Here is a 57,671-nt window from a genome sequence, read left to right as displayed (position 1 = left end):
GTGTGGCTTCAGGGCAATATCGGGCCAGGGACCGAACTGTATGATGACGATCTGCAGGAAGCCGAGCCGCTGATGGTGCTGCGCAAAATGCTCGACACTCTGAAATCCGCGCTGATGGATGAGAAACAGATGGAGATGGCGCTGCACGTCAGCCAGGTGCTGGTGCAGATGGACCCGGAAGACCCGTATGAAATCCGCGATCGCGGTCTGATTTTTGCCCAGCTAGAGTGCGAACATGTGGCCCTCAATGATTTAACGTATTTTGTTGAGCAGTGCCCCGAAGACCCGATCAGCGAGATGATTAAAGTCCAGATCCACTCAATTGAACAGAAACAGATTACCCTTCACTAACTGAAGTGAACTCTATAAAGGCGAAGACATGAAACAAAAAGTGGTTAACATTGGTGATATCAAGGTCGCTAACGATCTGCCGTTCGTCCTGTTTGGTGGTATGAACGTGCTGGAGTCGCGTGATTTGGCGATGCGCATTTGTGAGCACTACGTCACTGTGACCCAGAAACTGGGCATTCCTTATGTGTTCAAAGCCTCATTTGATAAAGCTAACCGCTCTTCCATTCATTCGTATCGTGGCCCGGGCCTGGAAGAAGGCATGAAAATCTTCCAGGAAATCAAACAGGCTTTCGGCGTGAAAATTATCACCGACGTCCATGAAGCCAGCCAGGCGCAGGCCGTGGCCGATGTGGTGGATGTGATTCAGTTACCGGCCTTCCTCGCACGTCAGACCGACCTGGTTGAAGCGATGGCGAAAACCGGTGCGGTGATCAACGTGAAGAAACCTCAGTTCGTCAGCCCAGGCCAGATGGGCAACATCGTTGATAAATTCGCTGAAGGCGGCAACGAAAAAGTGATCCTGTGCGATCGCGGTGCTAACTTCGGTTATGACAACCTGGTGGTCGACATGCTGGGCTTCAATGTGATGAAGCAGGTCTCTAACGGTAGCCCGGTGATCTTCGACGTGACCCACGCATTGCAGTGCCGTGACCCGATGGGCAGTGCGTCCAGTGGTCGTCGCGCGCAGGTATCTGAGCTGGCACGTGCGGGTATGGCAGTGGGTATTGCTGGTCTGTTTATTGAAGCCCACCCGGACCCGGCAAACGCTAAGTGCGACGGCCCGTCTGCACTGCCGCTGGATAAACTGGAGCCTTTCCTGGTTCAGATGAAAGCGATTGATGATTTGGTGAAAAGCTTCGCTGAACTCGATACCAGCAACTAAGTTTGTTTGATCCTCAAAACGAGCCAGAAAACTGGCTCGTTTTCTCTGCGCAGTATTCTTCAACCCGCCTGAATCTACAGTGTTTTTGACCTACAATGGAAAGTACATAAAAAGGAGTTCCTATGAAAAAAACGTTTGTTTTGCTATTGGGTGCGATTGCGCTCAATGGTTGCAGCCAGACCCCACACTCTGATGCCGGACAGTTAGCAAACCGTCTGTTTGCGCTTAGTGCTGTTGATGGTCAGAGCGTAAAATCTCATGAAGGGATGAAACCGGGGATCGGGTTTAATGACAGTCTCCGGGTCAGCGGTGTGATGTGTAATCGTTTCTTCGGGCAGGGGCATCTGGAGCAGGGGCGACTGACTGTACCCATGCTGGCCTCGACGAAAATGATGTGCAGCGACCCACAGCTCAATCAGTGGGAACAGACGTTATCGGTGGTGCTGACGAAAGGGGCAGAGGTGAAATTGACTGAGCAAACGCTGACGCTGACGGGAAGTGGTCATACGCTGGAGTATACCGCGCAGTAACGCGGACCTGACCCGTGTTGCACACCATCAGCACGGGTCGACCGTAAAAAAGGTCGACCCCTACAGGAATGACAGACCGTCTGCTCACTCACCGCTTTTCTGTTCCGGTCGGCCAGCACAGCACGATCTACCCGCGCAAATTTACAGCATTATCGTCATCAGATAGGCAATGAATAACGCCAGATGGGCGGCGCCATTCAACACATTCGTGCGTCCGGTCGAAAACGAAATCTGACACAGTAACAGCGCGGCAATCATCACCACCATCTGCGGTGGTTCAAGGCCAAAGATCAGCTGCTGCCCTGTCAGGGTCGCTATCAGCGTCACCGCAGGCACTGTCAGTGAAATTGTCGCCAGCACGGACCCGAAGAACAGGTTCATTGCGCGCTGCACCTGGTTCGCCAGCACCGCTTTAATTGCCCCCAATCCTTCAGGTGAGAGGATCAGTAACGCCACCAGGAAGCCGGTGAACTGTTCCGGTGCTTTCACCTCGGTCAGCAATGACTCCAGCGTATTCGCATTCATCTTAGTGACGGCAATCACCGCGACCAGATGCACCAGCAACCAGACGGTGTGCCAGGTGCTGGAATGCGCCGATGGCTTGCCATGATGCGGATCATCGCCTTCATCTTCATGCTCATAAACAAACAGACTCTGATGTGTTTTGGTCTGGATCAGCAGGAATACCCAGTACATAGCGGCTGAAATCCCGGAAACCAGCAGCGCCTGTCCAATGGAAAAGTTACCGCCGGGCAGGGCATTCGGAAACACCAGTACAATAATGCCAAGCGGAAAAATTGCGATAAGATATTGTTTGACCCCGGCCAGATTCACATACTGCGTGGCGAATTTACGCCCACCCAGCAACAGGGCAAAGCCCACCAGGCCACAGGTCACAATCATAATGATGGAGTAGAGGGTATCGCGCATCAGTGCCGGGGCAGCGTCGCCGGTCGCCATCAGCGCGGATATCAGACTCACTTCAAGAATAACAACGGAAAGGCTCAGGATCAGCGAGCCGTAAGGTTCGCCCAGACGATGTGCCAGTACGTCCGCATGACGTACCACGCTGAAGGCGCTGCTGAGGATGGCAACAAGGGCTATCAGGTTAATGCCGATGACCAGTGGCAGGGAATCTGTAGTGCCCCAGAACCACAAAATAATCAGAGCGATGACAGGGAAGGTAAGGGAATACTCGGTGTGGCGGGTTTTACTGCTCTCGTGCGCACTCATAGGCAAACGCTCCTTATCTGTATCCTGTTGGCCCGAAGTTGGCGAGGATCGCCACAGGCCTATTAAACATAGTCTGACAATATGAAAGACAAGTGGCGAAAGTATAACCTTTTTTTGCACAGGCCTTTAAGATATTTACGCGGTTTTACGGTTTGGGTTAATAATTATCTCGTAGCGTGTATTTGTTGCTGTTTAGACTCTATCTCAATGAAAGTACGCTGAGTTTATTATCCCCATAAAATTTTTAAGGGCATTAAGGGGGCATTATTGTATGCGATCATAGGGTAAATAATGCATTTTGTAGCGATATCTTCTTAATGGGCTGTAAAGACCCTGCTGGAAAATTATTCTGCTTGTACCAGGCTTATCAGAGGCCCTGAAAGGAGATAAAACATGCCCTATAATAATCGCAGTGCGTTACCCGACAGTGTCAGACATGTTCTGCCTGCGCATGCCCAGGATATCTATCTGGAAGCCTTCAACAGCGCCTGGGGGCAGTATAAAGATAAAGAGGACAGGCGCGGCGATGACTCACGTGAAGAGGTGGCGCATAAAGTCGCGTGGGCGGCTGTGAAGCACCAGTATCAGAAGGGGGATGACGACAAGTGGCATAAGAAATGACCAGGCGTTTCAGCGGTGAGGTGAACGCCCGGATGCTGTGGCTCAGCCTGCGGCGGTTGCCCGCCGCCATTTCAGGCGCGCCGGCAGCCAGCGCTGGGTGACCTCTGGCGTCTGCTCGTCAATCAGCTGCGTCACCATCTCAAAGCAGTTCCAGGCCAGCAGCCGCTCATCCTGGGCAACGGTATCAATACGTACTGATAATGCATCATACAGATAGTGGTCGTCGAAGCTGCTGAGGTGCATCGGCGTGTTCAGCAAGTCATGCTGGCTGAGGTAGCGCAGTACGCCTTCCTGAAGCCCGCAGGCGGCACAGAACAGCGCCTGAGGCACACGTCCCAGCCGTGAATAGAGTTCTGCAAATAACTCATAGCCAGAGCTGGCATGATAATGACCGTGCATAATCCATTCCGGTTTCACCTCGACTCCCGCACGCTCCAGCCCGAGACGGAACCCGGCCAGGCGATCGCGGGTGGGAGAAATGCGCGGCTGGCCACCAAAGAAATAAATCTCGTCATACCCTTCGCGTGCGACCGCTTCCATCAGCGTGGCGGTGGGGCCGGTCGCATCGGTGATCACCAGCGGCAGCGTCGACTCGCCCAGATGACGGTCAAAAAGCACCACTGGCAGCTGCTGGTTAATTTTCTGGTACTCGGTATCGTTTAGCTGACTTGAGGCGACAATCAGGGCGTCGACCTGGCGCTGGATCAGGTTATTGACCGCCAGCGTTTCCTGGCTGGCATTTTCTGCCGTGCAGGCGATCAGCAGCTGTAAACCTGCATCACGGCACAGCATCTCGAGTTCGTGAGAGAAACGGGCAAACCCCTGGTTGGTCATTTCCGGTACGACCAGCCCGATGGTGTTGCTGCGGGCAGAGTTGAGGGCGCGTGCGTGGATACTTGGCTGATAATGCTGCTGACGGGCGATCTCCAGCACGCGTTCACGTGTCGCTTCGGCCACGCGCAGCTCTTTCCCACGGCCATTGAGGACCAGACTGGCGGTAGATTTAGAAACGCCCGCCAGCCGGGCAATATCGTTAATCGTGATACGTTTGTTTTTAGTCACAGTGGCTTACGTGTGAGGGCTCATCGGCTTATTCTATCATGCATTGCTGCAAGCTCCAGTGACGCAGCCCGATCTCTCCCGTGCCACTAAAATGCAACTCAGGGTTTGCGGACGGGAAATAGCGTGACGACATGACGGCTTCCCCCTCGTTAATGAAGATTTCTACGCTGGAGCGATCGCACATCAAGCGCAGCGTACGCACCTCACCCCGCCAGTGACGTTCTTCGGATTCACCGCTGCGCAGATTGTTGCGCCGCAGCGTCACGCCCTGAGCATGGATCGCCAGGTGTAATTCCCCCGCGAAATCAAGTTCACAGGCGCCGCTAACGGTCAGCGCCAGCTCGGCGCTGTTAACGGGCAGGGCAGGCAGCGTTTCCGCGCTGCCCGTACACTGGGTCTCTTCACCGCGCAGCTGTTGCAGTTCACGGGCGGGCTGCTGATACAACCGGTCACCTTGTAGCGTCAGCTCACGCGGACAGGTCATGATATGCATCCAGCCATTTGCCTGTGTGGGCTGGAAGAACTCATCGCCGTCAGGGATCCCCATCCAGCCAATCAGCAGACGGCGACCGTCGTCGCTGAGGCAGGTTTGCGGTGCGTAAAACTCAAACCCCAGGTCAAGCTCGTGGAACTCATCATGACGGAACTGATGGGTGTTGTAGTCGAAGGAACCGCAGAAATAGCCACTCTGGAAGGTATTGCGCCAGCGCCACTCTTCAGACGGCAGCCCCTGCGGGCAAACCACCAGCACGCTGCGGCCATCCAGTTCAAACAGGTCAGGGCACTCCCACATATAGCCGAACTCGCCCAGCCCGTTCACGTGGCTTCCGGCAATTTCACCCAGCGATGTCCACTGATGCAGATCGGGGGAACGGAACAGCAGAACCTTGCCCTGCAACGCCAGATCCTGTGCACCCAGCACCATGTACCACAGGCCGTCGTGCTGCCAGACTTTCGGGTCACGGACGTGGCCAGTGTAGCCTTCCGGTAAGGCCAGCACCGGGCCATGCTTATGGAATTCACCCTGTTCGTCACGCGTGGCCAGGCACTGCCAGGCGGTGCGGCTGCCATCGTCAAACTTGACGTTTCCGGTGTAGAGCAGCGTCATCACCCCCTGGTTATCGACCGCGCTGCCGGAGTAACAGCCGTGGCTTTCATAGGATTCGGAAGGCGCCAGCGCCAGCGGTTCATGCCGCCAGTTGACCAAATCCGCCGAACTCCACTGGCCCCAGAACTTGGCGCCATGCGCGCAGGCCAGTGGGTTCCACTGATAGCACAGTACGTAACGCTGATTGAAGTGGATAAATCCGTTCGGGTCGTTCATTAACCCGACCGGCGGGGCAAGATGCCACGCCGGTCGATGATGATCGGCTGCCGCACGCTGCTGGCCGGAGAGGACCGCCCGCAATGCCTGTTTGAGCAGGTGGGCTTCACTCATGCTTTCACCTCAAATTTGATTTTCAACAGCAGTGACAGGACAAACGCCGTGCCGAAGGCGATAACCATGCCGATGAGATAATTGAGCATTGAACTGGCCTGCACAATCGCCATGCCAGGCAGTGCGGTTAGCCCTACGGCGGTCATATTCACGTGCATCGTCACAACCCAGGCACCGCCGAGCGCGCCACCCACCAGTCCGGCGATAAACGGCTTAATATAGCGCAGGTTCACCCCGAAAATGGCGGCTTCGGTAATGCCCAGCATCGCCGAAAAGGCGGAGGGCAGTACGATACTGCGCACTTTGATATCACGGGTTTTAAACCACACCGCCAGGCAGGCCCCTCCCTGCGCCACGTTCGCCATGGACCAGATCGGTAACAGGAAATTGACGCCAATCGACGGGTTGCCGAGTAATCCGGCCTCGATGGCATGGAAACTGTGGTGGATGCCGGTGATGACAATCACCGAATAAAGACCACCAAACAGCAATCCGGCCAGCCAGCCCGCATGGGCGATCAGCGTACTGAGAACCAGTGAAATGCCATCCCCCAGCATACGTCCTGCCGGGCCAATGATCAGCAGGGCGATAAAGCCGGAGATAATCACGGTCAGGAACGGTGTGAGGATTATATCCAGCGCATCCGGGATCACCCGGCGCAGACGCTTTTCGCAGTGGCTCATAAACCACACGGCCAGCAGCACCGGGAATACCGTTCCCTGATAGCCGATCATCGCAATCTCCAGCCCAAAGAAATTCATGGTATGGAAACCGCTGGCAACGCCCCAGGCATTGGTCAGTGCCGGGTGCGTGAGGATGCCACCCAGCGTGGCACCCAGATAGGGGTTGCCGCCAAACTCACGGGCGGCGGTAAAGCCGATCAGGATGGGCAGAATGATAAAGGCTGCCGAGCTGCACATATCCAGCATGATAAACAGCGCGCTACCGGCATCTACCCAGCCGTAGGTTTTCACCATCCCCAGCAGGCCCATCAGCAGGCCTGAAGCGACGATCGCCGGAATAATCGGCACAAAGATATTCGATAATACCCGGGCGATCCGCTGGAACGGATTCAGCTTCTGTGCTGCGATATCGGCCGCTTCGCTCTTGCTGGACTCGTTAATCCCGGCTTCCTTTACAAAGGCGGCGTGGACTTTGTTGACGATGCCGCTGCCGAAGATCACCTGCATCTGTCCGGCGTTGCGGAAGCAGCCTTTCACCCCTTCCAGCGCCTCAATGGCGTCTTTCTGCACTAACTCATCATCGACCATCACCAGCCGCAGACGCGTGGCGCAGTGCGCAGCGCTGGCTATATTTTCCCGACCACCGAGTAACGGCAGCAGTTCCCGGGCAATTTTTTCAAAATCCATCATGTCACCTTTTATTTATTGTGATGAGGTCATCAGAACCAGGTTTCCATCTGCACACCGAAGTTCCATTCGCCGCCTGCGCTGAAGCCGCTGCTGCCGAATGAATCGTCGCTGGCATAGCGATCAAGCGAGCTGTTCCAGTCCATCCAGCTGGCGAAGAGGCGGATCTCCGGACGGGTAAAGAAATCACCTATATCAGCCACTTTAAAGGTGGGGGCAACGGTGAGTTTCCAGAAACTGCCGGATACTGCCTGACGATCTTTATAGCCTTGCGGATCGAGGTCCATATACTGATAGCTGCCTTCGTAAGCGAGGGCAAAGTTTTGGTTAATCTCCTGGATCAAACGCGCATTGAGCGTGGCCCAGCGATAGTGGTCACCGGCGGCATAACGATCGCTGCTGGTTTGCGCCAGCACGGCCGGGGCAAAACTCCATGTTTTATTCAGCGGCGTGACGCCGTAGCTGGCGAGGCGCCAGGTTTCTGCCTGCTGGGTCAGATTGCCGTCAGAGCCGATGCCTTTCACTTCGGCCCCGAGCCCGCGACCATACAGCAGGGCGGTTTTCGCCGATCCTTCGCGCAGGCCCCAGAAACTGTCGTTGTGCAGTGCCAGCATAGCGTGAACACCGCTGTCACCGGCATTGTCATTCTCGCGGCTCGGATTCAGGCGCTCATCGTTATCTTTTGCCCGCAGCCCGCTGACCATCAGCTGGAATGGACCGGCAAAGTTATTGCTGGTGACAATGTAGTTCTGAATGGTGTTATCAATCGCTTCAATATCGCCGAAATTACGCCCGTACAGCGAGAAGTTACTCTTCAGGCCATCTGCCCACTGGACGTCATAAATCCCGCCCCCGGTGCCGGCAAGGAACACCACATCCGAGTCAAGCCAGTGAATATCGAAGTTATCGCGGTCAAAGCGTTTACCCGCCCACAGCGTGCTCTGGTCAAACACACCGGTGAATTCCGGTAAATTGCCCAGTTCAACAAACGCCTGACGAATGTTCAGTTCGCTGGTACTGCCTGTCCAGTCGTTATAATCCCGCTGACCGTCGGCCAGCATCGCTTTGAAGCGGGTGGTGGCACCGTTGGCAAGCTGCTGCTTGTGTTCAAAGTTCAGCTCAACGTAGGTGTTGTTTTCGTTACCCAGTCGCCCAACGGCACCGCCCGTGTCCCCGGCGGGTGTCAGGTAGGGGCCACTTTGCGTTCCCGCTGCGGAATCATTCATGATCAGACCAGAACGTGCATAGCCGTGGAATTCGAAACCGTCAGCGAAATTGCTGGTGCTGGTGGTCGCGGCGGTGGTGGCAGGAGCGGGGGCGCTGGCCGCTACAGGCAGGGCGGCGGGCTGTTTCTGTTGCTGTGTTTCCAGTCGGACGATTTTTTTCTCTGCTGTCTCGGCACGGTTTTCCGCGATCGCGGCACGATCTTCGGCTTTTTGCAGACGCTGCTCCATGGCCATCAGTCGCTCTTCCAGGCTGGTCAACGTGGGTGCGGCGAAGCTGAATGTCGGTACGGCTAAAGCGAGGCCAATGGCGGTCGCCAGAATACGAGGTTTGATCATTTGCACGGTTCCCAGTGTGATTGTTTTGTTTTTTTGCTAAACCGGTTCGATGCAGAGAGTAAGCGAAGCGGATTATGTATTTCAATCACATTGGCTAACCCGGTTTAGGAAGTGTGATCGGGTTGGCACTTTAGCGTCTGTTGGGGGGGGGCCTGGGCAGGCGGGGTTAAGGTCAAGGTCAATGTTTTAAGGTCAACGTCAACGTCAACGTCTTAAGGTCAAGGGCATTTCGCTTTCCCGCTACGCGGGCTGAGCGACCCAGGGCGGCCAGTCGCCGCCGCCCTGGGAACCCGGGCTTGCGGCAGGCGCATCGCCCGCTTTCAGCGGGTGCCCTCAGTCAAGCGGTTTTCCTGCCGGACCGGGCGTGACGGGACATCCCTGTCCCGGCTCACCCTCTCGCCGACGTCCTGTCGGCTCGTCCTGGAAATCCGCTCTCCCTCGGCGAGGCTTAATTGCCGCTCAAAAGGTCAACGGCCAGGTCAAAAGAACAATCAAAGACAAGTCAGACAGACCAGACACAAAAAGCCTTTCTGGGTTTTTGGTCATTTTTTTAAAAAAAAATTGGGTTTTAGGGTTTGACCTGGGTTTTGATGTTGAGGCGGCAATTAAGCTGCGCTGAGAAAGTGATGTGAACCAGGATGAACCGCCAGGACGGCGGTGAAAGCTCGGGCCGGCACAGGGAAGTGCCGTCACGAGCGTTCCGTCGGTGAGCAACGCTTGCGAAGGCACCCGCTGGAAGCGGGCGCAGCGCCTGCCGCAAGCCCGGGGTCAAGGGGCGGCGGCGACTGGCCGCCCCTTGTCGCTCAGCCCGCGACAGCGGGAAAGCGAAACGCCCTTGACCTTAAGACCTTGACGTTGCCTTTCAGGTTGCCCGCTAAAATTTCATAAGATCACCAGCATAAGGCAGGGCGGTCATCGCCCCTTTGGCGGTCGTCGCCGCCGCACCACTGCGCTGCGCCTGTTGAATGGCATCATCAAGCCGCTCAGGTACCAGCGGATGCGCTTCGGTCGCCAGCGCAGCCAACAGCCCGGCGACAAACGCGTCGCCCGCACCGGTGGTATCCACCACCTCAACACGCGGGGCAGCCACGTGTTGAACAGACCCGGCCTGCCACAGGTACACACCCTGGCTGCCGCAGGTCACCAGCAGCAGTGAAGGTTGATACTGTAGAGTGAAGCGATCGATGCCAGCCGCCATGTCGCGACACGTCGTCAGGGCGCAAAGCTCATCTTCTGACAGCTTGATAATATCGGCCAGCGCGAAGGCATCGGCCAGTACAGCGGCCATTTCCAGAGGGTCTGACCATAAATCATCGCGTAGATTCGGATCGAAACTGACCCATCCTCCAGCCATTTTTATCGCGCGCATCGCCTGCATCGCCGCGCTGCGTGAGGGTTCTGCACTCAGGGCGATGGAGCATAAATGCAGTCCTTCACCGGCATGGAAAGGAGGCAAACGGTCGGCACTGAGAAACAGGTCAGCCGCAGGACGCACCATAAACGTAAACTGGCGTTCTCCCTCAGCATCCAGACTGACCAGTACCGTCGAGGTACGCTGACCCGGGGCGCGGTACATCCAGTCGATATTCACGTTTTCATGGTGCAGGGTCTGTTGCAGGAATTCACCAAAGGGGTCATCGCCAACGCAGCCGATAAAGGCGCTGTGGCCGCCAAGGCGGGCAATACCCACGGCCACATTGGCAGGGGCACCGCCGGGGCACTTCAGCAAATGTGTTTCCCCCTCGGGCAGGAGGTCTACTACCGCATCGCCCAGTACCCAAATTTTCTTGCTCATTGTCATTATCCTGAAGTGGTTATCTGACGAAAAGCTAAACTGGTTTAGCAAAAAAATCAAAATTCTTTTATCGTTTTGACGAGGGTTGGGTGAGAGAAGGCGTAAAGATTTTCCTCTGGCTGCCGATCACCTTAAGTGAAACTTTTTTCTTTTGTGATCGCCTTCAAACTTGATTGCGTACGCGGAAATGCATAAGGTCGTTAGTAGCATTCAGATGTTGCTGAAAACGAGACAATTCACGGAAGCAGTCAGGACAGCGTGGACGTCAAGCCAGGGTGTTGGAGGTGCAATGTTAACAAGAGATTTCCTGTTACAGGCCGATTGTAAAACGGCTTTTGGCGATATCGAAGAGTCATTGTTGTGGACCAGTGAACAACGGGCTGCTTCGCTGGCGGCGGCGCTTGCCTGTCGCCCCGATCATAGCCCGGTATGGATTTTTGGCTACGGCTCCCTGATGTGGAACCCGGTATTTGAAGCGGATGAAGTCGCTGCCGGTACGCTGAAAGGCTGGCACCGGGCGTTCTGTCTGCGGCTGACCGCCGGGCGCGGCACCGCCAGCCAGCCAGGACGTATGCTGGCGCTGAAAGAGGGCGGCCAAACCACCGGACTGGCATTCTGCCTGCCCGAGGAAAAGCTGCACGAGGAGCTGGAACTGCTGTGGAAGCGTGAGATGATCACCGGCTGTTATCTGCCGACCTGGTGTGACATGGCGCTGGATGACGGGCGCACGGTAACCGCACTGGTGTTTGTGATGGACCCGCGTCACGCTCTGTATGAGCCGGACTCCTGCCCGAAAACCATCGCGCCTTTGATCGCACAAGCGAAAGGGCCATTGGGTACCAACGCGCAGTATCTGTTTTCGCTGGAAACAGAGCTGAAGCAGCGGGGGATGCATGACGACTGTCTGACAGATCTGGTGCAGCGTGTGCGTGAATTACAGCAGTGCCACAATGGATTGGTGGGATAACCGCATCGCGATGACCCACACGGAATAACGTCAAACGTGCATCCCGTGTGGGCATCGATCTCGCAGAACTAGCGGCCCGGGTTAATTAACCAGGTGCCTGCATGATCAATCTTCAACTGCTGACTGTGAACACCGGTTGATGTACGCACTTCCAGATGATAATCCCCCGCCGCCAGGTTCAACGACGCGTAACCGCTGTTGTTAGGCTTGACCTCCATCACGCTGCCGTTCAGCAGCAGAGAGTCGTTACCGCTCAGCTTCAGGTAGACGGTTGCCATTGCCGGCGCGCTGGTGACAGGTGTTTGCACGGTGGCGGTAACGCTGCCGGTGGTATTGCTGGCGGCAGCAGAATGCTCGGGTGCCACATTATCGCCACGATTCAGTCCCCACACCAGGGCCGCTACCGCGATGACCGCCAGACCGCTGAGTAACATCAACGGCCGCGACAGGCGTTTAGCCACGCGCGGTGCCATAACCGGCTCCATGGTGCCCGCAGCAGGATTAACCGCCAGCGCAACGGGTTCGGGGTCGGGTAACTGTGGCGGCTCTTCTTGCGGTACCACCACGTTACTCACCAGTTCACCCATTTCACTCACCGGAGAATCGAGCAGGGCGGCCAGGTCATCAATGGACTGCGGACGCTGTTGCGGGTCCATCTGTAACGCCTGGTCAATCGCATTGAGCAGCGACAGGGAGTAGCCTTCCGGGCGTAATGTGCTGAGCGGCTGGTAGTGATCTTCGATGCAGCGCACCACGCTGACCGGCGGCGGATTGCCCGTAATCAGCGTATGCAGCACGGCGCCCAGCGCATAGATATCGGTCCAGGGACCCTGATCGCTGTCGCCTTCTTCGCTGTACTGTTCAATCGGCGCATAACCCGGTTTCAGCATAATCTCCGTTTCATCGGAAAGGTTACCGATCTCTTTGCGCGCCGAACCGAAGTCGAGCAAGACCGGCAGTTGATTTTCCTGAATCTGAATATTATCCAGCGAGATATCACGGTGCAGATAACCGGCGCGGTGGAGGGTATTGATGGCACCGAACAGCGGCGGGAGCAGCTGGCGTATCCATGCCTCGTTAATGCTTTCCGGGCTGCCCTGTTGCCACTCTTTCAGCGTCATCCCACTGTAAAACAGCGTCCCCATATACGCGGTGCCGTTCTCTTCCCAGAAACGCAGGACGTGCAGCAGTCCCGGGTGATTAAACCGTGCCAGCAGACGTGCTTCCTGGATAAAACTGTTCAGTCCGGCGTTAAATAAGCGCTGGTAGCGTTCGCCGCGCAGCTGGATGGCGAGATCATCGTTGCGGCTGGCCAGTGACACCGGCAGATACTCTTTGATCGCAATCGTCCGTTCCAGCAGGTGATCCCAGGCGCGGTACACAATGCCGAAACCGCCGCCACCGATCACTTCCTTGATTTCAAACTCATTAAAACGGTAGCCCGCCGGGAGGGCGTTCGGGACATTTTTTTGTTGTTCGTTTGCCGACATAGTGAAACGCTCCTGGCGTCCTGATAAACGGGGTTTAGTTAACGGTGCGCCAGGCGCCAATCGCCGGGTCGGCCAGGTCGGCGTGCAGGTCATCCACCAACAGCACGTTCACTTTCACACCTGCGTCGATGATGCCTGACCAGGTTTTGCGTACGGCATCCACCGTTGCTTTCAATGCAGCCCCATCGCTGGCCTGCGCTTTGTCCATTTTCACCAGCAGCGCACCATCAAATGACCACACATGCAGGTTATTATTAAAGGGCAGCACCAGCCAGCTGTTAGGGGCATCGCGCCGTGCCAGCACCAGGCGCTGGTTATTCACTGCCACCACATCCAGGGAGTCTGGCTTCGGATGCAGATGCGTCAGCGGATAGCCCTGATAGAAACTGACGGCCAGCGGTTCGCGCGAGTTACCCTGAGCCAGCGTCAGTGTACTCGAGCCTTCCAGCCAGCCTTCGGTAGAGCAATTCATCGTTTTATCGTCAGGGATAAACAGCGACTGGCCGTTATCATCCCACCAGGTGCGGAAATGGCAGCCGCCGGGAAGATCGAAATGCTGCAACGGCTCGGCGTTAGCCGGCTGCGAGAGATCGAGTGGCGAGGCATTACTGGCCGTTGCCGTCGCGGTGGCATCCGCGGTGACAATCGGGCGCCAGCTCTGCTCTTTTGCCGCCGTGCCGGTCGCCAAAACCGTGCCTTTACCATTGGTCATCTGCCAGGGCAGTTCCAGCAGTTTGCCACATTGATTTTGCAGTAAATTTCCCACGCGCGGTAAGAAGCTGGTCAGCACGCCCGATTCGGTACTTTTACCGGAAACGATGCGCAGGTTAAGCGTCTCCTGGCACCATGCCGCAGGCGTGTTGCTGGTCACATTATCGATAAACACTTCCAGCTCAAGGCTGGGGGAATAGACCACTCGATAGTCTGCCGCCTGGGCCGTGGTGGCGAACAACAGAGTCAATGTAGCTGGCAACCAAAATTTCATAGCATTCCTTGGTGTTAATCGCGTGGCGGGAGAAAACGGGCAGAATCCGCCATGGAAAAGAGTAATGTGGTCTCTTGAGGTGAACCCACCCATACCGCCACGGCGCTCAGATTATCTGTTTTTGCGCTACGGTCGATGGCTTTTTGCATCAGCGCCAGCCACTCGGCAGGGGAATTAACCATACGAAGCGCCTGCTCCATCTCGGCGGGCGTCAGGTTACTCCAGAAACCATCCGTGCAAATTAAAAATGCGTCACCATCTTCCAGCGCCATCACTTCGCTGTAACCATGCGGACTCGCGGTATCAGCACCCAGGGCGTTATACAGTAAATTACTGTTAATTCCCGTATTTTCGTAACCTGCATCCTGCAACTGCTGTACCAGACTGTGGTCGCGGGTGACGCTATGGACGACCCCGCGACGGAAGAGATAGACCCTGCTGTCCCCGGCATGTACCCACCAGGCGTGCAGGGCATCACGGTTAATAAACAGCGCAGCCAGCGTGGTGCTCATCTGGTGAAATTTCGGATTAATCTCCTGCACATGGCGAATAGCTTGCTCGGTATTGTCTATCAGCGTAGCCGTATGCTCGGGGTGCAGGGGCGCTTCGCCGTCCAGCTGACCAAGCAGGGTATCGCGGGCAATCTGCGCGGCCAGTTCGCCACCCGCACTTCCTGCCACACCATCGCAGACCATAAAGCAGGCACTGTGTTGCCCCAGCAGGGCGCCAGTGGTGTCTTGATTGCTTTCACGCTGGCCGATCTGGCTGGTGGCAAAATAATTGATATTCATGCATCTTCCGGGGGAGTTTGCGAATCTTTATATTGATTAACTTCCACATCGTAAGCGTGCAGGAATGCTTCACCAAACAGGGTGTGGAAGTCATCCTCAATTTCCCCCGCGGTCTGCTGATAGTGGCGCATAAAATAGTCCCAAAGTGCCGCTTTCTTCGTGCTGCTCAGCGCCAGACGTGGCACCACGCCATCGCGACGGGCCAAATCTTCCAGCCGCTGCGGATTAAAGGATTGCAACATTGCGGCAATAATGGCGCGAATACCGGCGATCATCCCCAACTGGTGGGCCTGTAAATCGACCAGCGCATCGCGTACTGCCTGCTCCGGTGGCATAAAGCCTGGCATCTGGCTCTGGTAAATCTGCATCAATACGGTTTTACCGGAGGGGAGGATCTTAAAGGGATTATTCGCCTCATTAAGGATCATGGTCATCTCTGCCTTAACCCCGCGCTTGAGGATCGAGCGTGACGAGAGCAACGCAACCGTTCCCTGTGAGAACAGGCTCAGCATACGCCCGGTGGTAAGCATCTGGTCTTCAGTTAGTGGGGTTTTCTCCAGCGTGGTATCCAGCCCCATACCGTCCAGCAGGGCGGCCAGCAGACGCTGTTCACGCGAGCCCTCAGCACTGCTGTCATGAGCGCCAGCGGGCGCATCGTGACTGACCGGATCGATGCCCAGTCGGGCCACCGTCTGGCGCGCCGATCGCAGCCCAAGCGCCTCGGCAGTGAGGCTTTCCATCTGCGGCACGATAAGGTCATCAGCGGTGTGCTGCATTCTTAAGGGATCGTCATTGCTGCCATCATCGTCAGCAAACAGCGACAGCGGATCAATATGTTGCTCTGTGGGGACCGTAACGCGCTGCGGGTCGCTGACATCAATCTGATAAGGGCCAATGGCTAAGGTATCGCCGTGATCAAGCATCACCTGGCTGCCGCGCATCAGTTCGCTGCCGTTGTGGATCACCGCGATCACACTGCCCTGGTTGGTCAGACGGCAGTCGCCGTTTGCCGCCACATGCACCAGCGCCTGTAAACGAGAGATTGCCCGGTCAGGGTCGGGCAGCACCAGATCGTTATCAACGCTGCGGCCAATCGTGCCGCCTGGTGGCAAAAAATCACAGGCGGTTACCGGAACATCGGCCTGATTCTGCAAAATGGTCAATCGCATGCGTTTTTCCTGCAATGAGGCACGAAGGCCTGATCACTCTATTCAAACATCGGCGGATAGAGTCCGTGACGGCCCGACAGCGATCCGGCTGCCGGATGAAATAACTGCGAAAACAGCTGAGCGGTCAAATTACCGCTGTGCTTATGGCTGGCAAGCGGATAGCCATCGCTCTGATTAGTCCACCAGTAACTGGTGTACTGTAAGGGGTCAAAGCGCGTGGCGACTTCCCGCCAGGCCAGCGTACACGGCAGATCCTGATAGCCAATCACATCCATAATATCGGAGCGCCCGGTGTCCGGTAACGACAGCGGTGGGATGCCCCGCAGCGCCTGTTCCAGCCAGTCGGCGGAGTGCATCTGTTGTATGGCCTGATTCATCGTGGCGCCCAGCTCCTGGAACCATTCCCCGGAGATGGACAGCTGAGCCGGGTGCCAGGCTTTTACCGGCACGCTCTGAATAACCAGCAACGGCCATGCGCGCCCGACTCTGTCGCGCGACGGCATCATGCAGCCGATCTGCACGCGTTGTACGCCCAAGGTGGCGGGCAGCGCGAAATTCCATATCGGCGCGCGGCTGAACGGGTCAGTCGTTCCGTCATGATGGTGATGCCAGTGCGCCAGCCCAAGCTGAAACCAGTGCGACCAACTGTCAATCAATGCCTGCGGCATCCGGCGCAGTAAAAAGTCGCCTGCCGTAGGAAGCTTGCCATACCATCCCAGGTCATTTTTTACTGCCATGACGACGACCTTCTCAGTGAGCTGCGGTGAGTTGTCTGACCATCAGCGCGTTATCACGCATATAAGGCGAACTTAGTATCTGACGATCCAGTAACTGACTTAAATGCCAGTCCAGCTGCTGGATTTGCTGTGTCGTGACGCTGGACGGCAGGCTGCGTTGCAGATTCTGCATCACCCAGCCGCGCAGGAACTCGCCGTCATAGCTGCGCGGCTGGTACAGCATCTGATAAGCGCGCAGGGCATTACGGCTGAACTCAGCATCTTTGCCGTCATCATTGCGTAGGGTTTGTGCGATGGTCTGCGCCACACGCGGCAGCAACAATGCTCTCAAAGCCCCCTGATACAGGCCCCAGGTCGCCTCACTGATCTGGTCCCCCCGGTACAGTCCGCCACGCAGGCTGAGCGGAGGAGCATTCAGTGAAAACTGGCTGCTTTCAGGTAATGCCACCAGACGGTTTAAGAAGGGTAGCAGATCCAGGATGTTGCCGTGATTATTGCCGGTCAATTGCACCGCTTCCCGCGTCACGGCAGGTAAGCGTGTGGACACCTGTTCCAGATAGTGCTGATTCTTATAATAGCTGGTGATCCACAAGGCTGACGCCGCCACTAACGCCACGCCGAGCACCGCATAGCCTGCCCGGTGTAGCAGACGGTTGCGCTGTTCCCAGGAGCGATCGCTGCCCGCCAGGCGGCGCTCTTTAAACACCACATCGCGCAGCAGGCCGTGAATAAAGTAGCTCTGTCCCTTATTCGCCGGGATCGGAGCGCTGCGATTCACACTGTCCCAGCTGGCAATCGACTGCCCCTGAGGTTGTGGCAGTTGCAGCTTGCGTGACAGTTCGCCCATCACCCGGTCAAACGGCAAGCCTTCTTGTGTCCCGCTGGTAAAGAACAAACCGCGTGCAGCCCAGGGTGTTTCGCTGTTTTCCGGCGAGAAAACAATATCCAGATATTCAGCCAGAAGGGGACGCAGCGCGCTGAACTCCTGAGGAAACTGGAAACATTCAGCACGCAGGGTAAGGTCGCTTTCCTGTGCCATTTTGTCGCTGAGATCGGCCATCAGCCGGGATAAAAGGCACTGAAACTGCTGTTCAAATTGAGCGTGAAGTCGGCGATCGCCCAGGCCTGGCTCCCAGGGGAAAGTGAAGCCCCAAATCTGTTCACGTTGCTGCTTATCCAGCCGGGCGAAGTAACGCATAAAACCTTTGAGCAGGTCGGTTTTGGTCACCATGATATACACCGGGAAGGGGATACCGGTTTGCTGGTGTAATTCTGCCATGCGCTGGCGTAGCGCCGTGGCCTGCGCATGGCGTGCCTCTGCTGAGTCGCTCAACAGCTCCGCCACGCTGATGGTCATGATCACGCCATTGATGGGCTGGCGCGGGCGATAGCGCTTTAACAGGGTGATAAAGGTTTGCCATTCGCTGGCATCGCGTGCGCGCTGGTTCTCTTGCAGGGTATAACGCCCGGCAGTATCCAGCAGTACGGCCTCGCCGGTAAACCACCAGTCGCAGTGGCGGGTGCCGCCGATACCGCGCAGCGCGCTTTTCCCCATCGCATCACTGAGCGGGAAGTCGAGGCCGGAATTAATCAGTGCTGTGGTTTTACCGGCACCAGGCGCACCGACGATCAGATACCAGGGAAGCTGATAGAGATACTGCGCGCTGAAACGCTGTAGCCAGCCTTTACGTTTGCCAAACTGGGTTTTCTTTAACAGCATCGCCGCTTCACTGAAGCGGTTATTGAGCATTTCACCCGTAGCCTGTAATTCCGCGTGGTCGATATTGCTGAGTTGCAGGCGGGTCAGCAACTTGCTGTTGAACCAGGCGCGGTAAAGCTGAGGGATAAGCTGAAAGAGTATCCACAAAAAGTAGCACAGACCGATTAACAGCTGGCGATTTAATGGGCTGTCCAGCGACTGGAAACGGGTAAAAGGCAGCAGCGGTCCCACCATCCAGATCAGGGCAGACAGCGCGGTAACACCGACCAGCCCCCATAACAGGCGGCTGGAGAGCAGTGAAAAGAAAGTCTTCAGCATTAATTTTTCCCCGGAGTGTGGCTGTCGTCTGACTCAGGGGCAGCGAACAGGGTGATTTCAACGCGGCGGTTCTGCGCGCGATTTTCGCTACTGTCGTTCGGTAACAGTGCACCGCTATCACCCCGGCCCTGTGCGCGCACGTTGATGCCTGGCTGGGCGATCAACTGCGCCATCATGTTGCTGATGGCGCGCGCCTGGGTGGCAGAGTATTCATAGTTTGAGGGAAAACGGCTGGACAGTATCCGCTCGTCATCCGTATAGACGCTGACCAGAATGGTCCCTTTGGCGGACTCCATCGCGGTGGCCACGCGGGCAATCAGCGCACGACCTTCAGGAGACAGCACCGTCGTGGATGGCGCGAATAAGCGATCGGCCGGCAGGATGACTTTACTGCCGTTGGCGCTGTCGGTGACATCAACCTTACGTTCGGCAATCAGATCGCTCAGACGCAGGCGTAAATCGAGCAGGGCCTGCGGAGCTGCACCGCGCTGTCCTGCGACCACTTTTGGCAGCGGCGTTTGCCAGATCTGCCGCAGTAGCGGTTCTGCTGCATTGCCCAGACGCCAGTTGAGACTGGAAAAAATCAGGCAGCCAACAAACGTGGCAAGAGAGATACAGACCCACAGCGGCACAGGTGGGCGCCACAGCGTATTTTGCCCGGCGGCGACGACCGTTTGCAGAGGCGGCGGTTCCTGTTGTCCACGCGTTTCCTGGATAAGCTGTGCGAGGCGGGTACGTACGGCATCCCGTTGCAGGCGGCCGTTATCCATGCTGCGATAGCGACCCTCATAACCCAGCAGTAAACAGAAATGGATCACTTCCAGTAGCCAGAGATGCTGGGTGGGATTCTGGGAAATGCGTGCGAGCAGCTGAAAGACTTTTTCGCCGCCCCAGCTTTCATTATGGAACGTGACCAGCAAACCATTGCCGGACCAGACGCCGCGGCTGCCCCAGGGGGTTTGTGCTGCGGCTTCGTCCAGCACCGCGCAAAGTGTATAGCGGGCACCAATAATCATTTCAAACGGCATGCCCGTCTGTTTGCAGCGTGTTTCGAACTGGCGTATTTCATCGATCAGCTGATGGCGTAAACCGGCCGGATCGTCATGGGTGGCCGCCAGACGAATTTGTACAATGGCATTGAGCAGCGGAGAGGCCGCTGTTACCAGGGGATTGTCTGGGCTGACCGGTGTGGCTGGGTCAACGGGAAATTCCGACGTCATCAGGATGTGTTAATCTCGGCTGTGTGCCAGCAGGCAAATAGGGTCAACTTCACCGTAGAGTGAATAAAACGCTTTTGCTGCCATCCGTGGCAACGGTGAGGCCTTATCCGGCGCGCTTACTCCAGAATCCAGGTCGCCGTATTATTGTTGCGGCAGGCTTTGCTCTTACCGCCAACATCGACGCACACTTTCTTGCTGTTTTTACGCGGGCGCGGGCGGTCACTGCGCAGTGTGGCATCGTACATATCGCTCTTCACCCCAGCTTTCAGCGGCACGTAGCCAATCAGCTGTTGCTCATCAACGTCAGCAATGGCGAACCAGCGGTTCTCCACTTCACCCAGCACCAGGAACGGCTTACCGTTTTCCAGATAGCGCACCACTTTGCCACTATAGTCGGGACGGGTCATGACAGACGCATTATACAGGGCGCGATAATTCTCATTCACTGGAGTGAAGGATGCGGGGGCTTTCACCGCATAGCGATGCGTTAACGTTACGCCATCAACAACGCTGCTGACGACGGTGTCATCAGTGACAGGCGGTGGAGGCGCTTTGCATCCCGCTAAAGTGAGCACGGCCAGCAGGGTAAACGCGATGCTAATTTTCACATTGGTCCTCGTGAATATCATCTATAAATCGGGTTCTTTACAGACGCGACAGGGCGGCATTAAACGACGCCATATCGTGTTATTAAAAGTCAATTACCCTGTACGTTCCAGGAAAAAATCTCACAGGTTTACATAAAGATAATTCTCATGTCAGTTTACCTGACGCTTTTGGGAATGGAAACCATTGCAGGAGCCTGTTGAACATGTTATCGGCCTGCTATAAGCGTGACAGAGTTTGCCTGAAAGGTGACAAAACGGCAATTTGATTAGCGTCAATAATCGGTATTCCGCTCTGCGCTATGGTGGTTGCTTAGAAACCACACGCTGGCTGACTATCACGTAATTGAATGAATAAATATGACTAATTGATTCCGTATCACTCCAGTAAACAGGCACTATGCCTTTTTTCAGTGAAATGCCAGTCAGGTTCGTCGCGCCATCCCGGCACGGTAATTGCTTAGCCAGACCTTTTGAATGCTAGCGGAGTTAAGTCGATGACAGATCATTATCCTTCTGCGCTGGCGTATCTTCTGGCATCACGGCAGCGGGAAATCGCCAGCCTGCGCTCCCTTTTACAGAGCGGAAGGCTGACAACGGAAGTCAGTCAGTTGATTCATGAGATTCAGCGCGAACGGGGAGCAAGCAATCTGTGGATTTGTTCTCAGGGGCAACTGTTCAGTGACGAGCTGTCGCAGTGCGGATGCCGGGTCACTCGCAGCCAGCAAGAGGTGATGACCCTGCTACCGGCCGTGCCGGATGACAGTCAGGAGGGGCCCGCATCCAGCCGTCTCTACAGCCGTATTGCCACCGCCTTGCAGGCACTGGGGGAGCTGAGCACGCTGCGGAAGCAGGTGCGGACATTGCAGTTGACCCAGGCCGTTGTCATGGAGCAGTTCAACCATATTATCCGCCAGTTGCTGAACCTGGTGTTTGAAATGGTGGATACCGCTTCGGACCCCGGTGTTTCGCGCGTGTTAATTGCCATGTTCAGCTTTATGCAGGGTAAAGAACTGGCCGGGCAGGAACGGTCTATCGGCGCGGCAGGGTTTGCTTCCGGGCAATTTACCCCGGCGATCAGTCAACAGATTGTAGCGTTGATTGATGCCCAGGAGCGCTGTTTTAGCCATTTTACCGGATTCGCAGACGAAGAGAGCCTGCAACGCTGGCAGCAGGTGGCGCAGAGTGAAAATAATATCGAGCGGTTAAGGCGTATTGCCTGCACGACTGCACGAACTGATGAGCAGGGCGCGGCAATGGCGCTGGGCTGGCATCAGTCTTTGAGCCAGCGGATCGATGGGCTGAAAACGGTGGAAGATTGTCTTGCTCGCGCCCTGATGCAGCGCTGCCGCCAGAGTATTGCTGCGGCTGAAGCTCAGCGGGATATCACCCCGATCGACCTGCAACAACAGATGCAAAAAAGTGCCCGTGAGCCGGCCTGGAGCGTCTTCATCGCTGGAAATGACGGACGGGCACCTGTTTCGTCAGGCACGCAGGAGCCCGGTGGGCTGACACCTCAACTGGGACGGTCATTACTGGCGCTGATCCAGCAGCAGTCACAGCGGCTTCAGGATCAGGATAATGAGCTGGCCGCCATGCGAGCCAGTATTGAGGATCGTAAGCAGATCGACCGCGCCAAAGTGTTACTGATGCAGCACCACGGCTACAGTGAAGAGCAAGCCTGGCAGGCGCTACGTAAAATGGCGATGAATCAGAACAAGCGTATGGCGGATATTGCCAGCGCACTGCTGGCGGTGGCTTCTGCATTTGCGTCTCAGGACAACTAAGCGTGTGCACAAAGATTGTGCACCTTTTGCTTCACCGCAGCGCACAACGACGTGCCTGGCGGCGAAAGCCGCGCTTAACGTGCGTAGTCGAAAGCTAAAGTACTGATCGCACAGCGGCATATAAACAGCTGTACCGGACCCGGTTCTGGCACAGTGTTTGCAAGTTATCTTGCAGTTGTTAAGACAAAATAACATGCATTTGTTCCACCAATGGCGGTGCAACGAGTGCTTTGGATAAAGGCGTCCAACCGCATGCATTACGCATGTCGGTGGACGCCTTTTTTTATGGTTTTTTTCAGGGCAAGGCAATGATGAGCAAAGAACAGAGCAACGTACCCGTGGTGAATACAGCGGTTGAGGCAGCAGATAAACCCACGCTGGTGGTGATTGGGCATGGCATGGTCGGCCAGCACTTCCTTGAGCAGATGGTCAGCCGACAGCTACAGCAGCAGTTCCATATTGTCGTGTATGGCGAAGAGCGCCATGTCGCTTATGACCGCGTGCATTTATCGGAATACTTTGCCGGGAAAGGGCACGCGGAACTCTCCCTGGTCCCCCCCGGATTTATTGAACAAAGCGGCATTGAACTGCGAACCGGGCGGCAGGTGGTCTCTATCGATTGCCAGCGGCGGCAGGTGCACGAAGCAGATGGTCGTGTTCAGGCGTACGACCAGCTCGTGCTGGCCAGCGGCTCCAGCCCATTTGTGCCACCGATCCCCGGCAGCGAACACGCGTCCTGTTTTGTTTACCGGACGCTGGACGACCTGGATTCCCTCGCCGCGAAGGCCACCGGGTCGACGCGTGGTGTAGTGATTGGCGGGGGCTTGCTGGGGCTGGAGGCGGCCAACGCACTGCAAAAACTGGGTCTGGAAACCGCGGTGGTCGAGCTTTCCTCGCGGCTGATGGCGGTGCAGTTGGATGAGGGGGGCGCTGCGATGCTGCGCCGGAAAATCGAAGCACTGGGGGTTGCTGTTCATACCGGTAAGCAGAGCCAGAGCATTGACGCTCAGGAAGATGGCACGCTGCGGCTGAATTTTGCCGATGGCAGTGCCCTTGAGACCGATCTGATACTGTTTTCGGCCGGTATCCGCCCACGCGATCACCTGGCCGCTGCGGCAGGCCTGATGCTGGGCGAACGCGGTGGCGTGGTCATAGACGATTGCTGCCGGACGTCAGACCCAGCCGTCTGGGCCATCGGTGAGTGTGCTGTATGGCAGGGGCATCTCTATGGCCTGGTGGCTCCCGGCTATCAGATGGCGCGCGTGCTGGCGGCAACGCTGGCAGGAGAAGCCGTGGCATTTAGCGGGGCGGATATGAGTACTAAACTCAAGCTGCTGGGAGTCGAGGTGGCATCGATGGGGGATGCTCACGGAGAAACGGCGGGCAGCCAGAGCTATTACTGGACCAATGAACCCCGGGAAATCTATAAAAAGATTGTCGTTTCGGCTGACGGTAAAACGCTGCTGGGCGGCGTGCTGGTCGGTGACAGCAGCGAGTACAGCCTGCTGCTACAAATGATGCTGAACGGCATGGCGCTGCCTGATGCCCCTGAAAGTCTGATCCTGCCGCAGAGTGCCGGGGCTCCGTCGAAAGCGCTTGGCGTGGCGGCTCTGCCGGACAGCGCGCAGGTCTGCTCCTGTCATAACGTGACCAAAGGGGATATCTGCGCCGCGGTCAAAGCAGGATGCAGCGATATGGCATCGCTGAAAGCCAGCACCAAAGCGGCCACGGGCTGCGGCGGCTGTGCCGCGCTGGTCAAACAGGTCATGGAGTACCAGTTGGCGGATCTGGGCGTAGAAGTGAAGAAAGATATCTGCGAGCACTTCCCGTGGTCACGTCAGGAGCTGTACTCACTGATTCGCATGGGCAATATCAAAAGCTTTGAAGAGTTGCTGGCGAAGCAGGGACGCGGCAACGGCTGTGAAATCTGTAAACCGCTGGTGGGATCGATGCTGGCCTCCTGCTGGAATGACTATCTGCTGACGCCCGCCTTGTTACCCCTGCAGGATACCAACGACCGTTATTTTGCCAATATCCAGAAGGACGGGACTTATTCGGTTGTACCCCGGATGCCGGCCGGTGAGGTCAGCGCAGAGGGGCTGATCGCCATCGGTGAAATTGCGCAAAAATACAATTTGTACTGCAAAGTCACCGGGGGCCAGCGTATCGATCTGTTTGGTGCCCGGCTGGAGCAGTTACCGGTTATCTGGCAGGCGCTGGTGGACGCAGGTTTTGAAACCGGGCATGCGTACGGCAAATCGCTGCGCACCGTGAAGTCCTGTGTCGGATCGACCTGGTGCCGCTACGGCGTGCAGGATTCAACCGGTTTCGCGACCCGGCTGGAAAACCGTTACAAGGGGCTGCGAACCCCCCATAAGTTTAAAATGGCCGTATCGGGGTGCACGCGCGAATGCGCAGAGGCCCAGAGTAAGGACATTGGCGTGATTGCCACCGACAAAGGCTGGAATCTGTACGTCTGCGGCAATGGCGGGATGAAGCCGCGTCATGCCGACCTGTTTGCCAGCGACCTGGATGCAGAAACACTGGTGCGCTATGTCGACCGTCTGCTGATGTTCTATATCCGTACTGCCGATCGTCTGCAACGAACCAGCGTATGGATGGATAACCTTGAAGGGGGGCTGGAGTATCTGCGTCAGGTGGTGATGGATGATGTGCTCGGGATTGCTGCCGAACTGGAGCAGGAGATGCAGCGCGTCGTTGACCGCTATCAGTGTGAATGGCAGACCACGCTGGCCAGCCCCGATCGTCTGGCGCTGTTCCGTCGCTCGGTAAATGACGTGCAGCCCACATCGCTGTGGAATAAGGTCTGCACCCTTAAGGAGATCCCCCCGCAGGCCGGGATCGGCGCGCACCTCGGCTCACAGGCGATAGCCCTGTTCCGGCTTGATGATACGGTTTACGCGCTGGATGACCATGAACCAGGAACGGAAGCCAATGTGCTGTCGCGCGGGCTTTTGGGGGACAGTCAGGGTGAACCGCTGGTGATTTCGCCGTTATACAAACAGCGATTCCGACTGAAAGACGGACAGAGCCTGGACAATCCGGCGCTTTACCAGCGCTGCTGGCCAGTGAAAATTGAACAGGGGCTGGTCTGGGTTGCCAGCACGCCGCTGGTTCAGACTCCGGGCGACACCGCCCTGACAGTATGAGGCCGAAAATGACTGTAAAAATACCTGCTCTTGATCGTTTGCTGGCCGGGGGCTTCCCCCCCGGCCAGCAGGGAGATGTCTGGCTGGTGGGGGCCGGGCCGGGAGCCGTGGACCTGTTGACGGTGCGCGCGCTGCGTCTTATCGAAAAGGCTGAGGTGGTGGTCTGCGATCGGCTGGTCGGGCCGGATATTCTGGCACTGATCCCCCCAACGGCACTGAATATTGACGTGGGAAAAACGCCGGGTTTTCATGGCATGAAGCAGTCACAGATCAACCAATTGCTGGTGGATCTGGCCCGTGCCGGGCGGCAGGTGATCCGTCTTAAAGGCGGCGATCCCTTTATTTTCGGCCGGGGAGGGGAAGAGATGCAGTGGCTGCAACAGGCGGGAGTGACCTGCCATATTGTGCCCGGCATTACCGCCGCTACCGGCTGTGCGGCCGCCACTGGCATCCCGCTGACGCACCGCGACATGGCCCAGTCGGTGCGCTTTATCACCGGTCATGGACGTGACGGCAAACCCCAGCTTGACTGGGAAAGTTTACGTGATGCCCGCCAGACGCTGGTGTTTTATATGGGATTAACATGGTGTGAGGCATTAAGCGAGCAGATGATCCGGCACGGACGCGATGCGCATACGCCGGTAGCGATTATCGAGCGGGGCACACGTCACGATCAGCGCACCCATATTACCCGCCTTGACCGGCTGGCGCAGACGGTAGCGGAACGGCAGCCACAGTCACCGGGCCTGTTGATTGTCGGTGACGTGGTGCGTTTATACCGAACTGACGCCGATCAGGGCGCCACCAGCACCTTCACCCCCAGTGCTTCAAAGGCGTCAATAGACGCCTGAGTAATGCCGCTGTCGGTGATCAGATACTGGATTTTGCTCCATTCGCAGGGCAACGCAAACATCGACACCTTGTCGATTTTACTGGAGTCAGCCACCACGTAAACGGTGTTCGCAGAGTGGATCATGGCGCTTTTCACCTTGATATCCGTCTCGCTGGGAAAACTCAGACCGAGGCGGGGAGAAATGCAGGCCGTGGCGAGAAACAGCTTCTCCGCCAGCACGTTTTCAAAAAAACTGGCGGCCTTTTCACCTGACGTCGACAGGGTGGGGAACTTAAAGGTGCCGCCGGTCAGCAGGATATTAATCCCCGGCTCACCGCCCAGCTTCAGGGCAATATTCACGGCGTTGGTCACCACCGACAGGCGCCGGATGTGATTCATATGATTGGCGATCGCCGTCGTCGTGGTGCCCGAATCGAAAATGACCGTATCGCCGTTTTCGATATGCTGTGCCGCCAGACGCCCAATGGCATCTTTTGCGTCGAGATGGGTTTGCCGTTCCAGCAGCAATGCGCCGGTATTTTGCTTACCTGTAATCAATGTTGCACCGCCGTGATAACGCTGCACATACCCCTCTTTTTGCAGCATACGCAGGTCGGTACGGATAGTGGCTTCGGTCAGTCCGAAAGTCTCCGTCAGCATTTTTACCGTGACGGTGCCATCCTCACGGATCATCTCCAGGATCTTTTCCCGCCGTTGCTGCATATCAGCCAGTTGTTCATTTTTGCTTTTCAAGTCAATCACTCCCTTTGCCTGAATGCGGGTTGCCTGCCCCGTCAGCCGGGCTGTTGCGATAAATAGTAACCCTCGTCCGCATCAATTGCGAGATCTGCGAAAGTGACTTTCAATTTTCGAATGAAAGTCAAAAATGGCCATTCAATTGATTTAACTGATATTTAACATTGTCTTCATCGCAATACTCGCCGCAAATTCTCGCTACATTGCTGTTTTATAATGCATTAATGTTATTTTTGGCTTTTGTTTGAAATATGATCCACCCCACAATATGATTACAAACGATAGCGTATATTTTTATTCGAAAACGAAATTGCCGCTGTTGACTGTCATGTCAACACGCTATCCGGCCCGCGGCGTCATAGATGAAGAGGTAATGATGGACTTTCAGGCAATCAAACAGACTGCGCGTCAGGCCCGGCGCTATGTACTGCAAATGAATCATCGGGCAGGCAAAGGTCATACCGGTGCCGACCTCTCTGAGGTGGATATCATCTGTACCTTATTTATGGCGGTGATGGATCGCAGCCGTCCGCGTCCCGATCAGGACCGTTTCATCCTCTCCAAAGGTCACGGGGCAGGCGGGTTGTATTGCAGCGCGGCTGCTATGGGCCTGATTGACCCGGCGATCCTCGACCAGTTTATGGGGGACGATACGCTGCTGGCGGGCCATCCCATCCATCAGAAGCTGCCAGAGCTGGTGGAAATTAACTCGGGTGGTTTAGGCCACGGGTTATCGATTGGTGTGGGTCTGGCGCTGGGCAACAAACTCTCTGGTCGTGCTGACCGTCGTGCTTTTGTCCTGCTCGGAGATGGTGAACTGGCGGAAGGTTCTAACTGGGAAGCGGCGATGTCGGCCAGTAAATTCAAACTGGAAAACCTGGTGGCGATTGTTGACCGTAACCGTTTGCAACTGGCCGGGAAAACCGAAGATATCATGCCGCTGGAGCCGCTGGCCGACAAATGGCTGGCATTCGGTTTCGAAGTGCTGGAGTGCAACGGGCACGATCCTGCCGCCATTGCCGCCGCCGCTAACCAACCCGGCATCGGTAAACCCCGCGTTATTTTAGCCAATACCGAAAAAGGGCACGGTATCTCGTTTATGGCCAACGTCCCGGCCTGGCATCACGCCGTACCTAATGATGAGCAACTGGCCCTTGGGCTGGCCGAGCTGGAGGATTAACCATGCAAGACTTACGTGACGCCGTGATTGCCACGCTGGTGGAAGCCCAGAATGAGGGAGCAGACCTCAGTGTCATGGTGGCCGACTCCACCTCAACATCAAAAATTGCCCCGTTTGAAAAAGCCTTCCCGGATCGGGTCATCAACGTGGGTATCGCTGAACAGAATATGGTGGGAATGGCGGCGGGAGTGGCACTGAGTGGCCGTACGGTATTCACCGCTAACGCTGCACCGTTTCTGTTTGCCCGCTCGAATGAGCAATTGAAAAATGATGTTTGTTACTCAGAAACTAACGTCAAGATGCTCGGCCTGAATGCCGGTTTTGCTTACGGTCCGTTGGGTGCCACGCACCACTGTACTAACGACATTGCTATCGCCCGTTCGATGGGCAACCTGCAAATTTTCGCGCCAGCAGATGCCATTCAGGCCAGCGCGATTGCCCGCCATGCCATCAGCCATAAAGGGCCGGTTTATATCCGTATGGACAGCGATAAAGTGCCGCTGCTGCATGATGCCGATTACCAGTTTGTGCCGGGTAAACCAGAGGTGTTACAGCAGGGTAAAGACACCGTGGTGTTCTGTCTGGGAACGCTGGCTCATGAAGCCCTGGCCGCTAAAGATGACAGCATCACCATCGTCTCACTGCCTTCTCTGTGGCCGCTGGACGAAGCGGCGGTCATCAAGCTGATTACCGCACACCGTCAGGTGATCACCATGGAAGAACATGTGTTGAGTGGCGGTCTGAGCAGCATTATCGGTGAGCTGCTGCATCAGCACAGCCTGCGCCAGCGCTTTATTCCGCTGGGTATCCCGCCGTATGAATTTACCCATAGCAGCAGTCGTGTTGCCCTGCGTCGCCAGTTCCGCATCGATGCTGAAGGCCTGCGCGCCACGTTAGAAAATCTTGTTGCCGCTTAAGGAGAGTCTGGAAATGAGTAACGAATATGACGTCAATCTGCGCTACGGCGTAGATATTAACGGGGATCTCAGTGGCAAGGTGGCCGTGGTCACCGGGGGGCTGGGGGGGATTGCGATGGCCAGCAATCAGATGCTGCTGGAGAAAGGCGCGAAGCTGGCACTGCTCTATCCGGCGTTTGAACAGAGCAAAGTGGCGGATGTTGCCGGGCAGTTCGCAGCCGATCGCGTCCAGTTTGTTCAGTGCGATGTCACTGACCCGGACTCTGTGGAGCAGGCAATAGCACAGGTTGAAGCGCACTATGGCCAGATCGATATTCTGGTGAACTGTGCGGGCTACGTGATGTTGCAGCCGGTACTGGAAACGGAATTTGCCGAGTGGCAGAAGCAGGTGGCAGTCAATCTGACCGGGCCATTCCTCTGTTCTCAGGCGGTGGCAAAACGCATGGTGAAAGCGGGTAAAGGCGGAAAGATCATCAATATTGCCTCGCAGGCGGCATCCATCGCCATCGATAACCATGTGGCCTATACCTCGGCGAAAGCCGGGCTGTTGGGGATGACCAAAGTGATGGCGAAAGAGTTTGCGCCCCACAAAATTAACGTGAATACCCTGTCGCCTACCGTGGTGCTGACGCCAATGGGCGAGAAAGCCTGGCGTGGGGAGAAAGGGGAGGCGATGAAGCAACTGATCCCAATGGGACGTTTTGCCTACACGGACGAAATTGCCGCCGCCGTGCTGTTTTTTGCCAGCAACGGTAGCGACATGATCACAGGCGCAGACCTGATGATCGATGGCGGTTTCACTATTTGGTAATACCGATTACTGCGCCAACACCAGAGAATTCGAGATGTTATCCCGACTGTCGGTCGTTGCAGCAAGGCGGTAAGTAAACGCAACTGCGGCATCCGATACCAAGGTTAAAAAGCTGTACCTACACATAACAACATAAGAGAACATCAAAATGAAAATGCGTTTAACTCTGTTAGCTCTAGCGACCGCCTGCTCCTTCTCTCATGCCGTTACTGCCGCAGAGAAAGGCACCATCATGATCCTCGTTAACTCGCTGGATAACCCGTACTACGCCTCTGAGGCCAAAGGGGCCAACCTGAAGGCACAGGAACTGGGTTACAAAACCACCGTGCTGTCCCACGGTGAAGATGTGAAAAAACAAAGCGAACTGATTGATGCCGCCATCGGTAAAAAAGTGCAGGGCATTATCCTCGATAACGCTGACTCCACAGCCAGCGTTGCCGCCATCAAAAAAGCCAAAGATGCCGGTATTCCTGTGGTATTGATTAACCGTGAAATCCCGGTTGATGACGTCGCGCTGGAGCAGATCACCCACAACAACTTCCAGGCGGGTTCCGATGTGGCGAACGTTTTCGTTGAGAAGATGGGCGAGAAAGGCACCTATGCCGAACTGACCTGTAACCTGGCCGACAACAACTGCGTCACCCGTTCGAAATCCTTCCACCAGGTACTGGATCAGTACCCGGATATGAAAAGTGTGGCGAAGCAGGATGCGAAAGGCACCCTGATCGACGGTAAGCGCATTATGGACAGCATTCTCCAGGCGCACCCGGATGTAAAAGGGGTGATCTGTGGTAACGGTCCGGTGGCGCTGGGGGCCATTGCTGCCCTGAAAGCGGCCGGTCGTAGTGATGTGATTGTGGTGGGTATTGATGGCAGCAACGACGAACGTGATGCGGTCAAAGCCGGCACGCTGAAAGCCACCGTGATGTTGCAGGCGCAGGCGATCGCCGCGCAGGGCGTCACCGATATCGACAATTTCCTGCAGAAAGGCACCAAACCCGAGAAACAGCGCGTGATGTTCCGCGGCATCCTGATCAACCAGGACAACGCAGACAAAGTGCAGGACTTCAATTTCAAATCCTGAGTTAACGCTTCATAAGATGTGACTGCGCCCCCTGTGGGGGCGCAAAGGAGAGAATTATGTCCAGGCGAGTCTGGCTGGCAATGGCCACTTTAGCCCTCGGGGGCTGCCGTATTGTGTCACAGCAGGAGCTGGCCGATTTAAAAAATCCGCCCAACCCCGCGATGGCAAATGTCACCGCCACGTATCAGCAAAAAATCGTGCCACAAATTGTCAGCGAGGCAAAACCGCTCGACGAACTGATGAAGTCGCTGGCCACAGCAAAAGATTTTGATGCGGCCTGTAAACAGTGGGGATACCGCAGTCAGGATGAGAATCCGTGTGTGTTCAGCGTCAAAATTCAGGGCACGGTTACTGAGGTGAACACCACCTCACGCAGTGGAAAAATGACCATTAAAGACGTCAGCGGCCAGCAGGTCGTGGTGCAGATTGGCCCGATCATTCGCGGTACCGCGCTGCGCGACGCTTATAAGGGGGCCAGCTATCAGGACTTCAACGATCAGGTGCTGTTTGGTGATTATGGTAAGGCGATCAATAACCTGGCGTCAGATGAGGTGAAAAAGCTGCAACCGAAAGTCGGTGAAAGCGTTGAGGTTGATGGGGTCTTCAGCAGTTGGGATGTGCCGCAAACACCACCGGATGTCACTCCGGCTCACGTGGTACGCAAGTAGAGGGCTCATGATGGCTGAATATCAAATCGACCCGCTGTTATCGCCGGATCAGCTGCCCGAAGTGGTGATTGAAACGCGTGATGTGTCGCGTATCTATCCTGGCGTGACCGCGCTGGACCAGGTGAACTACCGCGTGTATCGCAACAAGGTCAATGTATTAATCGGTGAGAACGGTGCCGGAAAATCCACCATGATGAAAATGCTGGCCGGAGTGGAAGTGCCGTCCTCCGGGCAGATTTTTCTCGACGGAGAACCCGTGTCGCTGCACTCGACCCAGCAGGCTGAGAAGCACGGGATCAGTATCATTTTTCAGGAACTGAATCTGTTCCCGAATATGAATGTGATGGACAACATCTTTATCGGTAATGAGTTTTTCCAGCGCGGCCGGATTAACGAAAAATATCAGTACCAGCTGGCGAAAGCCCTGCTGGAACGGCTGGAGCTGGATGTGGACCCTTATGCGCCGCTCGGTGAGCTGGGCATCGGTCACCAGCAGCTGGTGGAAATTGCGCGTGCACTGTCGAAAGACACCCGGGTACTGATTATGGATGAACCGACCTCGGCGCTCAGCCAGTCGGAAGTCAAAGTCCTGTTTAACGTGATTGCGGCGCTGAAGCGGCGTGGCGTCACCATTATCTATATCTCGCACCGTCTGGAAGAGCTGATGGAGATCGGCGATCACATCACCATCTTCCGTGACGGGCGTTTTATCAGCGAACGTGATGTGCGCGATGCCAGCGTGCCGTGGATCATCGCCCAGATGGTAGGCGATAAGAAAAAACAGTTCGACTATGCCGCCGCAACGCAGGGAGAGGTGGTGCTGGACGTCAGCGGACTCACCGCGCTGCGTCAGGATGGTGGCTACAAGCTGAACGATGTGACGTTCTCACTGCGGAAAGGTGAAGTGGTGGGCATTTACGGCCTGCTGGGCGCCGGGCGTACCGAGCTGTTTAAAGGTCTGATAGGACTGATGGGCTGCCAGAGCGGCCGCGTGGTGTTGAACGGCGAAGTACTGGACAAGCGTGATTTTCAGTACCGATTGAAAAAGGGCATCGCGCTGGTGCCGGAAGACCGTAAAGGCGAGGGGATGATCGGCATGATGTCGATCAAAACCAATATGACCTTGAGTGATCTCAGTCTGCGCGGCTTTCGTCGGGCGCTGGGGCTGTTGCGTCCGCAGCAGGAGAGCGAAAAGGTGAACGACATGGTGCAACGCCTGGCGATCAAGGTCAGCGATACCGATCTGCCCATCACCTCTCTGAGCGGCGGTAATCAGCAAAAAGTGGTGCTGGGCAAGGCACTGATGACCGGCCCGGAAGTGGTGCTGCTGGATGAACCGACGCGGGGGATTGATGTCGGTGCCAAAACCGATGTGTATCAACTGATCGGCAAAATGGCCCAGGAGGGGCTGGCCGTGATGTTTTCGTCCTCGGAACTGGATGAGGTGATGGCGCTGGCCGACCGCATTTTGGTGATGGCGGATGGGCGTATTACCGCTGACCTGCTGCGTGCTGATGCCACGCGCGAAACGTTAATCACTGCGTCGACACCGCACGAATAAGCGGGCTTGAGGAAGAAAAAATGAATCAAAAATATCTGCTGTATATGTACCTGCTGAAAGCCAGAACGTTTATTGCCTTGCTGATTGTGGTGGGCTTTTTCAGTGTGATGGTGCCGAACTTCCTGACCCTGTCCAATGTGCTGATTATGACGCAGCACGTGGCGATCACCGGCCTGCTGGCGATTGGCATGACGCTGGTGATTCTGACGGGCGGGATTGACCTCTCCGTTGGGGCGGTGGCGGGCATTTGTGGAATGGTGGCTGGGGCGCTGCTGACCAGCGGTGTCCCTCTCTGGGGCGGACAGGTGTTGTTTCTTAACGTCCCGGAAGTGATCCTCGCGGTGGCGTTGTTCGGGGTGGTGCTGGGGTTGATCAACGGTACGGTGATCACCCGTCTTGGCGTCGCGCCCTTTATCTGTACGCTCGGCATGATGTATATCGCCCGCGGCGCGGCGCTGCTGTTTAACGACGGCAGCACCTACGCCAACCTGGTTGGCGTGCCGCAGTTGGGCAATACCGGGTTTTCACTGCTTGGTTCGGGCAGCTTCCTTGGCGTCTACTTTCCGATCTGGCTGATGATCGGTTTCCTGCTGATTGGGCTGTATATCACGCGTAAAACCCCGCTGGGCCGCTATATCTATGCGGCGGGTGGCAATGAATCTGCCGCCCGTCTGGCCGGTGTGCCGATTATCAAAGTGAAAGTCTTTGTCTACGCCTTTTCCGGTCTGTGTGCCGCGCTGGTCGGGCTGGTGGTGGCGTCGCAGCTGCAAACTGCGCATCCGATGACCGGGAATATGTTTGAGATGGATGCCATTGGGGCCACGGTGCTTGGTGGTACGGCACTGGCCGGGGGACGCGGACGTGTGTCCGGATCGATCATCGGTGCCTTTGTGATTGTCTTCCTGGCCGATGGCATGGTGATGATGGGCGTCAGCGATTTCTGGCAGATGGTGATCAAAGGGCTGGTGATTGTCACCGCCGTTGTCATCGACCAGTTCCAGCAGAAGCTGCAAAGCAAAGTGGTGTTGATGCGTCGCCATGAAAAAAAGCAGGCGGCCGCGCCGCTCTCTGAGGTCAGCCATGGCTAGAGAACTGATTGTTGCGCTGGATGAAGGGACCAGCAATGTGAAAGCGGTGGCGATTGATGCTCGCGGTGAAGTGGTGGCAAAAGCGTCCCGCCCGCTCACGGTTGCCACGCCGCAGCCGGGCTGGGTTGAACAGGATGGGCTCACGCTGCTTAACGCATCGCTGACGGTGCTGCGCGAAGTGCTCAACACCGTGGGCGAAAATCGGGTGGCGGCACTGGCCATCAGCAATCAGCGCGAGACGGCCATCGGCTGGGAGCGCCACAGTGGTCGCCCTATTGGGCCTGCGCTGACCTGGCAGTGTTCACGCTCAGGTGTCTTCTGCGATCGGCTCAAACGCGATAATCAGGAGGGGCTGATCCGTGCCATTACCGGGTTACCGGTGGCACCGCTGTTTTCAGCATCGAAAATGCGCTGGCTGCTGGATAACACGCCGGAGGGGCATTCGCGTGCCGACAGCGGCGAGATTTGCCTCGGTACCATCGATGCCTGGCTGCTATGGAACCTGAGCGGCGGGCAGCAGTTCCGCTGCGATACCTCGAATGCATCACGTACCCAGCTGTTAAATCTGCACAGCGGCGGCTGGGATGAATCGATGCTGGCGCTGTTTGGCATCCCGCGTGCCGCGCTGCCGGAAATTTGCCCCTCAGGTACCCTGTTTGGCGTGACCCTCGGTCTGGCCGGTATTCCCGATGGGCTGCCCATCATGGCCATGGTCGGGGATTCCCATGCCGCATTGTACGGTCACGGACTGGGGGCACCGGGCGGGGTGAAAGCCACCTATGGCACCGGATCGTCGGTGATGGCACCTCTGGGCCAGGCGGATACCAGTATCACCTCGCTGGCAACCACCGTGGCCTGGCATGATGGCCAGCGGCTGGTTTACGGTCTTGAAGGCAATATTCCTCATACCGGGGACGGCGTGGCGTGGATGGCGCAGGCGACCGGACTGACCGATGGTAAAGGTCTGGTGCTGAGCCGCGCGCTACATGAGCTGCCCGCCAGTATCGATTCGACTCTCGGCGTCTATTTTGTTCCGGCGCTGACCGGAACCGGCGCTCCCTGGTGGGATGACCAGGCGCGCGGCGTGATTTGTGGGCTCAGCCGGGGCGTAACGCCAGCACATTTGATCCGTGCGTCACTGGAAGCGATTGCCTACCAGATTGCCGATGTGATTGAGGCCATGCGCCTTCACCCGGGATTCCGTCTGGAGACACTGATGGTGGATGGTGGCCCCACGCAAAATCCGTGGCTGATGCAGTTTCAGGCTGATCTGTTGGGTTGCCCGGTGGCCCGCAGCAGTACGCCAGAGCTGTCGGCGCTCGGTGCCGGGCTACTGGCACGACGGACGCTCGGCCAGCTTAATGACGAACAACTGCTGGCGCTGATACCAGAACATGATCTCTGGCAGCCCGATTCGGGCCGCCATGAACGTTGCCAACAGAGCTGGCTGGGCTGGCAGGATGCGGTGAAACGTACCCTGTGGCAGCCGTCGCGTTAACTGCCGTGCAGTGTGGTTTGGTCGGGCGAGGCATGCCTCGCCCCTACAACACAGAAGGCTGTTACGGCCAGGTACCGATTTCCGTAGGGGTCAGGCATGCCTGCCCGCCCCTACAACACCGAATGGCGTCACAGCTTTGTATCGAATTCCGTAGGGGTCAGGCATGCCTGACCCGCCCCTACAACACAGAATGGCGTCACAGATTTGTACCGAATTCCGTAGGGGTCAGGCATGCCTGACCCGCCCCTACAACACAGAATGGCGTCACAGCTTTGTACCGAATTCCGTAGGGGTCAGGCACGCCTGCCCGCCCCTACAACACAAAATGGCGTCACAGCTTTGTATCGAATTCCGTAGGGGTCAGGCATGCCTGACCCGCCCCTACAACACAGAATGGCGTCACAGCTTTGTACCGAATTCCGTAGGGGTCAGGCACGCCTGACCCGTCATAAAGGAGCAACAGATGAAACGTAATTTCAGTAATAAAACCGTGGTGATCACGGGAGCATGTCGCGGTATTGGGGCGGGTATTGCCGAACGTTTTGCCAGAGACGGTGCAAACCTGGTGATGGTCTCCAACGCCGAGCGCGTGTTTGAAACCGCTGATCGGATAAAAGCCGCCTGGGGCAGTGAGATTCTGGCATTGCAGGTGGATGTCACCGATGAAGAGCAGGTGCAGGGGTTGTATCGCCAGGCTGCAGAACGTTTCGGGACGATTGACGTGTCGATCCAGAACGCCGGAGTGATCACCATCGACACGTTCGACAAAATGCCCAAAGCTGACTTCGATAAAATCCTTGCGGTGAATACCACGGGCGTCTGGCTTTGCTGCCGCGAAGCCGCGAAGTATATGGTGAAACAGCAGTCCGGTAGCCTGATCAATACATCGTCAGGGCAGGGGCGTCAGGGCTTTATCTATACGCCGCATTATGCCGCCAGCAAGATGGGAGTGATCGGGATTACGCAGAGCCTGTCACAGGAGCTGGCACCGTGGAATATCACCGTCAACGCGTTTTGTCCCGGCATTATCGAAAGCGAAATGTGGGATTACAATGACCGCGTATGGGGTGAAATCCTTAGTACCGACAGTAAAAAATATGGCAAAGGCGAGCTGATGGCGGAATGGGTGCAGGGTATTCCGTTAAAACGCGCGGGGCAGCCGGACGATGTTGCCGGGCTGGTGGCTTTCCTCGCCTCTGATGATGCACGCTATATTACCGGGCAGACGATCAACGTCGACGGTGGTCTGATTATGTCCTGATGCGTTGCGGTGGCCGATTTTGTTCCATTCGTGCCACCGTCATTCTGCTCCGCCGAAAAGTCTTTATACTCTCTCCGGTCATGCACTACCCGGCGAAAAGTCGTCTTCGCCTGCCTGACACATGCTGACATTTATCTACGGGATCACAGGATGATCCCGGTCACCTGACGAGTAGAGCAACATGAAATACTTCATTTTATTGATGTGGATAATTACCGTACTGTATGTGCACTGGAGAGGGAAGGTTCGTTACGGTTTCTGGCGTCAGCTGGCTGACCATTCTACCTTTGTCGCTCCCCTTAACTGTTTTATGTATCTGTTTTCCCGCATTCCCACCACGCCCTTTCTTTCACCTCATCACTTCCCCGAGCTTGCTGAGCTGCGTGACAACTGGCAGTCGATTCGTGACGAAGGCGAGGCGCTGCTAGCGTCAGAGCAGATTAAAGCCTCGGACCGCTATAACGATGCCGGGTTTAACTCGTTTTTTAGAACCGGTTGGAAACGCTTTTATCTGAAATGGTATGACGAGGCACATCCCTCTGCGATGTCTCTCTGCCCGCGTACCACCGCGCTGTTGCGCGGTATTCCATCGATCAAAGCCGCCATGTTTGCCTCACTTCCGGACGGCAGCCGCCTGCCGCGCCACCGCGATCCGTATGCCGGATCGCTGCGCTACCACCTTGGCTTGATCACCCCGAATGATGACCGCTGCTTTATTGAAGTGGATGGTGAACGTTACAGCTGGCGTGACGGCGAGGGTGTGGTGTTTGATGAAACCTATATTCACTATGCTGAGAATCACAGCGGGCAGCCTCGATTGATCCTGTTTTGCGATATTGAGCGGCCGATGATCTGGCGTTGGACGCAGGCAGTGAATCACTGGCTTGGCCGTCATCTGGTGGGTGCGGCTGCGGCCCCCAATAATAACAGTGACCGTACCGGGGGCATTAACCGGGTGTTCAAATATCTCTATGCGGTGCGCAAGGTCGGGAAACGCCTGAAGGCGTGGAATAAGCCGATATATTATGTGATCAAATGGCTGCTCTTCGGTGGTATCGCTGTCTTGATCTGGCGAGCACTGTAAGTTTTTGGGCGGTCCTTCGCGCGGGCCGCCCGATTTTCGCGTTGGGAAGGGATTCTGTGCTAAGGTTAGTTGTATGATTTTGTGAACAAACTCACACTCGCGCAGATAAAAAATATTGCTTTGAGCTTATGATTCTATTTGGTCGTTATTTGTCCCACGTTTCCAGCCTGATGTTTTCCCTTGCCGTGATCGGGCTGCCGATCACGGCGGCACGTGCTTTTGATGAGTCCACACGCGTACCCGATGCTCCCTTTGATGATCCCGGTCGTTTCCGGCAGATGCAGCAACAGCTGCCGGGTATGGGTATCACCGATCATGATAACGGGCTGGCACAGAAAATCGCTGAGGCGGCAAAAAGCATCGGTGAAGCCAGCATGAACAACGACAGTGATAAATCGCTGCGTGAGGAAGCCGGTCAGTGGGCGTTTAATCAGTTCCGTACTGCCGCCAGCGAGCGTGCCGCCAGTGAAGGTGAACTGCTTCTGTCACCTTATGGCCGCGCCAGCGTGTCGCTGGCCGTAGATGATGCCGGGAGTTTTAATGGCACCTCCGCTCAGTTGATGACGCCGTGGCAGGACAATTATCAGTATCTGACTTTCAGCCAGTTAGGGGTGGAGCAAACGGAATATGGCACTGTAGGCAACGCCGGGCTGGGCCAGCGTTGGATCGCCGGGAGCTGGCGTGTGGGGTATAACGCGTTCGTTGACGATGTGCTCACTACCCACCAGCAGCGCGGTTCTCTGGGGGCAGAAGCCTGGGGAGAGTATCTGCGTTTTTCCGCCAATTATTATCATCCGCTATCGGGCTGGCGTAATCACAACAGCACAACACAGATGCGGATGGCGCGCGGTTATGACATCACTACACAGGGGTATCTGCCCTTTTACCGCCAGTTAGGGGTTAGCCTGAGTTACGAGCAGTATCTCGGCAATCATATCGATCTGTTTAACAGTGGCAATGCAACGGCAAACCCGACGGCGGTTTCCCTGGGCGTTAATTACACGCCAGTGCCGCTGTTTACCCTCTCTGCCAGCCATAAAGAGGGCGATGGTGGAGAGTCACAGGACCAGTTTGCGTTGAAGATGAATTACCGCATTGGTGTGGCGCTGAGCCAGCAGCTTTCGGCCAGCAATGTCGCGGCGGCGAAGTCGTTAAGCGGGAGCCGTTACGATCAGGTTAACCGCAATAATTCCCCGGTGATGGAGTTCCGCCAGCGTAAAACGCTGTCAGTCTTCCTCGCCACGCCACCGTGGCAGGTGCAGCCGGGTGAAACACTGGCGCTGAAATTACAGGTTCGTAACAGCAATGCGATTAAAGCGGTGAGCTGGCAGGGGGATACGCAGGCATTGAGCCTGACACCTCCGGCAGATAATGCGAGCCCTAACGGCTGGAGTATTATCGCTCCGGCGTGGGACAGCAGCGAAGGGGCCAGCAATGAATATCATCTGTCGGTCACGCTGGAAGACAGTAAGCAGCAGCGCGTGACTTCTAACTGGATCACGCTAAAACTGGCGCAACCCGTCACGTTACAGCCTGCGGATACCGGGAGTTTCGACCTGATGTCCCCTTGAATACAGGGGATTCTGCTATCCGCTGAAAACGTGATTTTTGTCAATACACTGTCTCGAAATATATGTGACTAAAGTCACAAAAAACCACTTCTCAGGCGCGGGAATTTTCTGCACAATCTGCGAAAAATCTCACTCGCCTGCACATCATGATCATCCGTCCTAATAGTCACTGGTTTATCCGCCTGTTCGCCTGGCACGGTTCGGTATTACCCGGAATCTGGTTCCGCTTAACGCTTAATCTGCTGATGTCCCTGATCGCTATTTTCTGTCTCGACTGGTATGAAACGCTGGGTATCAAGCTGACGCTGGCACCGTTCAGCCTGCTGGGGGTTTCCATTGCGGTATTTTTGGGTTTCCGTAACAGCGTCTGCTTTGGCCGCTTTATTGAAGCGCGTATGTTCTGGGGCAATCTGCTGATTGCCTGCCGCACGTTACAACGTCTGGCACTGGCGATTTCGCCCGCTGATGCGCCGCGTGTCACATCGTTGCTGCTGGCGTTCTCTTATAGCCTCAAGCATCAGTTGCGCCACAGTGATGCCCGTGAGGATCTGCGTCGTTACCTCGGGGATGAAGCGGATGAAGTGCTGAAACGTCGTTCGCCGACCAATTTCATTGAGCTGCAACTGTCGCAGTGGCTGGCCGACCAGCGCCGCCGCGGTAACCTGTCCGACATTCTCTATATGCATATGGACAGCAATATTAATCAGCTGTCACAGGTGCTGGGCGGATGTGAGCGTCTGGCGAGTATGCCCGTGCCGTTTGCCTATGGTTTGCTGCTGCACAGAACGGTATATCTGTTCTGTACGCTGTTGCCGTTTGCGCTGGTGCCGGACTTACACTACATGACGCCGCTGGTCTCGGTGTTTATTGCTTATACCTTCCTGTCGCTGGACACGCTGGCGGAAGAGCTGGAGATGCCGTTTGGTTTTGCCAACAACCATCTGCCGCTGGATGCGATGTGTACCAATATTGAGATTAATCTGCGGGAAATGAATCTGGAAGAAGAATTGCCGGATACGCCACGACCGGACTGCCGTTATCGGTTGACGTGAGGGATTTGCTGGCGGGTGGGTCGGCTTCAGGTATGGGGTCAGTTTGAGCACGCCGGATTGGCAAAAAACACCTCCTTGCGTGCCTCGGCTCGCGGCATCCCTGCCGCGTGACGTCCGGCTTACCTCAAACTGGCTTCATCACCGCAAGAGCGTGCCCGCTGTCAGTGTTAAACCCTGCCTGTTTTGGTCCGATTTCCCCATCAGAACTGATAGTTCAGACCCACACCCGCCACATCATCATCCGCCAGCGCTAACGGATTGTTATCCTTCAGCAGATTGAATTTGTACTCGGCATAGACCAGGAAGTTTTTGTTGAAGTAGTAGTTCGCACCCGCAGAGGCATATTTAACGATATCGGCATCACCCACGTTCTCAATGTCTTTACCACGTGAGCTGACATACGCCAGAGAAGGGCGGAAACCATTCAGGAACTGATACTGGGCGATAGCTTCAAAATTCACCGCCTTGTTGGCAAAGCCACCCGTAATTGGCGTGGCGTTGTGCGTGTTACCGTACATCGCGGCTAGGTAAATCTGGTTAGCATCATATTTGATTGCCGTTGCCCAGTGCTCTGCGCGATCACCTTTACCGAAGGTGGCATTGTTTTGTGTTCCGGTACGGCCCAGGTTGGCATAGCTGCCGACAATGCCGAAACCAGAATCGGCCGTCCAACTGACCGATGTGGCGTAACCATCGCCATTTGAACGACGCACGGCGTTGCCGTCGGTACGTTCATTTTTACCCTGGTACTGTACCGCAACGTTCAGACCGTCGACCAGACCGAAGAAATTCGTATTACGCCAGGTCGCGACACCGGTAGCACGGGTTGAGAGGAACACATCGGCATAACCGGAATCACCGCCGAATTTAGGCAGCATATCGGTCCAGGCCAGCGCATCGTACACCAGGCCATAGTTACGACCGTAGTCGAATGAACCCCATTTACCGTACTTCAGGCCGGCGAAACCAAGGCGGGTTTTATCGCCGCTTAATGCATCCGACCCTTCAGATTTGTTCAGCTGGAAGTTGTACTGCCATTGCCCATAACCCGTTAACTCATCGCTGATCTTGGTTTCACCTTTGAAACCGAAGCGCGCATAAGACACGTCACCATCGTTATTGATGTCATCCGAGAACAGGTGCCCGACGTTGATCTTGCCGTTCAGGTCCAGTTTATTGCCATCTTTATTGTAGATTTCGGCAGCCTGGGCCGCAGTGGAAGCCAGTAATGCAGATACCGTTAAAGCCAGAAAAGAATGCTTCATCATTAAATAATCCCTGTTCTTTAAATTTATAATGTTTTGTCAAATCGTGCGGAATGAAAAATGACACAGGTAAGTGTGTCATAAAAAATAAATATTGGTAACAAAATGTAATATCAGCTTTTAGCCCAGATAAATGAAAACCAGTGCAATGCATTTTCATTTTTAATTCTGTCTGTATTTTATACGGACACTCTCGCTCTGTGTATGACTTATTTAATTTATTTTATTTTAACTCAATAGCTTACAGTTATTTTAACTATAGGGTTTCTTTATGCCTGGATAATTTTATCTTATATTAAAAATTGCATTGGCTTATTTTTTGAACGTTTGTTTTTCATGTTTTTTCCATAGTTTAATTACAGGAATTCATTTTCATTAACATGAAATGTCCATATGTAAATAAAGACTATTATCCGCTGTGAAATAACTTTCAACCATAATAATAAAAGAGGGGATTATCAGCAGGGGAATGAAACTCCACTCAACCGCTTCTTTTACTGTTATGCACCCTCACTGCGCGCCATTTTGGTGCGGTTGACGTCTTTTGGGGCGTTAACTGACTCTTTTTAAAACCAAATCCCGGCATTGATCACACATTCGATATTTTATTTTACCACTGCATAATTCTGCTTTTTATTGTGCTGTAAAGGCAGGTTGTTCAGATTGTTATTCACTTTCTATGCATTAACAATGAATAGGATAATGATGTAACTCATTGATATTTGGTGGTTGAGAACGGTTTATGCATTTTTTTCTCTGGATGGCACGCGGCGTGCAATCTACAGTAGAGCTGCAATGAATCATCTCATTAACATTTTTTAAACTTTTAATTCACCCTGCCTGAGGCGGGGAATGTGCAAAACGAGGCCGATATGCAACCGTCAGTGACCCGTGAAAACTTCGATCAATGGATTGTTCCCACCTATGCCCCGGCCAGCTTTGTTCCGGTAAAAGCAGAAGGTTCGACGCTGTGGGATCAGGAAGGGAAGTTATATATCGACTTTGCCGGCGGTATTGCGGTCAATGCCCTCGGCCATGCGCATCCCGACTTGCAGCTTGCGTTACAGCAGCAGGCAGCACTGTTGTGGCATACCGGGAATGGTTACACCAATGAACCCATTCTGCGGCTGGCCAAACAGCTTATTGATGCCACGTTTGCCGACAGGGCGTTCTTTTGTAACTCCGGTGCGGAAGCGAATGAAGCGGCACTGAAGCTGGCGCGTAAGGTGGCGATGGATCATGGCCACTCGCAGAAAAGCGGTATTGTGGCATTTAACAATGCGTTTCATGGGCGCACGCTGTTTACGGTTTCCGCGGGGGGCCAGCCGGCCTACTCGAAAGATTTTGCACCGCTGCCGCAGGGCATTCAGCACGCGGTGTACAACGATCTGGCATCGGCTGCTGCGTTGATTAACGACCAGACCTGTGCAGTGATTGTCGAGCCGATTCAGGGTGAGGGCGGTGTGGTTCCGGCCGAGCCGGCCTTCCTGCGTGGTCTGCGCGAACTGTGTGATAAACACGGTGCGCTGCTGATTTTCGATGAAGTCCAGACCGGGGTGGGCCGAACCGGATCGCTGTATGCCTATATGCATTATGGCGTCACACCGGATGTGCTGAGCACCGCGAAAGCACTGGGTGGCGGCTTCCCGATTGGCGCGATGCTGACGACGGAAACCCTGGCTGAGCACCTGAATGTGGGCAGTCATGGCACCACCTACGGCGGCAATCCATTGGCAGGCGCAGTGGGTGGCAAGGTGATGGAACTGATCAATCGCCCGGAAGTGCTGGCAGGCGTGGCAGAACGCCATCGGTGGTTTGTTGACGGACTGAATGCCATCAACCAGCGCTTGCAGCTGTTCAGTGAAATCCGCGGACTGGGGCTGTTAATTGGCTGTGTGCTTAATCAGGACTATAGCGGCAAGGCGAAACTGATTAATCAGGCTGCCGCCCGTGAAGGGTTGATGGTGTTAATCGCGGGTGCCAGCGTGGTGCGTTTTGCTCCGTCGCTGATCATCACCCGGCAGGAAGTTGAGGAGGGGCTGGCGCGCTTTGAACGTGCCTGCCTCGCCGTCACTGAAGGAGCCCGCGCATGATGTATATTCGTCCCGTTGAACGAGACGATCTGGCGCAGTTAATGTACCTCGCCGGGAAAACCGGCGGGGGGTTGACCTCGCTGCCTGCTGACAGTGACACGCTATCAGCACGTATCGATCGTTCACTTTTAACCTGGCAGGGAAAACTGCCGCGTGCAGAACAGGGATACGTATTTGTACTGGCAGACAGTGAGAGCAAAAAGGCCGTGGGTATCTGCGCCATTGAAGTGGCGGTGGGTCTGCAGGACCCGTGGTACAACTTTCGCGTCGGTACTCAGGTGCACGCCTCGAAAGAGCTGAATGTTTACAATATGTTGCCCACGCTGTCGTTAAGCAACGACCACACGGGCAGCAGCGAACTGTGCACACTGTTTCTTGACCCGGATTACCGAAACGGGAAAAACGGCTATCTGCTATCAAAATCACGCTTTCTGTTTATGGCCGGATTCCGCCAGCACTTTATGCAGAAAGTGGTGGCCGAAATGCGGGGTGTGATTGATGAACAGGGGCAATCGCCCTTCTGGGACAGCGTGGGCAGTCGCTTCTTCTCGATGTCATTTTCCGATGCTGACTATCTGTGCGGCACCGGGCAAAAAGCCTTTATTGCCGAGCTGATGCCGAAGCATCCGCTGTATATCGATTACCTGTCGGATGAGGCGAAGTCCGTGATTGGGCAGGTCCATCCGCATACTGCGCCTGCGCGTGCCGTGCTGGAAGCCGAAGGTTTTCACTTCCAGAATTACGTCGATATTTTCGACGGCGGCCCGACGCTGGAGTGCGACATTGATCGCGTCCGCGCGATCCGAAAAAGCCGTTTGCAGACGGCTTTGTTCAGTGAGGAGCAAGATGACGCGCTGCCGCTGTGCCTGGTGTCCAATGAAAACTATCAACAGTTCCGTGTGATGTTGCTGCCTGCCGATCCGCAGGGTGACACCATCCGTATTACGGCCGCTCAGGCCGACATTTTAGGGTGCCAGCCGGGTGATAACCTGCGGGTGGTTACCCTTAGTCGTGAGGAGAAAAAAGCATGACGCACTGTATTAATGGTCAGTGGCTGACCGGTGGTGGTGATAACGTCAGTAAAATCGATCCGGTCAGCGGTGAACTGTTATGGCAGGGTAAAGCCGCAACGGCCGCACAGGTGACCTCGGCCTGTGAAGCGGCACGTGCCGCTTTTCCGGCCTGGGCACGCCGCCCGTTCTCTGAGCGCCAGGCCATCGCGGAGAAATTTGCCGTGTTGCTGGAAAAAAACAAAGTTGAACTGAGTGAAACCATCTCGCGTGAAACCGGAAAACCGCGCTGGGAAACGCAGACAGAAGTGCAGGCGATGATCAATAAAGTGGCGATTTCGCTGCGCGCCTGGCATGCCCGCACCGGTGAACAGGCGGAAGGCGAAAGTTCGCTGCGCCACCGTCCGCACGGGGTGATGGCGGTCTTTGGCCCGTATAACTTCCCGGGTCATCTGCCCAATGGTCATATCGTTCCCGCCTTGCTGGCGGGCAACTGCGTGGTATTCAAACCCAGCGAGCTGACACCGATGACGGCTGAGCTGACGGGAAAATTATGGCTGAGTGCCGGGCTGCCGGGCGGCGTGTTTAATCTGGTGCAGGGCGGCCGAGAGACCGGACAGGCGCTGGCGCAGGAACCTCAGGTGGACGGTGTCCTGTTTACCGGCAGCGCTGCAACCGGTTATCAGCTGCACCGCCAGCTGGCCGGACAGCCGGAAAAAATGCTGGCGCTGGAGATGGGCGGCAATAACCCGTTGATCGTTGAAGATCCCGATGATATCGATGCCGCTGTGCATATTGCCATTCAGTCGGCCTTTATCAGTGCCGGACAGCGCTGTACCTGCGCACGTCGTCTGCTGGTGAAACGTGGCGCCGCCGGGGATGCGTTCCTCGACCGTCTGGTGGCGGTGGCGGCAAAAATTCGTACCGGTCGCTGGAACGATGAGCCTCAGCCTTTTATGGGCAGTGTGATCTCAATCCCGGCGGCAGAGAAGATCTTCAGCGAGTGGCAGGCACGTATTGATGCTGGGGGCAGGGTGTTGCTGCCGATGCAGTGGCCGGATCGCAGCAGTGCCATTCTGACACCGGGCATTATTGATGTGACCGGGCTGCAAAATTTGCCGGATGAAGAAGTCTTTGGTCCGCTGCTGGCGGTGATTCGCTATGACGATTTTGACCGCGCAATCCGACTCGCTAATCACACCCGCTACGGGCTGGCATGCGGGTTGATTTCGCCCCAGCGCGACAAATTTGAACGCCTGCTGATCGAAGCACGCGCAGGGATTGTGAACTGGAACAAACCGCTGACCGGGGCGGCGAGTACAGCACCGTTTGGCGGAGTGGGTGCCTCAGGTAACCATCGTGCCAGCGCCTGGTATGCTGCGGATTACTGCGCATGGCCGATGGCGTCACTGGAATCGCCTGACTTAACGCTGCCCGCCAGCCTGTCACCGGGTCTGGATTTTAGTGCACAGGGAGAAACGCCATGAGCGCCCGTGAAGTGAATTTCGATGGTTTACCGGGTCTGACGCATCATTACGCGGGACTGTCGTTTGGTAATGAGGCCTCAACGCGTTATCAGCACCAGGTCTCCAACCCGAAGTTGGCGGCGTTGCAGGGGTTGATGAAGATGAAAGCCCTGGCCGATATGGGCTTTGCCCAGGGCGTGATCCCACCGCATGAGCGCCCCAATATTGCGGCGTTGCGCCAGATTGGCTTCAGCGGCAGCGATGAACAGGTGCTGGCGCAGGCGGCCAAACAGAATCCGGCCCTGCTGTCTGCCGCCAGTTCCGCCTCAGCGATGTGGGTGGCTAATGCTGTCACGGTTTCGCCATCAGCCGACAGCGCCGATGGTCGCGTGCACCTCACCGTGGCGAACCTGAATAATAAATTCCACCGCGCCATGGAAGCGCCAACGACAGGCGCGCTGCTGCGGGCTATCTTCCGCGATCCTGAGCACTTCAGCGTGCACGATGCTTTACCTCAGGTGGCAATGTTCGGTGACGAAGGGGCGGCAAATCATAACCGCTTTAGCCGGGGTTATGGTGAGGCCGGTGTGCAGATGTTTGTCTATGGTCGTGCCGAGCTGAACGGTGGCGAGGCTCCAACGCGCTACCCGGCGCGTCAGACGCGTGAAGCCAGCGAAGCGGTAAGCCGCCTGCATCAGCTTGATGCGGCGCGCACGGTGTTTGCCCAGCAGAATCCGGCGGTGATCGATCAGGGCGTGTTTCATAACGACGTGATTGCGGTCAGCAACCAGCACGCGCTGTTTTGCCATCAGCAGGCGTTCTTACACCAGCCGCAGCTGCTGGCTGAACTGGCCGAAAAAATACCAGGATTTATCGCGATTGAAGTGCCTGACGAGCGCGTCAGTGTGGCGGATGCGGTGGCAACCTATCTGTTTAACAGCCAGCTGTTAAGTAAGGACGATGGCAAGATGTTACTGGTGCTGCCTGATGAAGCACGGCGTCAGGCCGGCGTCTGGTCATATCTGACGGAGCTGGCGGCCAGCGGCGGCGTGATTGATGAACTGAAGGTGTTCGACCTGCGTGAAAGTATGTGCAACGGCGGCGGCCCGGCCTGTTTGCGACTGCGTGTGGTGCTGAATGCACAGCAGCAGGCGGCAGTTAATCCGGCGGTCATGATGAACGATCGGTTATTCGCGACCCTCAATGCCTGGGTGGAGCGTCACTACCGCGATCGGCTGTCGCAGGCTGACCTTGCCGACCCTCATTTGCTGCGCGAAGGACGCGAAGCACTCGAAGAGCTGACGAAGCTGCTAAACTTAGGCAATGTGTACCGTTTTCAGCAGTAAAGCGATGATCGCAGGGCCGGAGATCTTCTCCGGCCTGTCAGGGCTGAACGGCGATTATTCTAAGGAGTATCGATGCAGGATTTCCTCACATTAACCCTCAACGGGCACAGCCCTGCGCATTCGGAAGGGCAGAATGCGCATCTGAGCTGGCGCTGGATTGACGTGGGTATTCTTGAACTGACGCCGAATGAGACGGTGTCGATGGCGCTGGTGGTCTCCGCGGGCATTCATGGTAATGAAACGGCCCCCGTAGAGATCCTCGAGCAGCTTCTCGAGCCGCTGTTGCGCGGTGAGCAGCCGCTGTTAACCCGCTTGCTGGTGATTTACGGCAATCCGGCTGCGCTGCGCCAGAATAAGCGTTATCTGCACGGCGACATGAACCGCATGTTTGGCGGCCGCTGGCAGCAGTATGAGGATTGCCCCGAAGCGCGTCGTGCCTGGCGGCTGGAGCAGGCAATGGAAAACTTCTGGCAGGCGGGTGAATATGAAGAGGTGCGCTGGCATATCGACATGCACACGGCCATCCGTGGTTCGTATCACACCCGTTTCGGTGTGATGCCGCTGCGTGAGACGCCGTGGCCTGAAACCTTTATGGACTGGCTGGCCGCTGCCGGACTGGATGCACTGGTGTTTCACCGGGCACCGGGCGGGACGTTTACGCATTACAGTAATCAGCATTTCCAGGCTGCCAGCTGTACGCTGGAACTGGGTAAAGCGTTACCCTTCGGTGAGAACGATCTGAGCCAGTTTGCGGCTTCTGCGCAGGCGCTGCACGCATTGATCAGCGGCGGCGCATTACCTGAGGTGGCAGAGCCGCCACGCCGCTATCGCGTGTCACAGCAAATTACCCGGCTTTCCGAAAAATTTGTATTACATATGAGTCCTGAGACGCTGAACTTCACCGCTTTCCCGCAGGGGGCGCTGTTGGCGGAAGATGGCGATAAGCGCTATTACGTCCAGCAGGCGCAGGAATTTGTTCTGTTCCCGAACCCTGCTGTCGCCACGGGCTTACGTGCCGGGCTGATGCTGGTGGAAGACAGTGCGCATAACGAGGCGCTGGGATCGACGTTACCCTAAGGGAATGCGGTAGAATGCGGCCGGACCACGGTCGCACTTTTATTGCGCTCTGCTGGTGTGGTTCATTGCACAGTAACAGGTAAAGACGCTAACTTTTTCCTTCCGCTATTCTGCCTTCCGTATTACACTTCTCCATAATCTCTGCATAAATCCCCGTAAATTCATACTCTTTTGCAATTCCTCACCGAATCCTTCGCATTGTCTCCATGATTGGCGATAGATTGTCTTTTATGCTTTCACGGCTTTACTCTGCCTCTGAGTACTTGACGTTCAGCGTCGTAAACTTGCTTTCGACATCACGACAACTGAATTGCCACAGACTGAAATATAAGGACAATATTATGCGTAAATTATCTTCTTTCGTTGTAGCCGCTACGCTGGCCTTGGGTACTGCTGGTATCGTTCATGCCGCAGCGGATACCTTAACCCCCCCGCCAGCGGGCGCTGAAAAACCGATGATGCATAAGCCACCACGCCATGGCGGTATGCATGAAATGTTCAAGGGGCTGAATTTGACGGATGCGCAGAAACAACAGATGCGCACCATTATGAAAGAGTCGCACAAAGAGATGAAGCGTCCTTCCCTGGAAGAGCGTCGTGCGATACACAGCATTATCGCAGCAGACAGCTTCGACCGGACTAAAGCGGAAGCCCAGGCAACGGAGATGTCGGCGAACGGCAAAGCGCGCGCACTGTCGATGCTGGAAACGCAGAACAAACTGTATAACGTGCTGACTCCTGAGCAGAAAAAACAGTTTAATCAGAATTTTGAGAAACGTCTGACAGAAAAACCACAGCATGAAGGTAAAATGCTTCCTGCAGACGACTAAACCTCGCTGACATAGATTGGAGACCGCCGACGTTGCCCACCTTGCCTGAATGGCGGTGGTCAGCGTCGGCGGTTTTGTTTACAGGGGCAGGGGGATCACGGGCAGTTTGCCCGAGAGCAGCGGTTTGCAAAGGATTTTGTAGCCATCGCTGTCAAATCCTGGCGGCGTTTTGCACAGTGCGACGGCGTCTTCCAGTTCGCTGACCGATCCCAGATACAGCCAGTTATTGATCACATGTATCTGCTTTTGCATCTCTCCCTCTTCAATCACCGCCACTGCGCCAGGCCATGGCCAGCACTGAAGCCGTACGGCTTCCAGCGCGGCCAGTAAACGCTGCTGATGTTCCTCGGGTGGCTCTTTACCGCAGCAGGCACCTGCACAGCGCTTCAGGGCAAAACGAAAGCAGGCTCGTCCTTTGCTTAACGGCTCCAGACCCAGCAGGCCGTAACAGAGCTGTTGTTCATCGGCGATCTTCTGCAGCGTAGCCAGCGCAGCGCGGCGATGTGCATACAGACCAAACAGATTCGATGTATGGGAAAAATCGACCTCTTTGGCATAGACTACGTCGGGCCGACCCTCACGGATTTGCAGTGCGCAGAGCTGGCGGTTTTTGCGCAGGCGCTTATTAAACAGCGGTTGCTGTAGCTTGATCATCTGTGCTTCCAGCAACAGAGCGCCCATCTCTCCGGCAGTAGGAATAAAACTGATGCGCCTGGCCTGATACAGCATTCTTGCCTCGGCTGGGGTGCGCAGGTGCGACAGCACGCGGCTGCGGATATTGACACTTTTGCCGATATAGAGCGGCAGTCTGTCGCTTTCGCCGTGGAAGGTATACACACCGGGCAGGGCGGGGAGACTGGAAAGCCACGGACGGAGTTGCTCGGGGTATTGGTAGAGGGTTTCTGCCTCGAAAACAGGGCGACGGCTGGCTATTTTTTTTGTCACTCACGACTCCACTTACTGGTTACTTGTACAGTGTAGCAGTGAATGCAGGGATGAAAAAGCAGCGGGGTGGCAGGATGCCGCCCCGCTGAGGGTTATTTCTTCCAGAAATCGTCGAAGACGGTAATCGGTGGGCGACGTTTATGCTCCGTTTTCAGATACCAGCTTTCAATGGTTTTCGCCGCGCTGGCATCGATCGTTTCGCCTTGAAGATAACGATCGATCATCTCATAGGTCACGCCCAGCGCGACTTCATCCTGCAAACCTGGACGGTCATCTTCCAGGTCGGCCGTAGGCTGTTTCAGATAGAGATGTTCCGGGCAACCCAGCGCTTTCAATAGCTGTTTTCCCTGGCCTTTGTTGAGACGGAAAATCGGGTTAATGTCCGTACCGCCATCGCCATACTTGGTGAAAAATCCAGTGACCGCTTCGGCAGCATGATCGGTACCGACCACCACACCTGCTGTCATACCCGCGATGCTGTACTGAGCTTTCATACGCTCACGGGCTTTCTCATTACCACGAATAAAATCAGACAGCGTAATACCTGCCTCGCGCAGTGCCTGCTCGCTGGCCTGCACCGCCGCCTTGATGTTAACTGTCAGTACGCGGTCTGGCTGGATAAACGTAATCGCATCCTGGCAATCTTGCTCGTCAGCCTGAATGCCGTGCGGCAGACGTACGGCGATAAACTGGTAAGTCGTATCGCCGGTTTCGTCACGCAGTTCGTTGATGGCGGTCTGGCACAGTTTTCCGGTTAACGTAGAGTCCTGACCGCCGCTGATCCCCAGCACGAGCGTTTTCAGGAACGGATAGGTTTTCAGATACGACTTGAGAAACTCTACGCTGGTGCGAACTTCTTCACGGGCATCAATAGTGGGTTTGACGCCCAGCGCCTTGATAATGTCCTGTTGCAAAGCCATTGACCTCTCCTCAGATTCAGCGCCGACAGACGGCGGCCAGATGCATTTTTGTCTGTTAAAGCTAACCTGCATGGCGCGAAACAACAAATACTTATTCGCGCCACACGCTGATATATCAGGCGTTTTTCGGTTTCACTGCCAGCAGGGTAAACATCAATATGGCCAGCATATAGCAACCGAATATGGTGGCGGTCATGGTCAGTACCGATGTGCCGCCAATGCCAGTTACCGGCACGCTGATGCCGCCCAGGGTAAACATGGTGACGCCAATCACCGCTGAGGCGCTGCCCGCCCGGTGACCCTGGCTTTGCATCGCCAGCGATGACGCGGTGACGGAAATGACCCCGTTACTGGCCACGCTAAAGAACAGCGCAACCAGCACCAGCGGCAGAGCCGCGCCGCTTAAACCTGCCAGCAGCAAACTACTGGATGAGATAAACGCCAGTGTCAGACCACCTTTCAGCACCCGGTATTCACCCCAAAGCGGGCAGAGACGGGCACTGACCTGTGATGCAATTATCAGGCCGACACCGTTCGCAGCAAAACATAAACTGAAGGCCTGCGGCGACAGTTGGTAGATTTGTTGCAACACGAAAGGGGAGGCGCCGATGTAAGCGAACATGCCGGACATCATAAAGCCCTGAGTCAGGCAGAATCCCATAAACGGACGATGAGTGACCACCTGACCTAAGGCGGCCCACGCAGAGAAGATACTGCCCTGGCTACGTCGTTCCGGGGGCAGAGTTTCATGCAGCTTGATACGTGCCAGAATAAACAGCAGCAGTGCGATGAGTGCGATGACCATAAACAGGCCCCGCCAGTCGAGGAAGGCCATCAGTGCGCCACCCATCACCGGGGCGGCAATCGGGGCCAGTCCGTTCACCAGCATCAACAGGGCGAAGAAGCGGGTTAACTCGTGCCCGCTATACATATCGCGAGCGATAGCACGTGACAGAACCGCGCCGCCGGCGCCGGACAATCCTTCAAACAGGCGTGCCAGCAGAAGCTGGTGGATATCCTGCGCCAGCGCACAGCCGATCGATGCCACCAGCAGCAATACCAGTGACAGCAGCAAAGGACGAATGCGGCCATATTTATCACTCAAGGGGCCAAAAAACAGCTGCCCAAGACCGAGGCCAAGCAACCCGGCGGTCAGGCTCAACTGGGCAGTGGCCGTTGGGGTGTTCAGGTCCGTGGCCAACTCTGGCAGAGCGGGCAGATAGAGGTCGATGCAAAGCGGGCCCAGGGCCGCCAGCAGTCCGAGCGTGATGGCATAGCCAAGACGTTTGGGGTGTACAGGTGTCATGATTCCTCTGATTTAAAAAGAAGGTCGTTAATGTGTTGATATAAGGTGTAGAGGCGCTCGGGTGAGGCTTTTTGCGGTGTCAGCCGACGATAAGAGGTGCCTTCAACCATCACGGCGAGGATCTCGACGCTGGCCCGAACCCGTTCGGCACTGAATTCGGGATGCAGGCGGGCAACTTTCTGACAGGCATGGCTGAACATGCGCTCATCAGCATCAGCTATCATTTGTGCCACGCGCGGGTTACGGGTGGCTTCGGCAGCCACTTCCACCATCAGCGCTTCATCATCTTCATCCTGAGCTTCACGCCATGCCAGCATCCTTGCCAGATGAATATTGCTGCTGGTGGCGAGCATCTCCTGCACACGGGAGTCAATAATTCGCTTCACGATTTCCTGGATAATCGCATCTTTATTGGTGAAATAACGATAAATCTGGCCGACACTCAACTGCGCTTCAGTGGCCAGTTGCGCCATACTGGCGGCATGAAAACCATGCTGACGGAAACAGCGACGGGCGGCGATAATGATTTCATCCTGGCGCAGACGATGGCGGGCATCACGGGCTTCTGTTTGTAGGCTCACTGGTGCTCCACTGTCAGGTAAAACGGTCCTGTAAACGCGGATGACGCAGATCAGGATAGTCAGTGCGAATGTTCATTCTCAATCTGTAGATTATAAGCACCCTACGGAGGTAACTGATAATAATTTGACGCCAAAAAGTTGAAAAATCTGTATTTCTATTCCAGGCTTAACGTTACACGGATAAGACACGAGGAAGAATAAATGCGTAAAATGACGGGATTGATAGGTGCCGCAGTAGCACTGGCTGTGTTATCTGGTTGTACAGCTTACGACCGCGCTGAAAGCTATGCGACGAAACCAGTCGTACAGGATGTGAAAAAAGGTATGACGCGTCAGCAGGTTCGTGATATTGCCGGCCCACCATCAACCGAAATTACGATGGTACATGCGCGTGGTACGTGCCAGACCTATGTGTTGGGTGAACGTGACGGCAAGCAGCAAACCTACTTCGTTAGCTACGCTGACACCGGTCGCGTAATGAACTACGGCTTCCAGAGCTGTAAAGAGTACGATACCGATCCTCAGGTTAATCAGTAGCAGATTGTCTGAATAAAAAGAGGCCACTTCGGTGGCCTTTTTTTATACGGCGTTTTCTTCTGTCGTTTATGCCGGAACACTTAATGCTTTCTGGCTGCGTGACCAGATGCGGTGCATCGCCAGTGCTGCTACAAAATCGCTCATTAATTTACCTTCCGCTTTGCTTTCCGTAATAATGCCTTCCTCCTGTTCGTCGTCAGTCAGACCAAAGTGCGCCGCAAAGCGCCGTGCATCTCCACTCAGACCGATCACTTTCAGGTGTTTATAAGCCTCCAGAAGGAAATAGCACGCATCGCCGCGCAGCAGCAGCGCATCGATATTGCCATCCGGAACGATGACAGCATCAAAAGCGAGTGAGGGCAACGCGCTAAAGGTGCCATCCACGGGAAGTGAGGAACCATCGCTGGCGGTTACCTCGCCCATGTGCGCCGCCAGCAGTTTTGCGTGTACGCCATGTTGTTTAAGTGCCAGAAAAATAGCCAGCGTATCAGCAGCATCAACGCCATCGCTGACAAGCAGAGCAACCTGCCGGCCTTTGATATTGCCGCTGGGAACAGCATAAAGGCTCAGGCTGGCATCTTTTTTCAGACCATTAATGTCCTTAGGAGGGGCGGTCTGCATCTGCTCATCGGACAGCGTCACACCCAGATGTTCAGCCACACCGGTGGCGAGAGAGATATCAATATGCGTCAGCTGATCCACCACGCGTTCGCGGATAGCACTACGGCTCACCTTACTTAATTCAAAGGAGAAGGCTTCAATAATGTGCTGCTGTTCTACGGGCATCTGGCTGAGCCAGAACAGCCGTGGCTGAGAGTAATGCTCATCAAATGTGGGGCTGCGCTCACGGACTTTATGACCCTCAATGCGTTCCTGGTAGCTTTCGAATCCACCCCGCTGAGCCGCAGGAGGGGTTTCCCTCGGCCAGTTGTCATTAATCGAGTTAGGTTCGTAGTTGGCCGGGTTGGTATCGATATCCATGCGATGCATACCCTGACGCTGAAAGTTGTGATAAGGACACACCGGGCGATTGATGGGAATTTCGTGGAAGTTAGGCCCACCAAGACGACTGATTTGCGTATCGGTGTAAGAAAAAAGGCGTCCCTGAAGCAACGGGTCATTGGTGAAGTCCATGCCAGGAACGATATGGCCTGGATGGAAGGCGACCTGTTCAGTTTCGGCGAAGAAGTTATCCGGGTTACGGTTCAGTACCATCTTGCCAATCAGCTCTACGGGGACCAGTTCTTCAGGGATCAGCTTGGTGGCATCCAGCAGATCAAAATCAAAAGCAAACTCATCGCTCTCTTCTACCAGCTGTACGCCCAGTTCGTACTCAGGGAAATCACCGGCCTCAATAGACTCCCACAGATCACGACGATGGAAATCCGGATCGCGGCCGCTGAGTTTCTGGGATTCATCCCATAGCAGTGACGCTTTACCTGCCACCGGTTTCCAGTGAAAACGCACAAAGGTGGCGTGACCTGCGGCATTGATAAAGCGGAAGGTGTGAATACCAAAACCTTCCATAGTGCGATAGCTGCGCGGGATGCCACGGTCGGACATTGCCCACATAACATTGTGCAGGGTCTCGGGCTGAAGCGAGACATAATCCCAGAAACTGTCATGAGCGCTACCGCCTTGCGGCATTTCATTATGCGGTTCGGGCTTCACTGCATGGACAAAGTCAGGGAATTTGTGCGCATCCTGAATGAAGAAAACCGGGGTATTGTTACCCACTAAGTCGAAGACACCTTCATCGGTATAAAACTTGGTGGCGAAACCGCGAATATCGCGCACGGTATCGGCTGAACCCGCACCGCCCTGAACCGTTGAGAAACGGACAAAAACGGGGGTAACAGTATCAGGTGAGGTCAGAAAACTGGCTTTAGTGATATCACTCATATCACGGTAGGGCTGGAAATAACCATGTGCAGCCGAACCGCGCGCATGAACAACCCTTTCCGGAATTCGCTCATGGTCAAAATGGGTGATTTTTTCGCGCAGAATGAAGTCTTCGAGCAGGGTTGGGCCTCGAGTCCCTGCGCGCAGTGAATTCTGGTCATCCGCGATCCGCGTGCCCTGATTGGTGGTCAGGGGCTGATTTTTTCCGCTCTTGCGAAAGGGGTCAAGTGCATCAACTTTAGTGTTGGCAGGTGAGGAAAGGTGGCCGCTATCCGGGCGTTCGTTTTTTTTTGACATAATACACTGCTCCAGTGACGGGCTTTCGGGTACCAGTAACTATAGAACAGTGAGCGGTATACGCCTGCAAAATGGAGGGATAAGTCAAATTGATGGCAGGAAATAAAAAAGGGCCGGCAGGATACCGGCCCGTAAACGGCAATTAACGGTGAGCTAATTCGGCTTCGTTATCCGCATCGGTATTCAAAATCTTCTTATCCGTTTGCTTCAGCCACTGACTGGTCAGCGTTCCGGCAGTCATGGAGCCGTTAACGTTCAGCGCAGTACGCCCCATATCGATCAGCGGTTCGATGGAGATCAGCAAAGCGACCAGGGTGACAGGCAGGCCCATCGCCGGCAGTACGATCAGAGCAGCAAAGGTGGCACCGCCGCCAACGCCTGCCACACCCGCAGAACTGAGGGTGACAATGCCTATCAACGTGGCAATCCACATCGGTTCGAACGGGTTGATGCCAACGGTTGGCGCAACCATCACTGCCAGCATGGTCGGATAGAGACCGGCACAGCCGTTCTGACCGATAGTGGCACCGAATGAGGCGGCAAAGCTGGCGATGGATTCAGGAATACCCAGACGGCGGGTTTGAGCCTCAACGCTCAGCGGGATAGTGGCGGCACTGGAACGGCTGGTGAAGGCAAAGGTAATCACTGGCCACACTTTGCGGAAGAAGCGCAGTGGATTTACACCGTTAACCGACAGCAGCAGGGCGTGCACGGCGAACATAATCGCCAGGCCAAGATAGGATGCCAGCACGAAGCTACCCAGTTTAATAATGTCGCTGAGGTTGGATGTGGCGACGACTTTGGTCATCAGCGCCAGCACGCCGTACGGCGTCAGCTTCATAATCAGGCGGACCAGCTTCATCACCCACGCTTGCAGCGTATCGATGGCTTTCAGAACACGCTGACCTTTTTCGGCATCATCCTTCAGC

General features: G+C 55.6%; 47 protein-coding genes and 2 pseudogenes (2 of these 49 cut by a window edge). 27 read left to right on the top strand and 22 right to left on the bottom strand.

What is annotated here, in order from left to right:
- The 3 genes from sirB1 to HHI26_RS04005 form a co-directional block, all read left to right on the top strand.
- On the top strand, window positions 1-351 hold the 3' end of the coding sequence (sirB1, locus tag HHI26_RS04015) for an invasion regulator SirB1 (RefSeq protein ID WP_133845414.1). It extends 459 nt beyond the left edge of the window; the window shows 351 of its 810 coding nt (coding positions 460-810); its start codon lies beyond the left edge, outside the window; the stop codon is at window positions 349-351.
- Between the two features lie 28 nt (window positions 352-379).
- Window positions 380-1,234: a 3-deoxy-8-phosphooctulonate synthase gene (kdsA, locus tag HHI26_RS04010; protein WP_159337245.1), complete on the top strand. Its 855-nt coding sequence runs from the start codon at window positions 380-382 to the stop codon at window positions 1,232-1,234.
- A 122-nt stretch (window positions 1,235-1,356) separates the two neighbouring features.
- Window positions 1,357-1,764 (top strand): META domain-containing protein, encoded by a 408-nt coding sequence (locus HHI26_RS04005; RefSeq protein WP_159337244.1) that lies wholly within the window; start codon window positions 1,357-1,359, stop codon window positions 1,762-1,764.
- Between the two features lie 141 nt (window positions 1,765-1,905).
- Here HHI26_RS04005 and chaA read toward each other — a convergent pair whose 3' ends face one another.
- Window positions 1,906-2,997: a sodium-potassium/proton antiporter ChaA gene (gene chaA / locus HHI26_RS04000; protein ID WP_133845408.1), complete on the bottom strand. Its 1,092-nt coding sequence runs from the start codon at window positions 2,995-2,997 to the stop codon at window positions 1,906-1,908.
- Window positions 2,998-3,390: 393 nt separating this feature from the next.
- On the opposite strand from chaA, the gene chaB reads away from it, so the two are divergent.
- On the top strand, window positions 3,391-3,618 hold the full coding sequence (chaB, locus tag HHI26_RS03995; RefSeq protein ID WP_171148634.1) for a putative cation transport regulator ChaB: 228 nt from the start codon (window positions 3,391-3,393) through the stop codon (window positions 3,616-3,618).
- Between the two features lie 42 nt (window positions 3,619-3,660).
- On the opposite strand, the gene HHI26_RS03990 is transcribed toward chaB, so the two are convergent.
- The 5 genes from HHI26_RS03990 to HHI26_RS03970 all read right to left on the bottom strand — a co-directional run bounded on the left by HHI26_RS03990 (window position 3,661) and on the right by HHI26_RS03970 (window position 10,845).
- The gene (locus tag HHI26_RS03990; protein ID WP_133845405.1) at window positions 3,661-4,680 is read right to left on the bottom strand and encodes a LacI family DNA-binding transcriptional regulator; all 1,020 of its coding nucleotides are present in this window, start codon (window positions 4,678-4,680) and stop codon (window positions 3,661-3,663) included.
- A gap of 28 nt (window positions 4,681-4,708) precedes the next feature.
- A complete protein-coding gene (locus HHI26_RS03985) occupies window positions 4,709-6,118 on the bottom strand; it encodes a sucrose-6-phosphate hydrolase (RefSeq protein WP_167864581.1) in 1,410 nt (469 codons plus the stop codon).
- Complete coding sequence (locus HHI26_RS03980; protein WP_133845479.1) at window positions 6,115-7,488, bottom strand: sucrose-specific PTS transporter subunit IIBC; 1,374 nt, start codon at window positions 7,486-7,488, stop codon at window positions 6,115-6,117. The genes HHI26_RS03985 and HHI26_RS03980 overlap by 4 nt, the downstream gene beginning before the upstream one ends.
- A 32-nt stretch (window positions 7,489-7,520) precedes the next feature.
- A complete protein-coding gene (locus HHI26_RS03975; protein WP_133845401.1) occupies window positions 7,521-9,050 on the bottom strand; it encodes a carbohydrate porin in 1,530 nt (509 codons plus the stop codon).
- Window positions 9,051-9,924: 874 nt separating this feature from the next.
- Window positions 9,925-10,845, bottom strand: coding sequence for an aminoimidazole riboside kinase (locus HHI26_RS03970; protein WP_133845399.1), 921 nt, complete (start codon window positions 10,843-10,845; stop codon window positions 9,925-9,927).
- 289 nt (window positions 10,846-11,134) lie between these two features.
- On the opposite strand from HHI26_RS03970, the gene HHI26_RS03965 reads away from it, so the two are divergent.
- A complete protein-coding gene (locus HHI26_RS03965) occupies window positions 11,135-11,812 on the top strand; it encodes a gamma-glutamylcyclotransferase (RefSeq protein WP_133845397.1) in 678 nt (225 codons plus the stop codon).
- 68 nt (window positions 11,813-11,880) lie between these two features.
- On the opposite strand, the gene HHI26_RS03960 is transcribed toward HHI26_RS03965, so the two are convergent.
- The 8 genes from HHI26_RS03960 to HHI26_RS03925 all read right to left on the bottom strand — a co-directional run bounded on the left by HHI26_RS03960 (window position 11,881) and on the right by HHI26_RS03925 (window position 20,871).
- Window positions 11,881-13,302, bottom strand: coding sequence for a serine/threonine-protein kinase (locus HHI26_RS03960; RefSeq protein ID WP_171148633.1), 1,422 nt, complete (start codon window positions 13,300-13,302; stop codon window positions 11,881-11,883).
- A gap of 34 nt (window positions 13,303-13,336) precedes the next feature.
- A complete protein-coding gene (locus tag HHI26_RS03955; protein ID WP_159337239.1) occupies window positions 13,337-14,287 on the bottom strand; it encodes a hypothetical protein in 951 nt (316 codons plus the stop codon).
- Window positions 14,288-14,301: 14 nt separating this feature from the next.
- Window positions 14,302-15,078, bottom strand: coding sequence for a PP2C family serine/threonine-protein phosphatase (locus tag HHI26_RS03950; protein WP_159337238.1), 777 nt, complete (start codon window positions 15,076-15,078; stop codon window positions 14,302-14,304).
- Window positions 15,075-16,247, bottom strand: a complete 1,173-nt coding sequence (gene tagH, locus HHI26_RS03945) for a type VI secretion system-associated FHA domain protein TagH (RefSeq protein ID WP_171148632.1) — start codon at window positions 16,245-16,247, stop codon at window positions 15,075-15,077. Before tagH ends, HHI26_RS03950 begins: the two co-directional genes overlap by 4 nt.
- Before the next feature lie 38 nt (window positions 16,248-16,285).
- Window positions 16,286-16,984, bottom strand: a complete 699-nt coding sequence (tagF, locus tag HHI26_RS03940; RefSeq protein WP_159337236.1) for a type VI secretion system-associated protein TagF — start codon at window positions 16,982-16,984, stop codon at window positions 16,286-16,288.
- Between the two features lie 13 nt (window positions 16,985-16,997).
- Window positions 16,998-19,022, bottom strand: a complete 2,025-nt coding sequence (gene tssM, locus HHI26_RS03935) for a type VI secretion system membrane subunit TssM (protein ID WP_133845384.1) — start codon at window positions 19,020-19,022, stop codon at window positions 16,998-17,000.
- Window positions 19,022-20,242 carry a type IVB secretion system protein IcmH/DotU gene (gene icmH, locus HHI26_RS03930; protein ID WP_171148631.1) on the bottom strand — a complete coding sequence of 407 codons (1,221 nt, stop codon included), beginning with the start codon at window positions 20,240-20,242 and terminating at the stop codon, window positions 19,022-19,024. Before icmH ends, tssM begins: the two co-directional genes overlap by 1 nt.
- A gap of 116 nt (window positions 20,243-20,358) precedes the next feature.
- On the bottom strand, window positions 20,359-20,871 hold the full coding sequence (locus HHI26_RS03925) for an SH3 domain-containing protein (protein ID WP_133845380.1): 513 nt from the start codon (window positions 20,869-20,871) through the stop codon (window positions 20,359-20,361).
- 473 nt (window positions 20,872-21,344) lie between these two features.
- Between HHI26_RS03925 and HHI26_RS03920 the strand changes: the two genes are divergently transcribed.
- The 3 genes and pseudogenes from HHI26_RS03920 to cobA all read left to right on the top strand — a co-directional run bounded on the left by HHI26_RS03920 (window position 21,345) and on the right by cobA (window position 26,655).
- A complete protein-coding gene (locus HHI26_RS03920; RefSeq protein WP_171148630.1) occupies window positions 21,345-22,634 on the top strand; it encodes a nitrate- and nitrite sensing domain-containing protein in 1,290 nt (429 codons plus the stop codon).
- 368 nt (window positions 22,635-23,002) lie between these two features.
- Window positions 23,003-25,804: pseudogene (nirB, locus tag HHI26_RS03915) on the top strand (nitrite reductase large subunit NirB); the annotation flags it as partial.
- 8 nt (window positions 25,805-25,812) lie between these two features.
- Window positions 25,813-26,655: a uroporphyrinogen-III C-methyltransferase gene (gene cobA / locus HHI26_RS03910; RefSeq protein ID WP_159337234.1), complete on the top strand. Its 843-nt coding sequence runs from the start codon at window positions 25,813-25,815 to the stop codon at window positions 26,653-26,655.
- On the opposite strand, the gene HHI26_RS03905 is transcribed toward cobA, so the two are convergent.
- Complete coding sequence (locus tag HHI26_RS03905; RefSeq protein WP_159337233.1) at window positions 26,598-27,389, bottom strand: DeoR/GlpR family DNA-binding transcription regulator; 792 nt, start codon at window positions 27,387-27,389, stop codon at window positions 26,598-26,600. The genes cobA and HHI26_RS03905 overlap by 58 nt on opposite strands.
- A gap of 379 nt (window positions 27,390-27,768) precedes the next feature.
- Between HHI26_RS03905 and HHI26_RS03900 the strand changes: the two genes are divergently transcribed.
- The 12 genes from HHI26_RS03900 to HHI26_RS03845 all read left to right on the top strand — a co-directional run bounded on the left by HHI26_RS03900 (window position 27,769) and on the right by HHI26_RS03845 (window position 41,167).
- A complete protein-coding gene (locus tag HHI26_RS03900) occupies window positions 27,769-28,572 on the top strand; it encodes a transketolase (protein ID WP_133845475.1) in 804 nt (267 codons plus the stop codon).
- 2 nt (window positions 28,573-28,574) lie between these two features.
- Window positions 28,575-29,489 carry a transketolase C-terminal domain-containing protein gene (locus tag HHI26_RS03895; protein ID WP_133845372.1) on the top strand — a complete coding sequence of 305 codons (915 nt, stop codon included), beginning with the start codon at window positions 28,575-28,577 and terminating at the stop codon, window positions 29,487-29,489.
- Window positions 29,490-29,502: 13 nt separating this feature from the next.
- A complete protein-coding gene (locus HHI26_RS03890; protein ID WP_167864585.1) occupies window positions 29,503-30,300 on the top strand; it encodes a GolD/DthD family dehydrogenase in 798 nt (265 codons plus the stop codon).
- A 148-nt stretch (window positions 30,301-30,448) separates the two neighbouring features.
- The gene (locus HHI26_RS03885) at window positions 30,449-31,384 is read left to right on the top strand and encodes a D-ribose ABC transporter substrate-binding protein (protein ID WP_133845369.1); all 936 of its coding nucleotides are present in this window, start codon (window positions 30,449-30,451) and stop codon (window positions 31,382-31,384) included.
- A 56-nt stretch (window positions 31,385-31,440) separates the two neighbouring features.
- On the top strand, window positions 31,441-32,052 hold the full coding sequence (locus HHI26_RS03880) for a DUF2291 domain-containing protein (protein ID WP_159337231.1): 612 nt from the start codon (window positions 31,441-31,443) through the stop codon (window positions 32,050-32,052).
- Between the two features lie 7 nt (window positions 32,053-32,059).
- A complete protein-coding gene (locus HHI26_RS03875; RefSeq protein WP_133845365.1) occupies window positions 32,060-33,613 on the top strand; it encodes a sugar ABC transporter ATP-binding protein in 1,554 nt (517 codons plus the stop codon).
- A 20-nt stretch (window positions 33,614-33,633) separates the two neighbouring features.
- Entirely contained in the window at window positions 33,634-34,701 is a 1,068-nt protein-coding gene (locus HHI26_RS03870) for an ABC transporter permease (protein ID WP_133845363.1), read from the top strand.
- The gene (locus HHI26_RS03865; protein WP_171148629.1) at window positions 34,694-36,199 is read left to right on the top strand and encodes an FGGY-family carbohydrate kinase; all 1,506 of its coding nucleotides are present in this window, start codon (window positions 34,694-34,696) and stop codon (window positions 36,197-36,199) included. Before HHI26_RS03870 ends, HHI26_RS03865 begins: the two co-directional genes overlap by 8 nt.
- Window positions 36,200-36,662: 463 nt before the next feature.
- On the top strand, window positions 36,663-37,460 hold the full coding sequence (locus HHI26_RS03860; RefSeq protein WP_133845358.1) for an SDR family oxidoreductase: 798 nt from the start codon (window positions 36,663-36,665) through the stop codon (window positions 37,458-37,460).
- A 181-nt stretch (window positions 37,461-37,641) separates the two neighbouring features.
- Window positions 37,642-38,544 carry a lipid A hydroxylase LpxO gene (lpxO, locus tag HHI26_RS03855; RefSeq protein WP_159337229.1) on the top strand — a complete coding sequence of 301 codons (903 nt, stop codon included), beginning with the start codon at window positions 37,642-37,644 and terminating at the stop codon, window positions 38,542-38,544.
- 170 nt (window positions 38,545-38,714) lie between these two features.
- Entirely contained in the window at window positions 38,715-40,115 is a 1,401-nt protein-coding gene (locus HHI26_RS03850) for a YchO/YchP family invasin (protein WP_238337057.1), read from the top strand.
- A 146-nt stretch (window positions 40,116-40,261) separates the two neighbouring features.
- A complete protein-coding gene (locus tag HHI26_RS03845) occupies window positions 40,262-41,167 on the top strand; it encodes a bestrophin family ion channel (protein WP_133845352.1) in 906 nt (301 codons plus the stop codon).
- Between the two features lie 200 nt (window positions 41,168-41,367).
- On the opposite strand, the gene HHI26_RS03840 is transcribed toward HHI26_RS03845, so the two are convergent.
- Window positions 41,368-42,435, bottom strand: coding sequence for a porin (locus tag HHI26_RS03840; RefSeq protein WP_159337228.1), 1,068 nt, complete (start codon window positions 42,433-42,435; stop codon window positions 41,368-41,370).
- Window positions 42,436-43,304: 869 nt separating this feature from the next.
- Between HHI26_RS03840 and HHI26_RS03835 the strand changes: the two genes are divergently transcribed.
- The 6 genes from HHI26_RS03835 (at window position 43,305) to spy (ending at window position 50,254) form a co-directional block, all read left to right on the top strand.
- Window positions 43,305-44,525, top strand: coding sequence for a bifunctional succinylornithine transaminase/acetylornithine transaminase (locus tag HHI26_RS03835; RefSeq protein WP_171148627.1), 1,221 nt, complete (start codon window positions 43,305-43,307; stop codon window positions 44,523-44,525).
- Window positions 44,522-45,556, top strand: a complete 1,035-nt coding sequence (gene astA, locus HHI26_RS03830) for an arginine N-succinyltransferase (protein ID WP_133845348.1) — start codon at window positions 44,522-44,524, stop codon at window positions 45,554-45,556. The genes HHI26_RS03835 and astA overlap by 4 nt, the downstream gene beginning before the upstream one ends.
- Window positions 45,553-47,022, top strand: a complete 1,470-nt coding sequence (astD, locus tag HHI26_RS03825; protein ID WP_133845346.1) for a succinylglutamate-semialdehyde dehydrogenase — start codon at window positions 45,553-45,555, stop codon at window positions 47,020-47,022. Before astA ends, astD begins: the two co-directional genes overlap by 4 nt.
- The gene (astB, locus tag HHI26_RS03820) at window positions 47,019-48,347 is read left to right on the top strand and encodes an N-succinylarginine dihydrolase (RefSeq protein WP_171148626.1); all 1,329 of its coding nucleotides are present in this window, start codon (window positions 47,019-47,021) and stop codon (window positions 48,345-48,347) included. Before astD ends, astB begins: the two co-directional genes overlap by 4 nt.
- A 72-nt stretch (window positions 48,348-48,419) precedes the next feature.
- Window positions 48,420-49,424, top strand: a complete 1,005-nt coding sequence (astE, locus tag HHI26_RS03815; protein WP_159337226.1) for a succinylglutamate desuccinylase — start codon at window positions 48,420-48,422, stop codon at window positions 49,422-49,424.
- A 341-nt stretch (window positions 49,425-49,765) separates the two neighbouring features.
- Window positions 49,766-50,254, top strand: a complete 489-nt coding sequence (gene spy / locus HHI26_RS03810; RefSeq protein ID WP_159337225.1) for an ATP-independent periplasmic protein-refolding chaperone Spy — start codon at window positions 49,766-49,768, stop codon at window positions 50,252-50,254.
- Window positions 50,255-50,332: 78 nt separating this feature from the next.
- Here the strand turns inward: spy and cho are convergent, their stop codons facing one another.
- The 4 genes from cho to HHI26_RS03790 form a co-directional block, all read right to left on the bottom strand.
- Window positions 50,333-51,199, bottom strand: a complete 867-nt coding sequence (gene cho / locus HHI26_RS03805; RefSeq protein WP_133845338.1) for an excinuclease Cho — start codon at window positions 51,197-51,199, stop codon at window positions 50,333-50,335.
- 92 nt (window positions 51,200-51,291) lie between these two features.
- Window positions 51,292-52,119, bottom strand: coding sequence for an ammonia-dependent NAD(+) synthetase (nadE, locus tag HHI26_RS03800; RefSeq protein WP_133845336.1), 828 nt, complete (start codon window positions 52,117-52,119; stop codon window positions 51,292-51,294).
- 115 nt (window positions 52,120-52,234) lie between these two features.
- Window positions 52,235-53,425 carry a multidrug effflux MFS transporter gene (locus HHI26_RS03795; protein ID WP_133845335.1) on the bottom strand — a complete coding sequence of 397 codons (1,191 nt, stop codon included), beginning with the start codon at window positions 53,423-53,425 and terminating at the stop codon, window positions 52,235-52,237.
- Window positions 53,422-54,006: a TetR/AcrR family transcriptional regulator gene (locus HHI26_RS03790; RefSeq protein ID WP_159337224.1), complete on the bottom strand. Its 585-nt coding sequence runs from the start codon at window positions 54,004-54,006 to the stop codon at window positions 53,422-53,424. Before HHI26_RS03790 ends, HHI26_RS03795 begins: the two co-directional genes overlap by 4 nt.
- 201 nt (window positions 54,007-54,207) lie before the next feature.
- On the opposite strand from HHI26_RS03790, the gene osmE reads away from it, so the two are divergent.
- On the top strand, window positions 54,208-54,543 hold the full coding sequence (gene osmE / locus HHI26_RS03785; RefSeq protein WP_133845331.1) for an osmotically-inducible lipoprotein OsmE: 336 nt from the start codon (window positions 54,208-54,210) through the stop codon (window positions 54,541-54,543).
- A 66-nt stretch (window positions 54,544-54,609) separates the two neighbouring features.
- On the opposite strand, the pseudogene katE reads toward osmE, so the two are convergent.
- Both katE and HHI26_RS03775 read right to left on the bottom strand, forming a co-directional pair.
- A pseudogene (katE, locus tag HHI26_RS03780) lies at window positions 54,610-56,730 on the bottom strand (catalase HPII); the annotation flags it as partial.
- Between the two features lie 154 nt (window positions 56,731-56,884).
- Window positions 56,885-57,671, bottom strand: partial view of an L-cystine transporter gene (locus tag HHI26_RS03775; protein ID WP_133845327.1) — the 3' portion only. Its footprint extends 611 nt past the window's final position; only the last 787 of its 1,398 coding nucleotides appear in the window; the start codon falls outside the window, past its right edge; it ends in the stop codon at window positions 56,885-56,887.

This window comes from Erwinia sp. JH02, assembly GCF_013074405.1.
GTDB classification, from domain to species: Bacteria; Pseudomonadota; Gammaproteobacteria; order Enterobacterales; family Enterobacteriaceae; genus Erwinia; species Erwinia rhapontici.
Note: the sequence above shows the minus strand (reverse complement) of the source record. Positions and strands in the feature narration are given on the sequence as shown.

What these genes read in the sequence shown, in the direction of transcription:
- kdsA (WP_159337245.1), top strand. Translation starts at nt 380, where the DNA reads ATGAAACAAAAAGTGGTTAACATTGGTGATATCAAGGTCGCTAACGAT.
- HHI26_RS04005 (WP_159337244.1), top strand. Translation starts at nt 1,357, where the DNA reads ATGAAAAAAACGTTTGTTTTGCTATTGGGTGCGATTGCGCTCAATGGT.
- chaA (WP_133845408.1), bottom strand. Translation starts at nt 2,997, where the DNA reads ATGAGTGCGCACGAGAGCAGTAAAACCCGCCACACCGAGTATTCCCTT.
- chaB (WP_171148634.1), top strand. Translation starts at nt 3,391, where the DNA reads ATGCCCTATAATAATCGCAGTGCGTTACCCGACAGTGTCAGACATGTT.
- HHI26_RS03985 (WP_167864581.1), bottom strand. Translation starts at nt 6,118, where the DNA reads ATGAGTGAAGCCCACCTGCTCAAACAGGCATTGCGGGCGGTCCTCTCC.
- HHI26_RS03980 (WP_133845479.1), bottom strand. Translation starts at nt 7,488, where the DNA reads ATGGATTTTGAAAAAATTGCCCGGGAACTGCTGCCGTTACTCGGTGGT.
- HHI26_RS03975 (WP_133845401.1), bottom strand. Translation starts at nt 9,050, where the DNA reads ATGATCAAACCTCGTATTCTGGCGACCGCCATTGGCCTCGCTTTAGCC.
- HHI26_RS03970 (WP_133845399.1), bottom strand. Translation starts at nt 10,845, where the DNA reads ATGAGCAAGAAAATTTGGGTACTGGGCGATGCGGTAGTAGACCTCCTG.
- HHI26_RS03965 (WP_133845397.1), top strand. Translation starts at nt 11,135, where the DNA reads ATGTTAACAAGAGATTTCCTGTTACAGGCCGATTGTAAAACGGCTTTT.
- HHI26_RS03960 (WP_171148633.1), bottom strand. Translation starts at nt 13,302, where the DNA reads ATGTCGGCAAACGAACAACAAAAAAATGTCCCGAACGCCCTCCCGGCG.
- HHI26_RS03955 (WP_159337239.1), bottom strand. Translation starts at nt 14,287, where the DNA reads ATGAAATTTTGGTTGCCAGCTACATTGACTCTGTTGTTCGCCACCACG.
- HHI26_RS03950 (WP_159337238.1), bottom strand. Translation starts at nt 15,078, where the DNA reads ATGAATATCAATTATTTTGCCACCAGCCAGATCGGCCAGCGTGAAAGC.
- tagH (WP_171148632.1), bottom strand. Translation starts at nt 16,247, where the DNA reads ATGCGATTGACCATTTTGCAGAATCAGGCCGATGTTCCGGTAACCGCC.
- tagF (WP_159337236.1), bottom strand. Translation starts at nt 16,984, where the DNA reads ATGGCAGTAAAAAATGACCTGGGATGGTATGGCAAGCTTCCTACGGCA.
- tssM (WP_133845384.1), bottom strand. Translation starts at nt 19,022, where the DNA reads ATGCTGAAGACTTTCTTTTCACTGCTCTCCAGCCGCCTGTTATGGGGG.
- icmH (WP_171148631.1), bottom strand. Translation starts at nt 20,242, where the DNA reads ATGACGTCGGAATTTCCCGTTGACCCAGCCACACCGGTCAGCCCAGAC.
- HHI26_RS03925 (WP_133845380.1), bottom strand. Translation starts at nt 20,871, where the DNA reads ATGATATTCACGAGGACCAATGTGAAAATTAGCATCGCGTTTACCCTG.
- HHI26_RS03920 (WP_171148630.1), top strand. Translation starts at nt 21,345, where the DNA reads ATGACAGATCATTATCCTTCTGCGCTGGCGTATCTTCTGGCATCACGG.
- cobA (WP_159337234.1), top strand. Translation starts at nt 25,813, where the DNA reads ATGACTGTAAAAATACCTGCTCTTGATCGTTTGCTGGCCGGGGGCTTC.
- HHI26_RS03900 (WP_133845475.1), top strand. Translation starts at nt 27,769, where the DNA reads ATGGACTTTCAGGCAATCAAACAGACTGCGCGTCAGGCCCGGCGCTAT.
- HHI26_RS03895 (WP_133845372.1), top strand. Translation starts at nt 28,575, where the DNA reads ATGCAAGACTTACGTGACGCCGTGATTGCCACGCTGGTGGAAGCCCAG.
- HHI26_RS03890 (WP_167864585.1), top strand. Translation starts at nt 29,503, where the DNA reads ATGAGTAACGAATATGACGTCAATCTGCGCTACGGCGTAGATATTAAC.
- HHI26_RS03885 (WP_133845369.1), top strand. Translation starts at nt 30,449, where the DNA reads ATGAAAATGCGTTTAACTCTGTTAGCTCTAGCGACCGCCTGCTCCTTC.
- HHI26_RS03880 (WP_159337231.1), top strand. Translation starts at nt 31,441, where the DNA reads ATGTCCAGGCGAGTCTGGCTGGCAATGGCCACTTTAGCCCTCGGGGGC.
- HHI26_RS03875 (WP_133845365.1), top strand. Translation starts at nt 32,060, where the DNA reads ATGATGGCTGAATATCAAATCGACCCGCTGTTATCGCCGGATCAGCTG.
- HHI26_RS03870 (WP_133845363.1), top strand. Translation starts at nt 33,634, where the DNA reads ATGAATCAAAAATATCTGCTGTATATGTACCTGCTGAAAGCCAGAACG.
- HHI26_RS03865 (WP_171148629.1), top strand. Translation starts at nt 34,694, where the DNA reads ATGGCTAGAGAACTGATTGTTGCGCTGGATGAAGGGACCAGCAATGTG.
- HHI26_RS03860 (WP_133845358.1), top strand. Translation starts at nt 36,663, where the DNA reads ATGAAACGTAATTTCAGTAATAAAACCGTGGTGATCACGGGAGCATGT.
- lpxO (WP_159337229.1), top strand. Translation starts at nt 37,642, where the DNA reads ATGAAATACTTCATTTTATTGATGTGGATAATTACCGTACTGTATGTG.
- HHI26_RS03850 (WP_238337057.1), top strand. Translation starts at nt 38,715, where the DNA reads ATGTTTTCCCTTGCCGTGATCGGGCTGCCGATCACGGCGGCACGTGCT.
- HHI26_RS03845 (WP_133845352.1), top strand. Translation starts at nt 40,262, where the DNA reads ATGATCATCCGTCCTAATAGTCACTGGTTTATCCGCCTGTTCGCCTGG.
- HHI26_RS03840 (WP_159337228.1), bottom strand. Translation starts at nt 42,435, where the DNA reads ATGATGAAGCATTCTTTTCTGGCTTTAACGGTATCTGCATTACTGGCT.
- HHI26_RS03835 (WP_171148627.1), top strand. Translation starts at nt 43,305, where the DNA reads ATGCAACCGTCAGTGACCCGTGAAAACTTCGATCAATGGATTGTTCCC.
- astA (WP_133845348.1), top strand. Translation starts at nt 44,522, where the DNA reads ATGATGTATATTCGTCCCGTTGAACGAGACGATCTGGCGCAGTTAATG.
- astD (WP_133845346.1), top strand. Translation starts at nt 45,553, where the DNA reads ATGACGCACTGTATTAATGGTCAGTGGCTGACCGGTGGTGGTGATAAC.
- astB (WP_171148626.1), top strand. Translation starts at nt 47,019, where the DNA reads ATGAGCGCCCGTGAAGTGAATTTCGATGGTTTACCGGGTCTGACGCAT.
- astE (WP_159337226.1), top strand. Translation starts at nt 48,420, where the DNA reads ATGCAGGATTTCCTCACATTAACCCTCAACGGGCACAGCCCTGCGCAT.
- spy (WP_159337225.1), top strand. Translation starts at nt 49,766, where the DNA reads ATGCGTAAATTATCTTCTTTCGTTGTAGCCGCTACGCTGGCCTTGGGT.
- nadE (WP_133845336.1), bottom strand. Translation starts at nt 52,119, where the DNA reads ATGGCTTTGCAACAGGACATTATCAAGGCGCTGGGCGTCAAACCCACT.
- HHI26_RS03795 (WP_133845335.1), bottom strand. Translation starts at nt 53,425, where the DNA reads ATGACACCTGTACACCCCAAACGTCTTGGCTATGCCATCACGCTCGGA.
- osmE (WP_133845331.1), top strand. Translation starts at nt 54,208, where the DNA reads ATGCGTAAAATGACGGGATTGATAGGTGCCGCAGTAGCACTGGCTGTG.